The sequence below is a fragment of the Pantoea sp. SM3640 genome (genome assembly GCF_015654165.1).
Lineage (GTDB): Bacteria > Pseudomonadota > Gammaproteobacteria > Enterobacterales > Enterobacteriaceae > Pantoea > Pantoea vagans.
The window spans coordinates 459252-516922 of sequence record NZ_CP064872.1 but is presented as its reverse complement, the minus strand read 5'-3'; the positions used below and the strand labels follow the sequence as shown (position 1 = coordinate 516922).

Here is a 57671-nt window from a genome sequence, read left to right as displayed (position 1 = left end):
GCGTCAGCTGAGCAAACTGATCGGTCGCCCGACCACAAGCTGGCAGGCGGTGATCCGCGCAGCACTGGCGAACACTTAATCCAGCTCTCTCTGAGCGGGCAACCCTGCCCGCTCACTTCTCACTCCTGCCCTGATTTCCGTTGCGTATGCCATTTTCTGCACCCTTTGCGGCTGCGGTTTCTTTTACAAAATGTGAATAAATGCCAGTTTTCTTCAGCTTAAATTTTTTTATTCATGCTGCTAAGAGATTCATCCGAAATGTGTTTTTTGTGGATACCGCTATATTTGGTTGAATTGACTGGAATTTATTAAAAAGCCTCGATTAATCGACAATTTTTATTACGTTCATAGATATTCTGCATTGTTGTTCCGCAGGATGAGAGGTCTATAATTTCTCCTTTGTGCAACCACGACCGCTCAGGAGGCCGTTATTAATACCCATCGCCAGCAACAAAATGCACTTGAAGAGGTTCGTGCCGGGGCGGAAGTTGAGTATCAATACGATCCCCATGAACTGAAACTGGATCGCATGCAGGATTCTGAACCGGAACCGGAGCTGATTGAAGGCTTACCGGCTCCGGATGCGCTCACGCCTGCCGATCGTTATCTGGAACTGTTTGAACATGTCCAGATGTCGCGGATTTTTGAGGACAGCAAAACCTTCCCCGACTGTTCGCCTAAGTACGATCCGCTGGATGTGCTGATGCGCTATCGTCGACAGAAACGCAGCAGTGATTTCGACCTGTCGCGTTTTGTCGCCGATCACTTTTATCTGCCTGGCGTAAACGAAAGTTTTTATGTCTCCAACCCGGATAAATCGCTCAATGAGCATATCGATGACCTGTGGCCGGTTCTGACCAAAATGCCGCAGCAGCATATGCCACACTCATCGTTGCTGCCGTTACCGAAACCCTATGTGGTACCGGGCGGACGCTTTGGCGAAACCTACTACTGGGACTCCTACTTCACCATGCTGGGCCTGGCGGAATCGGGCCGTGATGACCTGCTGCGTCACATGGCAGACAACTTTGCCTGGCTGATCGATAACTACGGCCATGTGCCAAATGGCAACCGTACTTATTATCTCAGCCGTTCTCAGCCGCCGGTTTTTGCCCTGATGGTGGAGCTGTTCGAAGAGGATGGCGTGCGCGGTGCTAAGCGCTATCAGGAACAGCTGATGAAGGAGTATCAGTTCTGGATGGATGGTGCCGGCTCACTGATGCCAAACCAGGCTTATCGTCACGTCGTGCGGATGCCAAATGGCTCGCTGCTGAACCGTTACTGGGATGACCGCGATACGCCACGTGATGAGTCGTGGATGGAAGATGTTGAAACCGCGCGCGAATCTAAACGTCCGGCCAGCGAAGTCTATCGTGACCTGCGTGCTGGTGCTGAGTCGGGCTGGGATTACTCCTCGCGCTGGCTGCGTAACCCGAAACGTCTGTCGAGTATCCGTACGACACAGTTTATCCCTATCGATCTGAACGCGTTCCTGTACAAGCTGGAGTTGATGATTGCCACCCTGTCGCACGCCAAAGGCGAAGAGCTGACGGCGCTGGCCTGGCAGAAAAAGGCGGAAACGCGGAAACGCGCTATTACCCGTTACCTGTGGGACAGCACCGCTGGTGTGTTCCGTGACTACGACTGGCGTCGTGAGCGTTTTGGTGCCTTTACCGTTGCCTCGGTCGTTCCGCTGTTTGTGGGTCTGGCGACGCCGCATCAGGCGCACCTGCAGTCAATCTCCCTGCGTCATCTGTTGCTGAGCAACGGTGGCCTGCTGACCTCAATGGTGGAAAGCGGTGAGCAGTGGGACCGTCCTAACGGCTGGGCACCGATGCAGTGGATGGCCGTTGTGGGTCTGAATAACTATGGTGAAGAGACGCTGGCAAGTGAAGTCGCGGTGAACTGGCTTAATACGGTTAATAACTTCTATCAGTTGCACCACAAGCTGGTCGAGAAGTATGACATCAGCGGCGACCGCGCCCGTCCCGGCGGCGGCGGCGAGTATCCATTACAGGATGGCTTCGGCTGGACGAACGGCGTTACACGTAAGCTGATGACGATGTATGGGCATTTAATGGCTGACTGAGTGTCGCAGCCTGTAAATCACTAAAACGCAAAAGCCGGGTCATTCCCGGCTTTTTTCATACAGGCATTCAGGCGTTACTTCTTCGCTTCTGCGCCCGGCTGCGACGCACGTTGCAGGAATTTCTGAGTCACTTCAGGCAGGTGTTGCAGCAGCCACTCCGCCATGGCCACTTCCTGATCGCGAATCTCGTTGAGGATGCGAACGCCCTGCGTATCGCCCACCTGCTCCGCCGCGGCAATCAGGCTGGTGTAGCTGGCGATCTCAGCATTCTCAAAAACGTAGCCACTGATGGCACCCTTCACCACTTCATCAGAGTTAAACATACCGCCCACCGCCTGGCCGGTCGCCGCCATTTTACCCATCGCATCTTTCACCACAGAGTGATCGATAGCGTGGCTGTCGAGCAGCTGTTCCAGCAGGGTCAGCTGATGCTTGGTTTCTTCCAGATGTTGCGCCAGACGCTGTTCCAGCGCTGGATAGTGTTCAAGACGGCCTGACATCTTGCTCAGCATGCTTTCTGCCTGCTTTTCCATCGCATGCGCATCGCGCAGCCAGTCATGATAATGTTCAATCGCAGTCATGTGTCACTCCTTAAGAGACGGTAATCGCCTCGGCTACCGAGGTGAGTTTCTCATCCGTTTGTTTCTCTTCATTCAGGGTCGCTGCCAGCAGCTCTGCCGCTTTGGTATACCCCAGCTTCAGCGCCAGTGCATGCAGCGTGCCGTAAGTGGCAATCTCATAGTGCTCAACTTTCTGTGCCGCACCGATCAGCCCCTGATCGCGGACTTCGCCCTTTTCGACCGAGTCGATAATTTCCTGGGCTTCTTCAACCAGACCTTCAAGCGCATGGCATTTCATTCTTTTGATTTTGACTTCAGGTGTCACGTCTACCAGTTCATCCAGTCGTTCAATCTGAGCACGGGTCTCTTCAAGATGCTGATTAAACGCAGCGATAAGATTTTCGTCACTGGCAGCACGCGCCATTTTAGGCAATGCACGGGTTATCTGTTTCTCAGCGCTGTATACATCGGAAAGGTCGTGGATGAACAGATCGTTTAACGTTTTCACTGTCATAAGATAGCCTCATTGATTAAAAAGCTGCGTCGGTAATAACGCAACGCCGGTCATATCGTTGGCACCTGAAAAGTTTAGTGGAGATTCTTAATATCGCACGCTGTGGCAGTATGAATTTAATACAAAAGTGGCATGCAAAATGCATTTTCCTTTTTACAGCAGTCATTTAGCCTAAAAGGTTTTTATGGCTGCGGCTTCGCTCGCTGCGGTGGAATTTGTACAAAGCAATAAATCTCTGTATAAATTTTTTAGGATTAAGTGCATAAAAAAAGCACCAGTCAAAACTTAGTTGTACATAACTTTATTAAACCGTATAGCTTTAATCGATCGGAAATAAAAAAACCGGCAGGGAAAACCCAACCGGTTTAATTAACGGCATCTCTCTGTGTCAATGATAAATCAGCGACATAATTCAGGAGGTAATTATCTTGCAGGAAAATGAAAAGAGAATCTGTGCAGCCCGGCAAACGCGTTAAGCTGCCATCCGGCAGCCTTAAAAGCGTTTAGCTTCTGCGGCTTACCTTACCTCCCTTGCGCCCGGCTTCGATGGCACGTTCGGGATCGTTCTTAAAGTTCCCGCCACTTTTCTGACCGCCTTTGCGCCCTGCTTCCGCAGCACGCTCTTTGTCAGCCGCAAAATTCCCGGCCCCACCACGATATTGAGTCATTCTGTGTTCCTCTTTGAAATTAAAATCAGAATTTGCACAGTTAATGCTTAATCAGGCCGATTCAGCAATCTAAATGTAGACAGAAAACCGTACCGATCAAGCGAGATAAATAAAAAACCCGCTACCGATCTGACTTATTGGCAGCTCAACCCTCATCCGGACTGGTAACGCATTTCAACTATCGCTCTGTTCTATTCAAAAAAGAGCTACGGCTCCAAATACATTTCTTACAAAAATCGCCGCGCCCTATTAATCGATCATTTTCGAAAAATGTCCAATTGAAAAAACAGTAACCGAAGCGGCAATGAGATAACTTCATCAATATCAGTTAGTGAAGATGATCAACAAACGATCAATTTCCCTAAGCGAAGCGGTAAATATATTTACACACCACTGTTTTGGAAGCTGAATTAAGCGAGACGCAAGGCTTTGACCGTGCCAGCTGAAAATAGCTGATTTTGATCAATAAACGATCAATTATACTGATTTAATGAAAATTTTAATCAGAATGATACGCAATAATTGGTACAGATATTCAGGATTAAACGAAGCGGTGATATTCAGGTAAATCGGGGATGAAAATCGGGTTTTCGGAATAGTACTAAAAAATGTTTTCTGTGGAGAAATTCATAGGTTTTATGAGCCTGCAGGCGGCGAGTAGAAGGAGAAATTAAAAAATGACGGATGGAATCGTGCAGTGCCTGTCGGGAAATCGTGCGTCAGTGGCCTGCAGGGAGGAAGCCTGGCAGCGTCAGAGGGGGTCAGACACGGCGGAATAAAAGGCAACACCGCGTTTACCGTTCTTCTTTATGCGGTACATGGCTTCATCAGCACGTGCCAGGGCGGTATCAAAGTCATCTTTTACCTCAACCTGTGACACGCCTACTGACGCGCCTATGTGCGCGTGCCCGTTAGCCAAATCAAAAGGGGTAAGTACCGCATCAAGGCAGGCATGCGCCAGCTGTCTGACCTGCGGCTGCCTGAGTGCAAACGGCAATAGCAGGACGAACTCATCGCCGCCGAGCCGGCCAATGATTACTTCTGCCGGGGAGAGCTCAGTCAATCGCTGGCTTAACTGAATTAACACTTCATCACCGCTGCGATGCCCCAGGGTATCGTTGACGTGTTTAAAGTTATCCAGATCAATAAAGACAACGCAGAGCGGCCCCTGCGCTTTCATTTCACAGAAATCATTTTGCAGGGCATGGCGATTATTGAGCAGCGTAAGGGGATCGTGCAGCGCCAGCAGGGCTAGCTGCTCTTCATATTGCTTCTCTTTGGTCATGTCGATGTGAGTGCCGATGACTTTAACCGGCTCGCCGTGCGCGTTCCACTCGCTGACCCGGCCCCGATCCAGCACCCACGTAATACTGCCATTTTTGGCGATCATGCGATGCAGCGCTTCATAGTAAGGCGCTTTTCCGGCGATGTGATCGTTAAACGCGCGCAAAACTTCGGCGGCATCATCAGGATGCAGACTCTCTTTCCACGATTCGAAGTTGGCGTCGGTTTCTTTAGGCTGGAAGCCGAGCATCGCGCCCCAGCGCCGGTTGAAGATCACCAGTTTGCCGCTGGGAATATCGAGCTGCCACAGGAATAATCCGGTGCCATCCAGCGCCGCGTTGAGTTTTGTACGGGCGTCATGCGCTATACGCTTCAGACGCGCATTATGCTTTTTCAGGTTCTGTATCTGCAGACGCAGCGCTTCTTCTGACATGACCGTGAGAGAACTGTAAAAAGGGCTATTGTGCCTGTCAGGTTGATTCTGTAAAGAGTGGCTACTAAAACACGATTAGCCGCGGTCAATTGCAGGCTGGACAGCACATCAGGCGGTGCGGGTCTGGCAACACAGCACAGAGGCGAAGCAGCAAATTGGTTTCACCGTGAAATCTGTTTGCATTACTACAGCGTTGTGCGGCGAAATGCGCCGGACTGAAGTGAAATTCGGAAATGTCGGGGGAGTCTGGCGAACCTTCGATAACGGGTTCGTGCCATAACGCAAAAACCCGCCAGAGGCGGGTTCTTTAAAGATGGTGCCCGAACCCGGACTAAAATGCCGGGAGCATTTTTGCATCGCGCGTCAGCGCGACCCGAAGGGCGAGCCACAGGATGTGGCGAGTGTATCGAACCTTCGATAACGGGTTCGTGCCAGAACGCAAAAACCCGCCAGAGGCGGGTTCTTTAAAGATGGTGCCCGAACCCGGACTAAAATGCCGGGAGCATTTTTGCATCGCGCGTCAGCGCGACCCGAAGGGCGAGCCACAGGATGTGGCGAGTGTATCGAACCTTCGATAACGGGTTCGTGCCAGAACGCAAAAACCCGCCAGAGGCGGGTTCTTTAAAGATGGTGCCCGAACCCGGAATCGAACCAGGGACACGGGGATTTTCAATCCCCTGCTCTACCGACTGAGCTATTCGGGCAACGGGGCGCATTAAACCAAAGCGGCCCGGCAGCGTCAAACGCTTTTCACCAAAATCACATCGACTGACGGCTTTTCCATCAACTCAAATATCGGGTTTGACCCGGCGCAAAAATCTCGCGTCTGGCCGGATAAATTTTAGTCAGCGGAGCGGTAAAGGCTCCATTGTGCCGCGATTTTGCCGATATAGGAGGCGAGACCAACACTAATAATAAGGATCGCCATGTTTTCCACCATTACATCAGGTATCACTTCACGCCACGGCTGGCAGAAGCGGGCTCACTCAGCGGCCACGCTGAGCTCGCTCAACGGCTCCATCGCCATGGTTGAGTTCTCCCCCGATGGCACCATTCTCAGCGCCAATGCGCTGTTTCTGGCGCGCATGGGCTACACGCTGGCGGAGATTGAAGGCCAGCACCACAGCCTTTTTTGCACGCCGGAACAGCTTCAGTCGCGGGACTATCAGGATTTCTGGCTGCGGCTGAACCGGGGCGAAAGCTTCAGCGATAAATTTCTGCGCATGGCGAAAAACAGCCGCCCGATCTGGCTGGAAGCCAACTATGTGCCGGTGCAGAACCGCCATGGCCGGGTGATTAAAATCGTCAAACTGGCCACCGACATTACGGGCCATATCAACGATGCCCAGGAGCAGCGCGCCATTACCACCGCCATTGAACGGTCGATGGCGGTCATCGCCTTTAACCTCAAAGGTGAAGTGCTGAAAGCCAACGACAATTTTCTGAAAACCATGGGCTACCGTCGTGAAGAGGTCGAAGGGATTCACCACAGTCGTTTCTGTTCGCAGGCTGTACGCGACAGCCGCGAATATAGCGAGTTCTGGCAGCAACTGAACCGGGGTGAATTTGTCTCGGGTCAGTTTCCCCGGGTGAATAAACGGGGTGAGACGGTCTGGCTGCGTGCCACCTATAACCCGGTTTTTGATGAACAGGGCCGGCTCTACAAAATCGTCAAATTCGCCACGGATGTGACCGCACAGGTGGAAAAGAATCAGCAGGAGCATGATGCGGCGCAGCGGGCTTATCACACCGCACTGCAAACGGATGAAAGCACAAAGCTGGGTGCCGATGTGATCGCCAGCAGCGTGGAAACCATGAATGCGCTGGCGGGTGAACTGCAGGGGATCTCCGGTGATATTACCGGCCTGAGTGAGTCTTCTGATCGTATCGGCGCGATTGTGGAAGGTATTCGCCGGATCGCCGATCAGACCAACCTGCTGGCGCTGAATGCCGCCATTGAAGCAGCGCGGGCGGGCACCCATGGCCGCAGCTTTGCTGTGGTGGCTAATGAAGTCCGCACGCTGGCAGCCAACATTAACCGCGCCACTACCGACATTGAAAACCGGATTCAGCAAAATCATCTACTGGCAAGCCGTGCGCTGAAAGGTATTGAGTCGAACCTGAAACGTGCCGATCAGGGTGTACAGCTGGCTCAGGAGGCGGGCGGCGTGATTGCAGAAATCCGTGAAGGCGCAACGGACGTGGTGCGTGCCATCGGACAGGTCACTAAAACGCTTAAAGTCTGATGCTCTGCGGGGGCCTTCGCCCCCCTTTTTTACGGTGTGGCCTGAGCGGGTGCTTCTGGCACCGGCGGGATAAAGATATGGTCCAGAATATCCCGCATCACGGGCGCAGCCGTTACCCCTTCCCCGCCACCATTCTCCAGAATTAACGCCACCGCCACTTTCGGGTCATTAAACGGTGCAAAGGCGGTGTAGAAGATATGGTCACGCAGCCGCACTGGGATCATCTTCGCGTTATAAGTCTGGTTCTGACGCAGGCTGAATACCTGTGACGTCCCGCTCTTCGCCGCGATGCCATAAGGAGCCGTATGGAAATATTTATAACCGGTGCCGTTGGGCGCGTTAGCCATGCCAAACATCGCGTGACGCACCAGCGACCAGTACGGTGAGTGAGGATCGCCAATTTGTGCCTCATGCTGTTGTGGATGGTAGTTTTCCACCAGCGTGCCGCGCTGGGTTTTCTCCAGCAGGTGCGGTGCGATGACCCGACCGTTATTGATCAGTGCGACCATCGCCTTCACCATCTGAATCGGCGTCGCAATCCAGTAGCCCTGACCAATGCCTACCGAAACCGTATCGCCCTGATACCAGGCCTTTTTATGCACCTTCTGCTTCCACTCACGGCTTGGTAATAAGCCGTTGTACTCTTCATTCAGGTCGATACCGGTCGATTTACCATAGCCAAACTGGCTGAGCATGGTGTGAATCCGGTCAATGCCCATCATGAAAGCCACCTGATAGAAGAAGGTGTCGGCAGACTCTTCTATCGCGCGAGTGACATCCAGCATGCCGTGCCCGGTTTTCTTCCAGTCGCGATAGCGCCGGTCCGTGCCCGGCAGCGTCCAGGTCGGCGCACCAAAGAACTGCGACTGTGGCGTAATCACATGGGTCAGCAGCGCCGACATCGCCATATAAGGCTTCACCGTGGAAGCGGGTGGATAGAGTCCCTGCGTGACGCGGTTGATCAGCGGCAGGTCTTTATCCTGCAGCAGCTTTTTGTAGGCCTGATAGCTGATGCCTTTCACAAACGGATTCGGGTCGTAGCTGGGACTGGAGACCATCGCCAGCACGGAGCCGTCGCGCGGATCTTCAATCAGCAGCGCCGCACGCTGTCCGGCCAGCAGGCTCTCCACATACTGTTGCAGATGCAGATCCAGCGTCAGCGTCAGGTTTTTACCCGCGACCGGCGGCACCTCTTTCAGCACCCGCACAATGCGGCCATGGTTATCCACTTCCACTTCCTGATAGCCCGGCTTGCCATGCAACAGCGCTTCGTAATAGCCCTCAATCCCCTGCTTGCCGATGTTGTGGTCAGCCGCATAGTTTTCGGCGATACCTTCCGCATTCAGCCGTTTGTAGTCGTTATCGTTGATTTTCGAGACATAACCGATCACATGGGCCAGATCGGCCCCATAGGGATATTCACGATCCTGGTAGGTCTCAATGCTGGCACCGGTAAAGCGGAACTGATTGACCGCAAAGCGGGCAACCTGCTCTTCGGTCAGCTCCTCCTTCAGCACGACCGGCTTGTAACGACTGGTCTGCTTCAGCGCACGGCGGAAAGTGTCAATCTCATCGGGTGTCAGATTTACGATCGGCGTCAGCGCCCGCAGCGTGGCGTTCATATCGTCAATTTTATAAGGCGTCAGCGTGATGGCGTACCAGCTGACGTTACGCACCAGCGGAATACCATTGCGGTCATAAATCAGCCCGCGCGTCGGGGCGATGGGGATCATCTTGATGTCATTCTGGTTGGAGCGCGTCTGGTAGTAGGCATGGTCGCGCACCTGTAAGCGGAAAAGGTTTACGCTAAGAATAGTGAAACAGAGACAGACCAGAGCAAAGGCGATTGCGGCGCGACGGGCAAACAGCTTCTCTTCAGCATCGAAGTTACGAAAGTTCATCAGGGGGCATTATCAGGCGACTAATTATTATCTGTTATTGCACACTATGATAAAGCGCGATCGCCGGCGTGCCAGCGCGAAGATGCACAAGCCTCGGCAAAAGTGTGTCATTTGATGTGAATGTTACCGGGAAAGCGAGGCGGGAAACTCAGATCCTCCGGTTAAGGAGGATCTGAACAGGCGATCGGGCAGCAGGCGGGAATCGTCACCCGCCGCGCGGATTAATCACCCAGCAGGACAGACTCCAGCGCAATCTTGATCATGTCGTTGAAAGTTGTCTGACGCTCAGCAGCAGTCGTCTGCTCGTGCGTACGGATATGGTCTGATACGGTACAGATGGTCAGCGCTTTCGCACCGAACTCTGCAGCCACACCGTAGATACCCGCAGCTTCCATCTCAACGCCGAGGATGCCATATTTTTCCATTACGTCGAACATCTGCGGATCCGGCGTGTAGAAGAGATCGGCAGAGAAGATGTTACCTACGCGCGCTTCAACACCCAGGTTTTTCGCCGCATCAACCGCGTTACGCACCATGTCGAAGTCAGCAATCGCCGCGAAGTCGTGATCTTTGAAACGCATACGGTTCACTTTGGAATCAGTGCAGGCACCCATACCAATCACGATATCACGCAGTTTTACATCAGGGCGTACAGCACCGCAGGAGCCGACACGGATGATCTTCTTAACGCCGAAGTCCGTGATCAGCTCTTTGGTGTAGATGGAGCAGGAAGGGATACCCATTCCGTGACCCATCACCGAGACTTTACGGCCTTTGTATGTGCCGGTGTAGCCCAGCATGCCGCGCACGTTGTTCACTTCAACCGCATTTTCCAGGAAGGTTTCTGCGATGTGTTTTGCGCGCAGCGGATCGCCAGGCATCAGTACGACGTCTGCGAAATCACCCATTTCAGCATTAATATGAGGGGTTGCCATTGTTTAATCCTTATTAAATTGCTGATTTACAGCATGTTCTTGCCATAGTCCATCTCGGACAGGCCAAAATAGTGTGCAATTGTCTGACCAATATCAGCGAAAGTCTCGCGGTATCCCAGTGAACCCGGCTCCACTTTCGGTCCGTAGATCAGAATCGGAATGTGCTCACGCGTATGCTCGGTGCCTTCCCAGGTCGGATCACAGCCGTGGTCAGCAGTCAGGATCAGGATGTCATCTTCGCCAACCAGCGCCATCAGCTCAGGCAGACGACGGTCAAACAGCTCCAGCCCGCCCGCATAACCGGCGACATCACGGCGATGTCCCCAGGTTGAATCGAAATCAACGAAGTTAGTGAACACAATCGCCTGATCCGGCGCGGTTTTCATCTCCTGAATCGTCGCGTCAAATAGCGCATCCAGACCGGTCGCTTTGACCTTTTTGGTAATGCCCTGCTCCGCATAGATATCGGCGATTTTACCCACGGAGATCACGTGACCGCCCTTCTCATCCACCAGCTTTTTCAGCATGGTGGCGGATGGTGGCTCAACAGCCAGATCGTGACGGTTGCCGGTACGCTCGAACTGACCCGCTTTATCACCCACAAACGGACGGGCGATCACGCGGCCAATGTTGTAGCCCCCTTCGGTCAGCTCTTCACGGGCGATTTCGCACAGCGCATAGAGCCGCTCAAGACCAAAGGTCTCTTCGTGACAGGCGATCTGGAATACGGAGTCCGCAGAGGTATAGAAAATCGGCTTGCCGGTTTTCATATGCTCTTCGCCCAGCTGGTCGAGGATCACCGTACCTGAAGAGTGGCAGTTACCGAGATAGCCCGGCAGGTCGGCGCGCGCAACCAGCTTGTCCAGCAGTTCCTGCGGGAAGCTGTTCTCTTTGTCGCTGAAGTAGCCCCAGTCAAACAGCACCGGCACACCGGCGATCTCCCAGTGGCCTGACGGCGTATCTTTACCTGACGAAAGCTCACTGGCGTAAGCATACGCGCCGGTGATTTTTGCCTCAGGATCCAGACCCGCCGGGAAGCGGCCGGTCGACAGCTCGGCGGCTTTACCCAGCCCCAGCGCGGTGAGATTAGGCAGATGCAATGGGCCTTTACGTCCCTTGTCTGCTTCACCGTTAAAACAGGCTTCGGCGATATGACCCAGGGTATCTGAACCTGCGTCGCCGAATTTATCGGCATCTTTACTGGAGCCAATTCCAAAGGAATCGAGAACCATAATAAAAGCACGTTTCATGCAAGTCTCCTGCGCATTAGCGCGTGACAAGTCAAAAAAAAGCGATCAGATCAGTATACCCGAATGCATCGCGGCTGGCACCGGTTACTGGTCAGTTAGCTGAGATCGCTCACACGGCGATAGACGACCGGCGTCTCAGCCGGGGCGGAATCCCCGAGCACCAGCGCAGCTTTAACCGCTGCGGCGGCCTGCTGCCATTTGTCTTCGCTGCTGGCGTGAATGACCGCCAGCGGACGATGCGCATCGGCACGTTCGCCCAGGGTGATCATTTCGCTGAAGCCGACGCTGTAATCGATGCTGTCGCTGGCGCGCTGACGTCCGCCGCCCATCGCCACCACCGCCAGACCCAGCGCACGGGTATCCATGCTGCTGACGATGCCTGGCTGGTCGGCATAGACCGGTTTGCTTAGCAATGGCGCGGGCAGATAAGCGTCGTAACGTTCGACGAAATCAGCCGGTCCCTGCTGGGCAGCGACCATGCGGCCAAACACCTCAGCCGCCTTACCGTTATCCAGCACTGTCATCAGCTTCTGACGCGCGTCGGCGTCGCTGGCGGCGAGTTTGCCGGAGGTGAGCATTTCGCTGCAGAGCGCCAGCGTCACTTCCAGCAGGCGCGGATTCCGCTGTTCACCGGTCAGGAAGCGCACCGCTTCGCGCACTTCCAGCGCGTTACCGGCTGAAGAAGCGAGAACCTGATTCATGTCCGTCAGCAGCGCGGTGGTCTGGCAGCCTGCGCCGTTGGCAACGCCAACAATCGACTGCGCCAGACTTTCTGAGGCTTCATAGGTTGGCATAAATGCGCCGGAACCCACTTTGACATCCATCACCAGCGCATCCAGCCCTTCTGCCAGCTTCTTGGCCAGAATCGAGGCGGTGATCAGCGGAATGGAATCGACGGTGGCGGTGATGTCACGCGTCGCGTAGAAGCGCTTATCCGCCGGGGCCAGCGAGCTGGTCTGGCCGATAATCGCCACACCGACCTGCTTAATGATGTCGCGGAAACGGTCATCACTGGGGAAAATATCGAAGCCCGGAATCGCTTCCAGTTTATCCAGCGTGCCGCCGGTATGACCCAGACCACGACCGGAAATCATCGGCACATATCCACCGCAGGCAGCGACCATCGGCCCTAACATCAGCGACGTCACATCGCCGACGCCGCCGGTCGAGTGCTTATCCACCACCGGCCCGTTAAGATTGAGTGATTTCCAGTTAAGTACCGTACCGGAATCACGCATCGCCATCGTCAGCGCGACCCGCTCTGGCAGCGTCATGTCGTGGAAATAAATGGTCATCGCCAGCGCGGCAATCTGACCTTCCGAGACGGTGTTATCACGCACGCCATTAATGAAGAAGCGAATCTCCTCTTCAGTCAGCGCCTGGCCGTCACGTTTTTTGCGAATAATTTCTTGTGGCAGAAACAAAGTAGCCCCCTGGTTCAGGGAAATCAGGATGGAGAACAGGCGGTCAGCGACCGCCTGAAAGATCAGTAACCCGCTTTGCTGGTGTCGCTGTCATGACCCAGGGTGTTGAGCAGGCTCGCCAGCAGGCTTGATGCACCAAAGCGGAAATGGCGTGCATCGGCCCAGTCGGCACCCAGCGTCTCTTCTGCCATCTGCAGATAGATCGCGGCATCTTCAGCAGTGCGCACGCCGCCCGCCGGTTTAAAGCCAACTTCCTTACTAACGCCTTTGTCACGGATCACATTCATCATGATCTGCGCCACTTCCGGCGTGGCGTTAACCGGCACTTTACCGGTGGAGGTTTTAATGAAGTCGGCACCCGCGTCGATAGCAATCTCAGAAGCCTGACGGATCAGCGCTTCTTCTTTAAGCTCACCGGTTTCGATGATGACTTTCAGCAGCACGTTCGCTTCAGCACAGGCGGTTTTACAGGCTTTCACCAGATCGAAACCAACCTGACTGTTACCGGCGATCAGCGCGCGGTACGGGAAGACCACATCCACTTCATCTGCACCGTAGGCGATGGCGGCGCGGGTCTCTGCCAGTGCAATATCGATGTCGTCATTGCCGTGCGGGAAGTTAGTTACCGTGGCGATGCGGATTTCCGGCGTACCCTGCTCGCGCAGCGTTTTACGCGCAATCGGAATAAAGCGCGGATAGATACAGATGGCGGCGGTGTTACCTGCCGGGGATTTAGCCTGATGACAGAGGGCGATCACTTTTGCGTCGGTGTCGTCGTCATTCAGGGTGGTTAAATCCATCAGTTTCAGGGCGCGCAGGGCAAGAGGTTTAATATCGGTCATGAGGCTCTCCAAAAGATCGGGGTGCAACCCACCGGCTTGCCGGCGGAATGTTATAATAATAACACTCAGAAGCGGCCTGATATGTGCCAGTAGTCACATAGGGATAAGAAATTGATGCAATTGCGTCACAATCACTGTGACTTAAATCGCAGATAACAGCGTTTAATGGCCATTATACGCCAGCCGTCTCAATGTTACTATTATCACATTTAAGCGCTGATGAGGCAGATCCGGTCAGTTACGCAGCGCCGGGAAAGCGGGATCGAGCCGGAACAGCTGCTGACTGTTGTGCCACAGCGCATCGGCAATCTCTTCGGGTGACTCCTCTCGCAGGCTGCAGAGTACTTCCCACACCTGACGCGCACGTTCCGGGCGGTTTGGCTGGCCCTGAAAGCCCTGCAGTGGCATATCGGGTGCATCGGTTTCCAGCAGCAGCGAAGAGAGCGGCAGCTGTGCTACGGTCTGACGGGTTTTGCTGGCGCGCTCATAGGTAATGGTCCCGCCAATGCCAATCGCATAACCCAGCTTAATAAAGGCCTGCGCCTGCTGCAGGCTGCCCGCAAAACCGTGCACCACGCCACGGCGCGGCAGATCGAGACGCCGCAGAATCTGCGCCAGCTTGTCATGGGTGCGCCGCGAATGCAGGATCACCGGCAGCTGATACTGTTTCGCCAGCTTCAGCTGTGCTTCAAGAAAGCGTTGCTGCTTATCAAACTGCGGATTGTCGCGATAGAGATCCAGCCCGATCTCGCCGATCGCCACCAGCTTACGTGGCCGCTGTTGCAGTAAGGTTTCCAGCTGCTCAAGATGCGCCTCAAGGTGATTTTCAATGACGATAGGGTGCAGGCCCAGCGCCGCGTAAAGCGGCGGGTGTTCAGCAGCCAGTGCGCAGACGCGCTCAAACCGGCTGGCATCAATTGCCGGGATGATAATCTTCTCTACACCCGCCTCCGCGGCGCGCGTCAGGCTGGCGGCAACATCCCCTTCGAAAGGCGGAAAGTCGAAATGGCAGTGCGTATCGATAAACGTCATGCCAGCGATCCTTTGTCGTAATCCGCATCATTGTCCGCCAGCGGCGGCGTAATGATCCGTCGGGTATCCGGTGCATTGGCGACCGGCGCAGGCGGGGTGACGATGCGCGCTGAGACCATCGGTTCAGCATCGCTCAGCCACTGGCCCAGCGTGGCGAGGAAATAGCGACCACAGCGCCGCCCCAGATGATAATCCTGATTCAGCGCGGCAACCCGGCTGCCCAGGGCACTGCTGGCCAGCACGTGCGGTGGAAAAATTTCGATAATGCGCAAATCGTCGGGAGGATTCTCAATAAACTGCTGAATTTCCCGATAGCTCTGCTCATGCTTATTCAGCACGTTGATCATCGGCTGCAGCGCGCCAGTACTGAGCCAGCGCTCCATCCGTTTAAACCATTTTGGGGTGTAGAACATCTGCGATGGCACTGTGCGGATCACCACAATGGTATCCGCACCGCGACGTGCGGCCTCGCGCACCGGAATCGCATCGCTGATGCCACCATCGAGATAGCTTATCCCTTCCAGATTGACGCCCAGCCGGTAGAAACCGGGAATCGCACTGGAAGCTTTGATCAGATCCAGCCAGTTGTCGGCGGTGGGCGTAAAGTAGCCGGGCGAATAGTCGTCGCTGCGGCAGGCGCACATATAAAACTCGCGACCGCTGGAGAACAGCTGTTCCGCACTGCTCATCGCCAGCGGAAATTCACTGCGGGTGATATCGATCAGCCAGTCGAGGTCGATCAGATTGCCTCCGCGCACAAAACGCAGCGGATCAAAAAAGAGTTTACTGGTGGTATAGCGGGTAATCACGCGACGGGCGTAGCCGGGCTGACCACAGACAAAGGCAGAGAGATTTTGTGCACCGGCAGAGGTGCCAAGCATCAGCTGAAAAGGATTGAATCGGGCGCGCTGAAATTCGTCCAGTACCCCTGCGGTGAAAATGCCGCGCTGACCGCCGCCTTCACAGACCAGGGCAATTTTCTGAGCTTTAAAGGGTGTCAGGGCCAGAGGTTCAATGGTGCCGAGTGTGACGGGAATGCGTATACCCACTGTGCGAACCTCAAAAAAGGGTTCCGGGTATGCTGGAGGAGGGATCCGTTAAAGACAGCAGCATTCCGGAGAACCAGTCATCTATTCCTTTAACCGGCAGGCCAGCTGAACTGGCTTGCCATCGCAGCGATGTGAAGGTGTCCCTCTCTTCACGTCAGTCGCTACAGATGACTGGTCTCCGCTCTATGCTTTGCGTTGCATTACGCTGCAGGACTCATCGGCTAAAGCTTTTTACGGCCGGTAAACAGGCTGATGAGGAACAGGATAATACCAACGACGAAGACAACTTTAGCTGCCCATGCTGCTGTGCCCGCTAAACCGCCAAAACCTAACGCTGCAGCGATCAGTGCGATCACCAGAAAAATAATGCCCCAACGAAACATAAGCCTCTCCTTACCCTATTTAAAATCGAACTGCTTATTTAATCCCCGGATGGGTATCTTTTATCCATGCGGTCACCGAAGTGACCGCATGCAAGCTTAAGATTTAACCGTCAGGTCATTCTTAACGCTTTTCACGCCTTCAATGGCTTTAGCGATGCTTTCTGCACGATCTGACTGTGCCTGAGTAGCAACATGCCCTGAAAGCTGAACAACACCGTCGGTGGTCTCAACTTTTACGTTGCGCGACGGAACAATGTCGTCTGCTAATAGCTTAGCTTTAATTTCGCTGGTCGTAGCGGCATCGCCGGCATAACCTTTCACTGAAGATGATTTGCTGTCTCTGACGTGTAGTTTGTCGCTGACGGATTTAACACCTTCGATTTTCTGCACCACCGCCACAGCCTTTTCAGCCTGATCCTGTGAGGTGACGAAACCGCTTAAGGTCACGACGCCGCTATGCGTTTTTACCGAGATATCCGTGCTTTTAATGGCGTCGTCATCCACCAGTGCCGCTTTGGCTTTGGCGGTGATGCCGCTGTCATCCATATAACCATCGACTTTTTTCATAGAACTATCGATTTTCGAACCCGCGCTGTCGGCTGTCTGTGACGCTTTCTGCGACACTGATTCGTCAGCCAGTGCACTGCCGCTGATCAGTGCTGAGCCAATCATGGCGGCCATCAGGGTTTTAGCAATCTTAGTCTTGTTCATCGATATCTTCCTTCTATCAGTTAACTCACCCAAAACTGTGGGCGAAACAGAGGCACAGGTGCCGCTGCGTTACAGGACGTAAGGACAAGAGAAGTCTCTTCCGCCGTCCGATAGAATAATCATAGACGGCATTTTTCGATTTGCCTGGCTAACTGGTTGATCACACGTCAAAACAGAAAAAAAAAGGGGTTTTTAGGAGGAGTCTGGAGTGGGGAAATCAGGGCCATTCCCTGCTGGAATGGCCCGGAAACAGGCGATTAGTGCTCGCGCGTTTTACGGAAGGTCACGTCGGGATAACGTTCCTGCGTAATATTAAGATTGACCATGGTTGGCGCAATATAAGTCAAATTATTGCCGCCATCGAGTGCCAGGTTAACTTCGTTTTTACGCTGGAAGTCCTCAAACTTTTTCGCGTCGCTGCATTCAACCCAGCGCGCCGTAGAGACGTTAATCGCTTCGTAGATCGCTTCGACGTTATATTCGCTTTTCAGACGTGCCACGACCACATCGAACTGCAGTACCCCGACCGCGCCAACGATCAGATCGTTGTTATGCACCGGGCGGAATACCTGCACGGCACCCTCTTCCGACAGCTGAACCAGCCCTTTCAGCAGCTGTTTCTGCTTCAGCGGATCGCGCAGGCGAATACGACGGAACAGCTCTGGCGCAAAGTTCGGAATCCCGGTGAACTTCATGTTCTCACCCTGAGTAAAGGTGTCGCCAATCTGTATGGTGCCGTGGTTATGCAGACCGATGATATCGCCAGGATACGCTTCTTCAACGTGTGAACGGTCGCCCGCCATAAAGGTCAGGGCGTCGGAGATCACCACATCTTTGCCGGTGCGTACCTGACGCAGCTTCATCCCTTTTTCATATTTACCGGAGACCACACGCATAAAGGCCACGCGGTCACGGTGTTTCGGATCCATGTTGGCCTGAATCTTAAACACGAAGCCGGTGAACTTCTCTTCTTTCGCTTCAACCGTACGGGTATCGGTCTCACGGGGCATCGGACGCGGCGCCCAGGAAACCAGGCCATCCAGCATGTGGTCAACGCCGAAGTTACCCAGCGCGGTGCCGAAGAAGACCGGCGACAGTTCGCCACTCAGGAAGGCCTCCTGCTCGAACTCGTGCGAGGCGCCCTGCACCAGCTCCAGCTCTTCACGCAGCTGTGCCGCCAGATCTTCACCGACCGCGGTGTCGAGATCCGGGTTGTTAAGCCCCTTCACGATGCGCACATCCTGAATGGTGTGGCCTTTACCGGTCTGGTAGAGATAGGTCTCATCTTTGTAGAGATGGTAAACCCCTTTGAACAGCTTGCCACAGCCGATAGGCCAGGTGATCGGTGCGCAGGCGATTTTCAGCTCGCTTTCCACCTCATCCAGCAGCTCCATCGGATCGCGGATGTCACGGTCAAGTTTGTTCATAAAGGTCAGGATGGGCGTATCGCGCAGACGGGTCACTTCCATCAGCTTGCGGGTACGATCCTCGACGCCTTTGGCGGCATCGATCACCATCAGACAGCAGTCAACAGCAGTCAGCGTACGGTAGGTATCTTCCGAGAAGTCTTCGTGACCTGGGGTATCCAGCAGGTTCACCAGGCTATCGCGGTAAGGGAACTGCATCACCGAGGTGGTAATGGAGATACCACGCTGTTTCTCCATCTCCATCCAGTCCGACTTGGCGTGCTGGTTAGAGCCACGGCCTTTTACCGTACCGGCGGTCTGGATAGCCTGTCCGAACAACAACACTTTTTCGGTAATGGTGGTTTTACCGGCATCCGGGTGAGAAATGATCGCGAAGGTGCGGCGGCGTGCCACCTCTTCTAAAAAGGGATTAGACATGGAATTCTTCTCAATAGGCAGCGCAACGTACTGGCGCTGCTGATAAATCACGGTGGCCGGCAGAACCTTACCGGCGGGTAAACGGTGCCAAAACGATGTTTTATCGTTGGCGGGTCAGCGCGAAGTTACATTGGCGTGAAGTCCGGTTACCTGGTCAGCTTTAAGGCGGCATAGCATACAATATTTTGCGCGCGCGGCCTACAGGGAAGGGGGCGGGATTTCGCAGAGGGAGAATCGGAGAATAGCGGATGCGGCAACAGAATCTGGCGGGTCTGCACCCGCCCCACTCTGTTATCCCAATACCTTTCTGACGCAGGCTTTGAAGATCTGCACACCAATCTCCAGCGAGCTGAGATCGAAACGCATGTCGGGATGATGCAGTCCTGGCGTCAGGTTAGTGCCCAGCCCCCAGAAGCCCGCCTTCACACCCGGACGCTTCACCGGATAGTAGAAAAAGTCCTCGCTGCCCGGCGTGGTTCGGGTCGGCAGTGCGCCCTCTTCACCCAGCACTTCAACGATGGCCGCGCGGATTACCGCCGTCGCCTCATCATCAATCTCGGCGGCGGGCATCTCTTTCAGCACGCGGACCTCGGCGGTGGCACCCAGTGCCGCCACGCTGTGAGTAATGGCACGCGTGACCTGCTCTTTCAGCTGCGTCATCGGCCCGTTCTCCTGCGAACGCAGATCCCACACCACGCGGGCTTCATCCGGCACCGAGTTGGTGACACCGGCATCACACAGGAAGCGGGTCGCCTTGACGCTCCAGGTCAGGCCGGGTGAAAGATGGAGGGCGTTGACGGCCTGAACCGCCTGCACGGCGGCATCCAGCGCGTTCACGCCAAGATGCGGTCGCGCCGCATGAGCGGGCTGGCCTGTGATCGTCGCTTCCAGCGTGCTGCAGGCGGAGTAGAGCACCGCAGGCACCGCCTGACCAACCACGCACTCCTCAAGCGGACGCAGATGGAAGCCCAGAATCATCTCCACATCATCCAGTGCGCCACCTTCGATCATCGAGAGCGCACCGGCACCCAGCTCCTCGGCGGGCTGGAACAGAATCTTCAGCCGGCCACGTTTCACCGTGCCCTCCTGCAGTAGCGCCGATGCTGCCGTCAGCACTACCGAAGAGTGTCCATCGTGACCACAGGTGTGACGCGCACACGGCACGCCATCAATGATGTGGCCCAGCGCATCCATATCCGCACGCAGCGCCAGCACCGGCCCCGGCACATCGCTGTCGATCTCCGCCACAATGCCGGTGGTGTTATTGATGTTGCGCGTCACCTTCAGGCCCGCTTTCTCGAGCTGATCGGCGATGTAGGCCGAGGTTTTCACCTCCTGAAAACCCAGCTCCGGAATTTCATGCAGATAGTGGTAATGCTCTAATACCTTAGACACAGCGTTACTCCTGAATAAACAGACGCATAACAGACATTGCGATCAGCGCGTTGATGATGCTCACCAGCATCAGCAGCGGCCAGTATTTTTTGGGCACATCGGCCACGCCCAGCAGCCGCCCCATATATTGCAGCTGCGATCCCATCAGGAAAATCGCCGGCGCCAGAATGGTGATATCTGCACCGGTCAGCAGCCCTTTGGTCAGCAGGCTTACCGCGACGCCGGTGCCCGCCGACGAGGAGAGCCAGGCGGTGAGCAACACAGTAATCGCCTCGCCCGGCAGGCCAAACAGCCCCATCACCGGCGCAAACACATGTCCGAGGAACTGCATAATGCCGAGTAGATTCAGCACTTCTGCCAGCACATAGGCCATCACCACATTCGGCATCAGGTTGTGAATGGCGATATGAAAGCCTTTACGCGCACCGGTCACAAACACATCGAACGGATTACTGCTTGTCGCAATTTTATTTTCCATCGGCGAAATCCTTCTTATAAACACTGTTTAACACAGCGCGCGTTATCGCCGCACCGACAAATTTCAGCACGAACATTAATAACAGCGGAATAATGATCGGCAGCGTCATTGAGGCGAATAGCGCCGAACCGATGGCGAAGTAATTATTGATTAATCCGGCACCGGAATATTGCCAGGCACTCATCACCACCAGCTCTTTTTTGCCAATCTGTTTCTGGTCAGCCATCTCTTTGGTTAATGCCGCGCCCGCGTCGGTGCTTTGCAGGTCAGTGATTAACGCCAGACCGCAGCGACCCGGTAATCCCATCAGCGGTTTAAGCAGCGGCGTCAGTAAGCGATGTGCCGCGCGAATCGCGCCATAGTGGGTAAAGATTTCCAGCACGCCCAGCGCCAGCATTACCGTCGGCGTCAGCGACAGGGCAAACAGAAAACCCGCTTTGGCACTGAGTCCGCCTGCGCCGAGAAAGGTGTTGCTGGCGGGATCTTTCATGGTGCCGAAGCTGCCGCCCAGCGTGGTGAAGTCAAACGCCCCCAGCCATTTAAGGCCCTCGACGTTATAAAACAGCCCTGAGAAAAACAGAATGGCAAAAATTAAAGCGATATAACTGCCTTTGGTCGCCGTCATTTTTACCGGATTAACCACACTCTCATCTGACATTATTTTCTCCTGATAACATGGCCTGCCGCCCGTTCCCTGCCGTGGCAAGTTTCAATATATGGAACTCAGTTCTAAGCAGGATTTATGCCAGAGCCGCCAGGAGAACGATTGTTAACGCCTTATTTGCCGACACAGGACGTTTAATCCACGCCATACCTCTTATCGCGCTCTGAAAATGATTTTTCAGAACACAACGTTATATTTCCGGGACGGCATCAGAGGGTGGGTCTTTCGTCTGCCGCAGCGACCATTGCACCAGCAGAATAGCTATCGCCCGCACTATCATGGTGCTGATTCTCCTGACATTGTTGCCTGATGTTGCGCGATACAGAATGAGAATTGGTCGCATTCAATTTCCGAAATAATTCTATTTAAATCAATCAGATAAATTGACTTATTTTGCGGAAAAGGCTTCACTTTACTAACATGTATGATGCATAATTCACCGCATCCACCTGTTTATTTAACATCTTCTTAAAAGGACTCGGCCATGCTGACTGCTGAAATGACTGGGCGTTTAAACGACCAGCTGAACCTGGAATTTTTCTCTGCCAATCTTTATCTGCAAATGAGCGCCTGGTGCAGCGACAAAGGCTTTGAGGGTGCCGCTTCCTTCCTGAAGATGCATTCACGCGAAGAAATGCAGCACATGCAGCGTCTGTTTGACTACCTGAGCGATACCGGCGGCATGCCGGTGCTGGGCACCATCGCAGCGCCACCGGTTTCTTTCACCTCGCTGAATGAAATACTGCAGCAGGCGCTGGAGCATGAGCAGCTGATCACCAGCAAAATCAATGAGCTGGCACACGCCGCTATGACGTCACAGGATTACTCTACCTTCAACTTCCTGCAGTGGTATGTTGCCGAGCAGCACGAAGAAGAGAAGCTGTTCAAAACCGTGCTGGATAAACTGGCGCTGGTCAGCAACAGCGGCAACGGTCTGTTCCTGGTCGATAAAGACCTGGGCCGCATGAGCACCGAGAACCACGCAGAATAATATCTTTTGCGACCACTGAGGTATAAAACCTGGTCGCTTTGAAATCGTGCCTCCACAGGGAACAGGGTCAGATCGGAAAGACGCAAAAGCCGCCATCCCTGGCACGCCCGGCCCGCGCGATTACGCACCTCATCCCTGAGGTGCGCCCGCAAACGGGCCAACGCTTTGCGTTGTTCAAAAACGCTCCCGGCGCTTTTGTCTATGGCGCGGGACGCTTTCCTCCTCTGCCCCTGTTCCCTGCTCAATGAATTTAAGCATTGCTGCCCAAAACCTGATTGATTAGGCTTTGCGACCACGCCACCGCTATCCCAGCCGGTAACTCGCCGCTTTCTCGCCATTTACCCACAGCTCACGACATTCACCCGCAGGCAGTAACAGCGCGATCTCCCGCCAGGCAGGTTGATAATCGCCGCGTTTTTCTACCGTCAGGTCGATTCGGCTGGCGCTGCTGCACAACGTCCAGCTCAGCCACAGCGCGTTGCCCTGCTGCCAGCCGTGACTCTCACCGTCATCGTCAAACATTTCGCCCTGAGTTGTTACGCCTTCCGGTGCCGGCCACAGCTGCCACTGCCGCACAGTATCGCGCCGCGCATCGGTGGTGGTTTCGCACTCACCCAGCGGGATCACCGCACCCGCCCGCACCAGCAGCGGCAGCCGATCCAGCGGCGCATCAAGGGTGATGGTCTCGCCGCCCGCAAACGCTTTGCCGCTGTGCCAGTCATACCAGCCGCCCTGGTTACGTGGCAGATAGACTTTCCGACTGCGCGCGCCCTGCTCCACGACGCTGGCGACCAGCAGATCGCGGCCCAGCATAAAGTCATCACACTCCTCATACGTCAGCGGATCCTGCTCATGGTCGAGGAAGGTCGGACGCAGCATTGGCTCATCTTCCACGCTCGCCTGCCATGCCAGGTTGTAGAGATAAGGCATCAGACGATAACGCAGGCGGATCGCTTCGCGGATCATCGGTGTCACGTCCGGGTACATCCACGGCTCGTTCACCGTGTGATCGTCATTCCACGAGTGGATGGTAAAGCGCGGATGCATCACGCCATTCTGAACCCAGCGCACAAACAATTCAGCGTCCGGCTTGTCGCCAGAGAAGCCGCCGACATCGTGTCCGACGTTAAACAGCCCGGAGAGACTCATTCCCAGCCCCATGCGGATGTTATAGCGCAGGGTCTGCCAGCTGGTACGGTTATCGCCGCTCCAGGTCTGCACATAGCGCTGCATCCCGGCACAGCCGGAACGGGAGATCAGATAGGGGCGTTTGTCTGGCGCAAACTGCTGCTGCGCTTCCATCGAGGCGCGCATCATCAGCAGCGGCATCACCGGCCGGATATGCTTGATGGCGATCGGCTGACCAAAACCGTGACAGCGCGCCTCACCATCCCACACTTCATATTCGTTGTTATCGTTCCAGGTGGAATCGATGCCTTTCTCCAGCAGCTGCTGCGTGACATTCTCCTGCCACCAGCGCACCGCTTGCGGATGGGTGAAATCAAGGTGCGATCCCTCATCATCCCAGAACACCGAACGCTCGGGACGATCGAACTCAGAGTCACGAATAAACAGCCCCTGCGTCGCCACTTCCTGGTAGCGCGGATGATCCTGCAGCAGACAGGGCTTGATGTTGGCCGCCAGCTTCATTCCGGCAGTGTGAAATGCGTCGCTCAGCGCGTTGGGGTTCGGGACTTTGTCGTAGTTCCAGTTGAAAACATAGCGCTTGTTATTGATCGAGGTATAACCGGAAGAGAGCTGGAACGAGTCGCAGGGGATTTCATGCTCGCGACACAGGCGGATAAAGGATTGCAGCTGCTGCTGTGCGTCGGGCGCGTCAGTGTAGTGCATGGTCGAACCGCTGTAGCCCAGGCTCCACTTCGGCTGAAACAGCGTACGCCCGGTCAGACGGACAAAAGCTTTGGTGACGTCGAGCAGCGTCGGGCCGAGCATCATATAGTAATCGAGATCGCCCGCCTCGGCACGGTAACGGCGATAAGGCAGATGGTAGTTATCCAGCTCGTTACCCAGATCGAGCCAGCTGCTGCTGAGGTTGTCATAAAACAGGCCGAAGCTGACGCCATCGCGCTGCGTCAGGGTAAACGGAATATGTTTATAGAGCGGATCGGTGCTGGCGGCGTTATAGCCCATCGCGTCGAGATTACGCATCTCGAAACGCCGGTTAACGCGGTTCAGGTCGCCGCTCTTCTCGCCCAGACCATACACCCGATCCTGCGGCTGACGACGCTGATAGTGCTCGACGCCATCGCCGTGGGCATTGAGCAGATAGGCACCGGTGTGACGATCGGCGGTCAGCGGCTGCCAGCTCTCACCATCAAACTGCTCCCAGCTCAGGCAGAGCGGCTGATGCACGGTGACCCGCAGCTGTCGGGTGCTGATGCGCAGTTGCTGCGCATCATGCTCCACCTGAAACGCGGGCAGCGTAAAGCCATCCAGCGCCTCACGGTCACGTCCCTGCCAGGGCACATCGTGCTCTGGCGCAATGCTCCAGGTGCGGTTCAGCGCCAGCTCGCCGTCGCGCTTCAGCAGCACGCGCACCAGCTTCTCTTCCAGCACGTAAAGTCGCAGGAAATGTCGAGCGTCGACCTTGAGTTCAACAAAGTGATCGGCCTGCTGATGCAGCGTCCAGTTCTTCAGGGGTTTCATCGCGATATCCTTATGGGTTAGCAGGGCGCTGGCGGCGTTCGGCGATCAGCATCACCAGGAAAACGGCACCAATCAGGTCAAAGAAGCCCATCGCCACAAACAGCGGATTAAAGCCGATGGTATCGGCGGTAAGACCGATAATCAGCGAGAAGATAAAGCTGGCGATCCAGGCGCAGGAGCCGCGCATGCCGTTAACGGTGGCCATCTGGCGGCGATCAAAGCGCTCCACCACCAGCGCACTCAGCATGCAGGAGATCACCTGATGACCGAAGCCGCCGACGGAGATCAGGGCGATAGCCAGCCAGGGATCTTTCACCAGCGTCATCAGCGCCAGCGACACCATCAGCAGCGCACCGGTGACGGAACTGGCGACAATGGAATTCACGCGGGTCATACCAAACCAGCGCACATAGATTCTGGTGAGATAGCCGCTGGCGACGCTGCCGAGGTCGGCGGCCAGAAACGGCAGCCAGGCGAACATGACGATCTGCTTAAGATCCATGCCGCGCTCGTTGGCAAGATAGAGTGGCACCCAGAAGCTCAGCACCGCCCAGGCGGGTTCAGCCAGAAAGGCTGGAATGGCGATGCCGTAGAATTTCTTCTCTTTACCAATCACTTTCAGCGCGGTGAAGAACGGCAGCTTTTCCCCCATCGCCTCGTTGTCCTGGTTAATAAAGGCGCGTTCATCATCGGAAAGACGGGGATGGCTCTCCGGCGAGTGATAGCCCCACCACCAGAGTCCCACCCACAGCAGGCCCAGGCCGCCGGTCAGCAGAAATGCGCCCTGCCAGCCAAAGGTAATGTGGGCAACATAGATAATCGGTGGCGCCAGCATCGCACCAATCGAAAAGCCGACGCCCGCCCAGCCCGCCGCAACCGGACGCTCCTTTTTCGGAAACCAGTCACCGATCGCTTTGGCGTTAGCAGGCGTGGCCGCCGCTTCGGACGCGCCCATGACAAAACGCAGCAGCGCCAGATGCAGCCAGCTTCCCGCACCGGCATGCAGCAGACAGGTTACCGACCAGATTAGCGCGCAGATCAGGAAGCCCATCTTCAGTCCGATTACATCGATCAGCCAGCCGCAAATCGGCTGAAACAGGGTATAGGCGAGCTGAAATGCGGCTACGACCCACGAATACTGTTCGGTGGTCATGTTCAGACTGGTTTTCAGTTCCGGTGCCAGAATGCCAAGGGAGTTACGGGTGATGTAGTTGACGGTCACACCCAGCAAAAACATTCCCAGCATCCACCAGCGCAAATTTTTAATCACGCGCACCGTGCGTGATGCACTGATGGGTTTCGTTGTTGATTCGAGGCTCATTGTGCCACTCCTGATTGCCATTGATGACGCACACCGCCTGCTGGCGTACCGCGTGTCCTTTTATCGAACTTAGAAAAGTGCGAAACGTGGGTACAGCCACTTTTTTGCAACGCTTTTCATGGCAGGCTTGATACCGACAGAAAATGGCTCTGAAACGCTTATCTGACGCGATTCAGCAGGCTATGAAAAATTTTTCATTGGCAGATTTGAAGGCGATCACAGAATGAAACAAAGGCTGAAAATCGGTGAGATTGCGGCGCTGAGCGGGGTCTCTATCAGCACGGTATCGCGGGTGCTGGCGGGAAAAGCGAATACCCGGCCCGCGACGCGGGACAAAGTGCTGGCCGTGGCGCAGCAGCAGGGCGTGCTGGATAACCTGCACAGCGGTCGCCTGCTGCTGAATAACCTGATGGTCTTTGCCCCGCCGCGCGCATTTGACGTACGCAGCGACATTTTCTACTACAAGGTGATTCAGGGGATCAGCCAGGCGGTGGAGCCACATGAGGTGCGGCTGCGCTACTGCCCGCTGGAAGAGGTGGAGAGTAATGCCGCGCTGTTTATCGATAAGATGCAGCAGACCGAAGCCGCCCTGCTGATCGGCATTGATGATGAGCATATTCATCAGCTGGCGGCGGAGATGAACAAACCCTGCGTGCTGATCAACGCCCGCGATCGCCGTATGCGCCTGCCCTCGGTCTCACCACATCATCAGCTGATTGGGGAATTCTCCGCGCGCTATCTGTTTGAGCAGGGACACCGGCAGATCCTGTCGCTGCACTGCCTGCGCCGCTACACCATGGAGCAGCGCTTACAGGGCGTACGTGACGCCTGGCACGCCATGAATCTGCGCTTTGACAGCCGCCAGCATCTGCTGACCCTGAACAGTTTCAGCAGCAATGAGGCGGCAGAACGACTGGGGGAATATCTGCGCCACTGCCCTGAAGCGCTGCGCCCGACCGCGATTCTCGCCAGCGGGGATTACATCGCCGCAGGTGCCGTCACCGCGCTGGAGCAGGCCGGATTGCGGGTGCCGCAGGATATCTCAGTAATGAGCATGGACGGGTTTAACCTGGCCGCTATCCACGACATTCCGCTGACATCGGTGCAGGTGCCACGTGATGAGCTGGGCGCCGCAGCAGTCAGAATGCTGCAGGAGATGCGGCTGAATCCCGGCACACCCACTGGCAGCCTGCTGCTGAATGGCAGGCTGGTGGTGCGCGAGTCGGTGCGCCGCATTCGCGATAATCTCAGCCATGCGCCGGTTCAGCAGCATGGCCTTTATGATTAACCCGGTGCTGATTAATCCAGCGTTTTCAGTCGCAATTCCGACGGCTGAGGCCGTCCGAACAGGAAGCCCTGGAACAGCGTACAGCCCTCATCGCGCAGCTTCGCGAACTGCTCATCGCTCTCCACGCCTTCAGCGGTAATCTGGATATCCAGACTGCGGCTCATGCCGGTAATCGCGCGGATAATCGCCAGCGCCTCGCGGCTGTCGCCCATATCGTTGATAAACGATTTGTCGATTTTGATTTTGTCGAACGGGAAGGATCGCAGATAGCTCAGCGACGAATAGCCGGTGCCGAAATCATCCAGCGCAATCTGTACGCCCAGCGCCTTGAGATTCTGCAGGGTACGGATATTCCCCAGTGAGTCATCCAGCAGCACCGATTCGGTGATCTCGACTTCCAGTCGCGCCGGATCGAGACCCGACTCTTTCAGCGCGCCTTCGACCACCGGCACCAGCGAGCTGTTTTTAAACTGCAGCGGTGAGAGGTTAACCGAGACCGACTGCTCCCCTTCCCAGCTCGCCGCTTCACGACAGGCTTCATAGAGCGCAAAAGCTCCCAGCATATGAATCAGGCCGGTCTCTTCTGCAATCGGGATGAAGTCGTTGGGCATGATCAGCCCGCGGATCGGATGATGCCAGCGCATCAGCGCCTCATAGCCAATAATGGTGCGATGATCGCCATTGGTGATGGGCTGATAGTAGAGCCGCAGGTGCCCGCCGCTGATTGCATCGCGCAGATCGTTTTCAATCAGGCGGCGGCTGCGTGCCACATCATCCATCTCCAGCGTAAAGTGCTCATAGCGGTTGCGGCCATTACGCTTGGCTTCATACAGCGCCATATCCGCACAGCGCAGCAGCTGCTCCGGCGTATTGGTGATGGTGGTGCTGAGCGCAATGCCTACGCTGAGCCCGACCGACAGATTATGCCCCTCAACGTTGACCGGCGGACGAATCGCCTCGATCAGACGCTGCGCCACAATGCTCGCCTCCTCACTGTTCGCGACCGAGGGCAGCACGATAGCGAACTCATCGCCACCGATGCGCGCCAGCGTATCCTGATCGCGCAGCGTGTTACGCAGACGTTTAGCCACGCTGCGCAGCAGCTCATCGCCAATCTGATGGCCCAGCGCATCGTTCACATTTTTGAAGTTATCCAGATCAAGGCACAGCGCGGCGGTCTGGCGCTGCGTCTGATTCGCGGTGCGCAACGCCTCACTCAGACGCTGGCGGAACAGAATGCGGTTCGGCAGGCTGGTCAGGTTGTCGTGGTGCGCCATATGGTGAATACGGGCATCGGCGGCACGCTGGTCGGTGACATCTTCCACCAGCAGCATCAGGTAGTTGCGGCGTGCATCCTGGCCATTAATCGCGGTGGCGCGGGTATGCAGAATGCGTTCGCCGCTGGCGGTCATCAGCAGCTGCTCACGCTCATGCATGCCCTCACTGCGCAGTGCAACGTCCGCCAGATTGTTAAAATAGTCACTGAGTTCAGGCGACATGCATTCGTGCGGACGCTTGTTGACGATCAGTGCTTTCGACAGGCCAAAAAGTTGCTGAGTACGGTCATTCACCAGCAGGATCTCGCGGGTGATCGCATCTTCAACAATCACGCAGGAGGGAATATTAGCAATGATATTGTCCAGGAATTTAGATAAGGCGGTTTTCTGCGTGCTCTGGGCTTCGGCCAGATCCCGGGCGCGCAGGATCTGCTGCTCCTGCTCACGGCCTTCCGTGCGGTCGCGGGTGATCTTGGCGAAACCGATCAGCTTACCGTCATCATCATGGATCGCGTCGATGACCACATGCGCCCAGAACGCGCTGCCATCTTTACGGTAGCGCCAGCCTTCATCCTCAAAGCGGCCGGTTTTCAGCGCGATACCGAGGTTGGCTTCCGGCGTGCGGTTCAGTCGCTCCTGAGCGCTGTAAAACAGCGAGAAGTGCTGACCCACTACTTCTTCCGCTTTATACCCTTTGGCGCGCTGGGCACCGGCATTCCAGTTGACCACCACGCCGTCGACATCGAGCATATAGATGGCGTAATCGGTAACGCCCTCTACCAGCAGGCGAAAACGCTGCTCCTGTTCCCGTTGCTCGCTGCGGACACGCTGCTGTTCGGTGCAGTCACGGGTGATTTTGGCGTAGCCCAGCAATTTACCCTGATCGTCACGGATCGTGTCGATCACCACATGGGCCCAGAACGCGCTGCCATCTTTGCGGTAGCGCCAGCCCTCATCTTCAAAACGGCCGGTACGATACGCCGTTTGCAGGTTCTGGCTGGGGATATGATTGAGTCGATCCTGCGCGCTGTAGAAACGGGAAAAATGCTGGCCAACAATCTCTTCCGCCACATAGCCTTTGGCCCGCTGTGCGCCGGCGTTCCAGTTCACTACGTTTCCGTCCTGATCGAGCATGTAGATGGCGTAATCGGTGACGCCCTCCACCAGCAGGCGGAAGCGCATTTCCTGTTCCCGCTCTTTGCGCTGCTGCTCCTGCTGCCGGGTGCAGTCACGGCAGACAGCAGCAAATCCTATCAGCTGAGCGGTCTCGTCGCGGATCGGATAGATGACCACGTGTGCCCAGAAGCTGCTGCCATCTTTGCGGCAGCGCCAGCCTTCGTTTTCGTAACGTCCGGTGGTGACGGCGATATCGAGTTCGCGCTGCGGCTGACCGCGACGGCGATCCTCGTCGTTGTAAAACAGGGCGGCGTGCTGTCCAATAATTTCGTCTGGCCTGTAACCAAGGACGTGCAGACCCCCGCCGTTCCAGCTGGCGACAGTTCCGTCCGGTTTAAGCATGGTGATCGCGTAGTCGATCACGCTTTGTACCAGCATGCGATACATGACATCAGAGTTATTATCCATTGTTATTTGCCTGCTGATCGGTAGCCCGGTAAAGGCTTAGGAATGTTCTTAATCGCGAGCCGAGACTAAAGCGGAAAAGGTCTGCGAAGACAAGCGTATTAAGAAGAATAACTAATCTTAACAGGGGAGTTATCGGCAGCGGCGAGCAAATGTTCAATGATGTGATGATCGGGATAAGCGCCTGAGGTCAGGCGTTAAGGCAGGTTTTACAGCGAGCCAGGTCAGAGCGCGAGACTGGCTCGCGCTTAATCATTTCGCGGCAGAAACGACGTTTACAGGTCCATCTGTTGCTGTAAATGCATCGCGGCAATCGGCTGCCAGATCTCGGTTAACGCGCCCTCTTTACCGGTGAACGGATCCTGTGTCGGCAACGGCACTTTTTTCACCTGCTCCTGCGCCATTTTCAGCTGCGCGGGTTCGTCGCGCAGCGTCTCAGGCGACATGCCGTGCGGATAGGCACCAATTACCATAAAATCTTCGCTGGCGCTGACCTGGCGATGACCGACACCTGCCGGGATCAGCACCGCATCGCCTGCGCGCAGGGTGACCATCCGGCCACTGTCGCCGCCAAACAGCACTTCCGCCCAGCCTTCCGCAACCCCGAGCAGTTCATGGGTGTTGGGATGGAAGTGGGTATAGGGGAAAATCGGATAGCGCCAGGCGGGTGGCCAGCCGTTTTCGTCGAAAGTTTTCTCAAACCACGCTGCGATCTCCTCCTCTTCCGGCACCACGCGCGGCCAGATAATCAGAGGTAACGGGTTATTAGGTACGCCGCCCGACGGGATGGCGAGCATCAGATGCTGAGGATTATCAGAGGCCCCGGCCGAAAAAGTACCCGCGGCAAAGGACATCATTAATAACAGACTGGAGGATGAGGCACGCATACAGGTTCTCCGGTTTTTTTCTAAGTGTGGCAAACCCGCAGCACAATGCAATGTGCGCCGGACGACACAATTGAGATAATCGACTGATATTGCTGACTAAAGCCAAATGTGTCGTTAACAATAGGGCCAGATAGTGCCTGTACGCCTGCGGATAGCGGTTCTTACTGCGGCAAAGTGTTGCAAAATGTCAGGCGGCCCGGCACGCAGATACGGCAGCCTGATGTCCGGACACTCTTTTGATAAACTGTTATACAAAAATCGCACAGATCTGTTTCTGATATGCTTGACTGTTATTTGTTGTAATAGCTAACAGATGACAGTGAGGTAACAAATGGACGCTATTAAACAAATCCTGATTGACGAGATCGCCACGCTTAACCGCGAAGAACGTCGCGACAATTTGCCGCGCTTTAGCCTCTCGTTTCTGAAGAACCATCCCGGCCTCTGGGCCGTTATGTATCTCTGCTACGGCCTGTGCGTGGCGCTGATCTTCACCACCGAGATGCTCGGCTGGCCCGCCTTCTGGTTTGCCACCGCATTTGTGCTGGTGATGAGCGTGCTGATGCTGCTTGATATCAACCCGAAATATCGCTTTGAAGATATCGATGCGCTCGATCTGCGTGTCTGCTACAACGGTGAGTGGTATTACGTTCAGCCGGTGCGCGAGCAGGCTATCTCACGCATTCTGTCGCTGCCTGAAACGCCGGAACGGGTGAAAAGTGGTATCCAGCGTCTGCTGACGCAAAAAGGTGAAGTGGACTTTTATGATGTCTACTACCTGACCTGGGGCCACCAGGAAGCGGCACGCGTCTAATCCGCCTGCGGTTGCGCCATTAACTGACCCAGCGTCGCTATTGCCGCCTCGGCCCGGCTATCCCACGGCCAGGCGGTATTCAGTCTGAAGCAGTGACTGAACTGCTCTCCTGCCGAAAACAACTGCCCCGGTGCAATACTGATCCCCTGCGCCAGCGCCTGCTGGTAGAGCCGGGTAGTATTGATGCTGTCCGGCAACGTCACCCAGAGAAAATAGCCGCCGCGCGCTTCGCTGACCGTCGCCTGCGGCGGCAGCACCTTCAGCAGCGCCTGACGCACCATCTGCTGTCGCTTCGCCAGTATCTGTCGCAGCCGCTTCAGATGGGTGTCGTAACGCCGCGTGGCAAGAAAGTCGGCCAGCGCCAGCTGCATCGGTGCGCTGGTCGAGAGCGTGCTCATCAGCTGCAGGCGCTGAATGCGCTGCGCATGCTGTCCCGCTGCCACCCAGCCGACGCGGAAACCCGCCACCAGCGACTTGGAAAACGAGCCACAGTGCAGCACGTTTCCCTGGCGATCCCAGGCCTTCGCGGGCAGCGGCGCAGCCTCACCCGCCCAGAGTTCGGCATAGACATCATCTTCAATCATCGGCACCTGATAACGCGCCAGCAGCGCTACCAGTTGCTGTTTGCGCTCCGGTGTTAACGTCACGCTGAGCGGATTCTGCAGCGTCGTCATCAGCCAGCAGGCTTTTACCGGCCAGCGTTGCAGCGCCTCCTCCAGCTGGACGAGATCGATGCCCTGCTTTGCATCGACCGGAATCGCCAGCGCCTTAAGCTTGAGCCGCTCAATCGCCTGCAGCGCGCCATAAAAACTCGGTTGCTCAATCACCACATAGTCGCCAGGCTCGGTCAGAGATTGCAGGCTGAGGTTCAGCGCCTCCAGTGCCCCGCTGGTGATGACAATTTCATCCGGCGACAGGGTGATGCCCTGACGCGCATAGCGCTGCGCCAGCAGCTGTCGCAGCGTAGCGTTGCCGGGTGGCAGATTGTGCAGCGCATCGGTTGGGGTCAGATGATGAGAGACGTTCGCCAGCGAGCGCATCAGCTGACGCTGCGGAAAGAGTGCCGGATCGGGGAACGCAGAGCCAAACGGCACGATGGCGGGATCGCGCGTGGCCTGCAGTACATCAAACACAAAGTCGTTGATATCGACCTGCTCGCTGATCGCCACACTCAGCGGTGCAGCCGCTAAGGCACGCGGTGCCACGTAGTAACCCGACTGTGGACGCGAGACGATCCAGCCCTGACTTTCCAGCAGTTCATAGGCATGCAGCACCGTCATCAGGCTGACACCCTGCTGCGCGACCTGCTGACGCAGCGACGGTAATCGGGTGCCCGGCAGCCAGATGCCGGCCTCTATCTGCTGCTGAATCTCATCCATCAAGCGCTGGTATTTCGCCACGGGTCGCCTCTCCTTGTTTACCGCGAGTAGTCTGACCGCGAGACTTTACCACGCACGGCGACCAATGACAGGCGGCGCGCATCGCTTATCGTCTCCGATTACGCTGATTCGGCGCTGCTCAGGCGCGTCAGATCACCGCCACCTGTGGCGTCAGGGGCTGATCGGCCTCAGTCATCGGGCTCACATTTGCCATCGCCGCTTCCGTTTCTGGCACCACAAAATTAGCCAGATCCGGCACCCGCTCAGGAGGAACCGGCTTGCCCAGCAGATAGCCCTGCAGCGTATTGCAGCCCAGGCTGGTCAGAAAGGCCTGCTGCTCAGCGGTTTCAACGCCTTCAGCCACCACTTTCAGCTGCAGCGACTGCGCCAGCGCCACAATCGCCGACACGATGGTGGCATCTTCTTTCTGATGCTGCAGCTCATTCACAAAGGCCCGGTCGATCTTAAGCTCGCTGGCCGGCAGCCGTTTCAGATAGAGCAGGCTGGAGTAGCCGGTACCAAAGTCATCAATCGAGGCTTTTACGCCGAGCTGGGTCAGCTCGGTGAGAATACGCACGCTCTCATCGGGATCGCGCATCGCAGTGGTCTCCGTCACTTCCAGCGTCAGCAGTTCGGCCGGAATCTGATGTTTTGCCAGCGCATCCACCACCGTCTCTACCAGATTCGATTGTTCAAACTGCAGCGCCGACAGGTTCACCGCCACCGACCAGTCCGGATGGCCCTGCAGATGCCACTGCCGCAGCTGACGACAGGCTTCATGGATCACCCAGTTGCCGATGCTGACAATCATGCCGGTCTTTTCCGCCATCGGCAGGAATTTATCGGGTGACAGCAGGCCACGCTTCGGATGCTGCCAGCGCAGCAACGCCTCAAAACCGAGGATCGGGCCGCGCGGCGCACAATATTTTGGCTGATAGAACAGGCGCAGTTCGTCGTTCTCCAGCGCATGCCAGAGATCGTTATTCAGCTGAAGCTGGCTCTGCGCCTGAATGTTCATTGAGGGCTGGAAGAAGGTGTAGCCGTTGCGGCCATTATTTTTGGTGTGGTACATCGCCGCATCGGCGTTGAACATCAGTTCCCGCTCATCCACGCCATCACCGGGATAGACGGCGATACCCAGACTCAGTGAGACCACCAGTTCATAGCGTGAGATATCAAACGGGCGATCCACCGCTTTAACCAGCTTATCGGCGATGGCAGCTGCATCATTGGGATCGTCTATCTCAACCAGCAGCACAAACTCATCACCACCGAGCCGCGCCAGGGTGTAGTAGCCGGTCATCTGCTGACTCATCCGCTCGGTCACACCGACCAGCAGACTGTCGCCAATGTGATGTCCGAAGGCGTCGTTAACCGCCTTAAACCCATCGAGATCCATAAACATCAGGGCAAACTGCGTCTGCTCACGGTTCGCTTTGTTGATCGCCTGCTCCAGTCGATCCTCCAGCAGGATACGGTTCGGCAGCCGGGTCAGGTTATCGTGCAGCGCCAGCTGAGCCAGCTCGCGATTCGCTTCAGCCAGCGAACTGGCGAGAATCGAGGTACGCGCCTGCATCCGCGCATCCAGCATCGAGACCAGCAGGGTAATGCCCAGAATCGAAATGGTGACCACCGTGACCAGAATCGCCAGCCAGTTGCTGTTAACGCCCTGCCCGACCGAATGACTGTGGGTGGGAAACTCTGCTGCCATCATGCCGGTATAGTGCATGCCTGCAATCGCACAGCCCATCACCACCGAAGCGCCAATGCGCAGCAGTGTGACCCGGCCGGTCTGACCCTCACGCAGGTTAAACGCCAGCCACAGCGCCGCGCCCGAAGCGGCCAGAGCAATCGCCACCGACAGCGCTACCCAGCCCCATTGCCAGACGATACCGGGCGAGAACATCAGCGCCGCCATGCCGGTGTAGTGCATCGCCGCGACACCACTGCCGAGGATCAGCGCGCCGCCCGCCAGGCGCGGCAAAGGCAGATCGCCACTGCTGCAGACCAGCCACAGTGCAAATATCGACGCGCAGACGGCAATGGCGGCGGAGAGGGCGGTAAGTCCGGCGTTGTAGCTCATGACCATCTCCATGCTCATCGACAGCATGCCGATAAAGTGCATCGCCCAGATGCCAATACCCATGGAGAAACCGCCGCCGAACAGCCAGACCAGCGCCACTTTGCCGGTAGAATGTACCACCCGTCCCGCCATATCTAAGGCGGTAAACGAAGCCAGCATCGCGACAAGAACTGAGACGATGACGATAAAAGAGTCGTATGAGGTTGCTAACATAGTGCATTCCCGCGAAAGCCGTGCTGGTGGTTGGGCAGAGGTTTTTTTAAATTTGTATGAGTTATCGGCATAGCCCGGCGGTTAATGAGCCGCGAACCCTGCATCCTTTCCACTCATTCTGAGTGATGAAATCTATCGTCAGCTTCAGCCAGAAATCGACGACACCGGCTGCCGCAGTGCGGGAAAACTGAACGCGTCAACCCGATCCGGAGGCGTTGGCTTGCCCAGCAGATATCCCTGCAATGCATCAAAGCCTAAGCTGGTGAGCAGATGCTGCTGCTCTTCCGTCTCAACGCCTTCCGCTACCATGCGCAGGTTGAGACTCTGCGCCAGCGTCAGCATGGCGCTGACCACGGTCGCATCTTCGCTGCCAGGTCGCAGGCAGTTGATAAAGCTGCGATCAATTTTAAGTTCACTGGCATCCAGATGCTTAAGATGCAACAGGTTGGCATAGCCGATACCGAAGTTATCAATGGCGACGCTGACGCCTGCCTGCTGCAACTCCCGAATCCGCTGCTGGCTGAAAACAGGGTCGCGCATGGCAATCGTTTCGGTGATCTCCAGCATCAGCGCGCTCCCTGACAGCTGGTAACGCGCCAGCGTCCCGGTCAGCGTGCTGAGGAGATCACGCTGGTGAAACTGCAATGCCGAGAGATTCACCGAGACCGTCCAGTCGCTGTGTCCCTGGCTGTGCCAGATCCTTAACTGACGGCACGCCTCCTCAATCACCCAGTTGCCCAGCGCCACAATCTGACCGGTTTTTTCGGCGCGCGGCAAAAACAGCTCAGGCGTCAGCAGACCACGCTGCGGATGCTGCCAGCGCAGCAGCGCTTCAAATCCCATTAATCGTGTGCCGCCGGAACGGAATTTGGGCTGATAGAATAGCCGCATCTGCTGGCGATCGATCGCTTCCCACAGATCGTTGGCCAGCTCCAGCTGATGCTGCGTTGCCGCGCTCATGGCGGGCTCAAACAGGCACCAGCCGTTTCGCCCACTGTGTTTGGTGTGGTACATCGCCGCGTCGGCATTAAACAACAGCTCCTGCCGGCTGCAGCCATGCAGTGGAAAGATCGCAATACCGGCACTGAGTGAAACGTGCAGTACATAGCGGTCAAGTTCAAACGGCGAACCGATTACTTTCACCAGTTTTTGCGCCAGCTGCCGGGCCGGGCTGATATCACACTCCGCCATCAGCACAAACTCATCCCCGCCCAGCCGCACCAGCAGCATGGTGTTACTGAGCTGACTGCGTAGCCGTTCCGCCACTGCCACCAGTAGCCGGTCACCGACGTGATGTCCCCAGGTGTCATTGACCGCCTTGAAGCCGTCCAGATCCATATAGATCACGGCAAAGCGATCTTCATTCAGCGTCGCCTGTTTGATGGCGAGATCAAGCTGCTGCTCCAGCATCACCCGGTTGGGCAGCGCCGTCAGGTTGTCATGCATCGCCAGCTGACGCAGCTCCTGGTTAGCGCGATTGAGCCGGGTTGCCAGCCGCGCGGCGCGCACCTGAGCGTCCAGCATCGAACTCAGCAGGGTGATCCCCAGAATACTCAGCGTAATCAGCGAGACCCATACCGCCAGTCCCGGATTACTGACGCCGTGCGGTAGCATTGTGCTGTCGTGGCTGAACGCCGCCGCCGCCATGCCCACATAGTGCATGCCTGCAATCGCGATCCCCATCACTATTGAGGCCAGCCCACGCATCAGCAGCAGATGATGGTCACCCTGCCGCAGATGAAACGCCAGCCACAGCGCCACGCCCGAGGCGACGAACGCAATCAGCACCGAGAGCGCCACCAGCAGCGTATTCCACTCAGGTTGCGGATCAATCAGCAGGGCCGACATACCAAGATAGTGCATCACCACCACGCCCGCGCCCAGGATCAGCGTGCCGCGCAGCAGCCGCTGACGGGTGAGATGCAGGCCGCCAACCGTCTGGCCGAAGGCGAATATTGACGCCAGGATCGCCACCAGCAGCGAGAGGATCGTCAGCCGCGTGTCATAGCGCATCGTCATCGGCATCATCATTGCCAGCATCCCGATAAAATGCATGGCCCAGATGCCAATCCCCATTGCCGTGCCGCCCACCAGCAGCCAGAACCGCGCGCTCCAGCCATGGGAGACCGCCACCCGTCCGGCAGTGTCCAGCGCTGTAAAAGAGGCAATAAACGCCACGAGCAGCGAAACGCAGATCAGCACGCTATCCCAGGTGACAAGCAACATGTACAACTCCTCACCACCCGCAGAAAAGCAGGTGCTGTGTAAAGTCAGAAAAGTAATTTTAAAAACACCCAATGGGTGAAAGTTAATTAACTTCAGTATTTACTGGCCCTGAAGACCGGGCAAAACAGGCCCATAAACGCAGGGCCATTTGTGACCTGCATCTTATTAACCGCCTGCTGTCTCTGGCGGTAAATCGTTATTATGTCTGATTGGTACAGGAACATATCACCGAAGCAGAAAGCATACCAGAGGCCGAAAAAACAAGGGATTTTGTTTTGCCGTCTCGCTTTTACGCCTTGCTGTAACTGGGTTATCGGCCAGAAAGACCATTTGATTAACGAAAAATAAACAGCCGCACTTCGCGTAACGCTTTAACTGATCTATAGTAAATAAAACTGATATAAATCATCATTCTTAAGTCTGAGATTTTTCTTAGGACTACGGCGCTGCCGGACTTGTTATTTTTATTTCCTTACTTTGGGTTGAATCGTTAATAAACACCGGGTGAAAAAGCACTGACTCTCGATAATCCGTAAGGAAATATTATGAAACTCAAGCTTTTTCTGTTTGCCGCTGCAGGATTAACTGTTGCTGTTCCATCATTAACCCAGGCGGCTACGACCTCAGGAACCATCAATGCCACGTTAACACTGACCACCGGTTGTCTGGTAAACGGACAGTCAGCCACGGCGGGCGTTAACTTTGGTACCCTGAACTTTGGTAGCAGCGCCGCCACCTTTGATACCCTGAACGCCACCCTGGTCGGTGCAGCCGGTAACGGTATTTTTGTGCGCTGCACCACCGGTCAGGATTACAACGTGGTGGTGACCAGCAGCAATGCTGCGCCAGCTACTATCTATGGCACTGCCTCTACCTCGCCGCGTTATCTGATTCTGGGATCGAATAATGCGCAGGGTATCGCCTATACCCTCTACAGTGACGCCTCCTTCACCACGGCTATCGCCAACAATACGCCGATCGCCTCCAGTGGTACGACGGATCCGACGCGGGGAACCAACTACGCCATTTATGGCCGGGTGGTCGGCGGCGGCTTTAACCCCCTGATCCCTGCCGGAACCTATACCGATACGATCAACGTTGCCGTGAACTATTAACTGCTCTCGCAGGTAAATAAAGGTGGTTCTCTGGCGAGCCTGCCTGACGATCGCACGCGGTCTGCCTCTGCTGATAGGGAGCGTTAACGCCTGGAGTCTGCCTACCAGCACTTTCCAGGTTACGGCGTCGATTGTGGCAGGCTGCGTGATATCCGGTACCAATACCGGCGTTTTCGGCACGCTTGATTTCGGCACGCAGTCTGGTGTGGCGACCAGCACCGTCAACGCCAGCTTCGTGCAGAGCACTTCCATTAACCTTGCCTGTACGCCAGGCACCACGCTGAGCATGAGCATCAATCAGGGCAGCAACTTCACGACGACCCGTAATCTGAAGCTGCCCAATTTCACCAATACCGTTCCCTATACGCTCTTTAGCAACGCCAGCCGCACCACGGTCATCCCGGTAAACCAGGCGGTGTCGCTGAGCTATAGCAATGCCAATAACATTACGCTGCCGATCTATGGCCAGCTACAACTGCCCGGCACTGCGCGCGCCGGCGTCTATACCGACACGCTGACCGTCACCCTGAGCTGGTGAGGCGATAGAAAACAAGGATATGATCATGAAGCCACTGCGCGCCCTGCTGCTGCTGAGTCCCACCCTGCTCTCTCCGGCCTTCGCCGCTAACTCGGTGATGATCTGGCCTATCGACCCCGCCATTAACCCTGAAGAGAAAGCCAGCGAACTCTGGCTGGAGAATCGCGGTAACAGTACGACCATGATGCAGATCCGGGTTTTCAGCTGGCAGCAGATTAACAGTCAGGAGCAGTATCAGACCCAGCAGCAGGTGGTCGCCAGCCCGCCGATGGTACGAATGGAGCCGGGCCAGAAACAGCTGGTCAGGCTGATTAAACAGACGCCCCCGGCGGCCGGTAAAGAGCTGGCCTATCGGGTGGTGCTGGATGAGATCCCGACGCCGAACAATCCTGGCGAGAATCAGGCCGGGCTGACCTTTCAGATGCGCTATTCGGTGCCGCTGTTTGTGTATGGTACCGGGCTCTCCACCGACAGCGCCCGCCCTGCTCTGCGCTGGCAACAGATCAGCGAGGGCGGCAAGCGCTGGCTTCAGCTGACCAACAGCGGCAACGGCCACGCCCGGCTCAGCAATGTGGCGATTGGCGGTCGCAAACTGGGCGAAGGCTTATACGGCTATGTGCTGGCAGACAGCACGCATCGCTGGCCGCTCACCTCGCCAGTGGGGGGCGAACTTACCGCTGACGTGAACAAAAGCCAGTGGCGCAGCGCTGCTCAGAAGTAAGCGCTGAATGAGACCCTTTTCCCTGCATCCCTGCGCGCTGGCGGTGGCCAGCGTGATTTACACGCTTACGCCGGATCCGGTACTGGCGGAGACTTACTCATCCCTGCCCCCGCCGCCCAGCCTGCAGAGCACCGGCAGCGGTCAGCGTTATATGCTGGAGCTGGTGATTAACCAGCAGGCGAATGGCAACATTGTGGCGGTGGAGCAGCGCAACGGTCATTTCTGGCTGCGCAGCGGCGATCTGCGGCGTGCCGGTCTGCCACCGGCTAAGCTGGGCCAGCAGCCAGAGATTGATGTCAGCAGCCTGCCATCCATCAGCGTGGAGTATGACGCTGCGCGGCAGCGCCTGCTGCTGACCGTGCCGCCTGACTGGCTGCCCGGTCAGGTCATTGGTGAGGCAAAGAACGGACCGCGTTATCCAGGCCGCACCAGCAGCGGTGCGCTGATTAACTACGATCTTTACGCCAGCCGCACCGATAACAGCGGCACCCGCCTTGCCGCCGGACATGAACTGCGGATGTTTGGTGAGACCGGACACGTCTCCACTAACGGTGTCTGGCAGCAACAGCTGGAGGGCAGCAAGACTTATCAGAACGATGGCTACATCCGCTACGACAGCTGGTGGAGCAATGAAGATGAGAACACGGCGGTAAGCTGGCGGGTTGGCGATCTGGTCACCGATTCGCTGGCGTGGAGCAGCAGCGTGCGGCTTGGCGGCATCCGCGTCGGCCGCGACTTCAGCGTCCGTCCCGATCTGGTGACCTATCCGCTGCCCGCTTTTTCCGGCCAGGCAGCTGTTCCCTCCACCGTTGATCTCTTTATCAACGGCTATCGTTCCAGCCAGGAAAATGTGCAGCCAGGCCCCTGGTCGATGACCAATGTGCCGTTTGTTAACGGCGCGGGTGACGCGGTGATCACCACCACCGATGCGGTGGGCCGTCGCGTCACTACCACCATGCCGTTTTACGTCTCCAGTAATCTGCTGAAGTCGGGCCTGTCGGATTATGCCTTTTCCGCTGGCGCGATCCGCGAGAACTACGGCATAAAAAACTTCGATTATGGGCAGGCCGCCGCCAGCGGTTCTTACCGATATGGCATGACCGACTGGCTGACGCTGGAGAGTCACGCTGAAGGCAGCGAAAGCCTGGCGATGGGCGGGCTGGGCGGTCAGCTGCGCGTCGGCAGCTGGGGCGTGGTCAACGGCGCGGTAGCGCAGAGTCAGCTTGAGGGCGAGAGCGGCAGGCAATACAGCTGGGGTTATCAGTACAACAATAGCTGGTTCAACATCGGCACGCAGCAGACCCAGCGCAGCAGCGACTTCGGCAATCTGGCGCTGGTCGGCAGCCGAGCCGGAAGCCAGGCGGATAGCCGTTACGCGCTGTCGCGCCGGAGTGCGCAGTACAGCGCCAGCGTCTCGCTGAACCAGTTTGGCAGCGTCGGTGCCGCTTTCATCGATATCACCGACGGCCAGGGCGACCGCACCCGCCTGTGGAACCTCTCATGGAGTAAAAACCTGTGGGGTAACAGCAGCCTCTATGTCTCTGCCAGCCGCGATCAGCAGGAGAAGAGCTGGACCGGTGCCCTCTCGCTGGTGATCCCGTTTGGTGAACAGGGTAGCGCGGCCATCAGCACCGAACGCGATCAGCGCGGTCGCGACAGCCAGCGTATCTACGCCTCCAGCGCCATGCCCAGCGACGGCGGGTTCGCCTGGGATGCCTCATGGGCGAATCAGAGCGGTGACAGCGGCGATTATCGTCAGGGCAGTCTGCGCTATCGCAATAACCAGATTGATACCTCCGGCGGTTTTTATGGCGATGATGACAACCTCACGCAATGGGCCGATCTCTCCGGTGCGCTGGTATTAATGGATAACAGCGTCTTTGCCGCTAACGCCATCAACGACGCCTTTGTGCTGGTGAAAACAAGCTATCCCGACGTGAACGTGCGCTACGAAAATCAGTCGATGGGACGCACCAATCAACAGGGCTATCTGCTGGTGCCCGCCATCAGCAGCTACTATCCGGCCAAATATGATATCGACACCCTCGACCTGCCCGCCGATATGACCACGCCGCAGGTTGAGCAGCGCTTCGCGGTAAAACGTCAGAGCGGCTACCTGCTCAACTTCCCGGTGGAGAAACTGCGCGCCGCCAGCGTGATCCTGGTCGATGCGCAGGGCCAGCCGCTGCCGGTCTCAAGCCTGGTGCAGCGTCCTGACCATCCCACCGGATATGTCGGCTGGGATGGCATCGTCTGGATGGAAGATCTTACCGCCAGCAATCCGATCGAGGTAGTGACGCCAGATGGTCGACGCTGCGAAACCGAATTGCATATCGCCAGCGGTCAGCCGCAGGCGCTGAAAACCTATGGCCCTCTGACCTGCGCGCTGCCGGCTCCTGTTGCAGGCAGCGCCGCCGCGCCTGCTGAACCTTTTACGTCCGGAAATCCACTATGATGAGATCGCTGTTACTGGCTGGCCTGTTGCTGCTACTGCCGTCACTGAGCTACGCCGCCTGTACCCTGCCCGCCTCCACGGCAAGCTTTGGTTCGGTCACCACCTTTGTGGCGAATACCACCGTCAGCTCGGTCACCACCAACGCCAACGTCAACTGTGGCTCCGGCTCGTCGCTGTCGCTGCTCGGCAATAACCAGATAACCTTTCAGCTGACCGGCGCAACCACTGTCAGCGGTACGCGCGGTATCCTCAAGCGTAGCGGTGACACCGGCAGCGATAATGTGCCGGTGCAACTCTGCACCGATAGTGCCTGCGCCACCGAACTGACCATCGGTGGCACGCCCTTTGTCTATGGCTCACAAACGCTGATTAACCTGGCGGGATTGCTGGGCAGCCTTAACTTCGCCATTCCGGTCTATCTGCGCACCGTTCCCGGTCAGGTGGTTGCCGCCGGAACCTATCAGGTGACGCTGAACATGGCGGTGACTTATCGCATCTGCACCAGCGTCGGCGTGGGCAACCTTTGCTTAAGTGAGCAGACCGGCAGCGGCGTAATCCCGATTAACATCACCGCTATCCTGACCAATGACTGCACGACGATTACCTCGCCCAATATCAGCTTTGGCAGCGCGCCGCTGGTGGGCAGCTTTTCCGCCGTCTCGCAGACCATCAATGTATTGTGCAGTAAAGGCAGCACCTATACCGTCGGACTGAGCAATGGCAGCTATGCGGTGAGCAGCGTCAGGAATATGGCGAGCGGGACGAATCGGCTGAGCTATGAGATTTATAAGAGTACCACCAGCAATCGCTGGGGCCCGGCAGGTACGGAACGCTGGAGCAGTACCACCTCGACGGCGGTATCTACGGATGGACTGACGCGCGGCTTTAACTACACCGCGCGCATCCTGACCACGCAGAACACGCCGCCTGCCGGTAACTACAGCGACAGCGTGGTGGTCGATTTGTCTTTTTAAAGGGAAGCGCTGGCCGGCGTCGCGCTGTGGCGCAACTGATACTGTTTCACCATCCGGCCAATCAACAGTGTACCGATCAGCCCGCAGACGGCAGCAAAGGTCAGCCAGACGCCCGGCATCGCCTTATCACCGGTGGCGTGGATCAGATAGCTGGAGATGGCAGGCGTGAAGCCGCCAAACAGCGCCGTCGCCAGACTGTAGGCCATAGAGAAACCGGCGGCGCGCACCTCAGCAGGCATAATCTCCGCCAGATACACCACCATTGCCCCGTTGTAACTGGCATAAAGAAACGACAGCCACAGTTCCGCTTCCAGCAGATGAGCAAAGCTGGCCGATCCCACCAGCCAGTGCAACACCGGCCAGGTGGTCACAATCATCAGCAGGGTAAAAATGATCAGCAGCGGACGGCGACCGACGCGGTCCGACAGCGCGCCCATCAGCGGCAGCCAGAACAGGTTTGAGACACCCACGCAGAGGGTGACCAGAAACGCCTGCTTATCGCTCATCATCAGCACGGTTTTACCAAAGGTCGGGGTAAAGGCAGTGATCATGTAGAACATCACCGTAGTGGTGACCACCATCAGCATACCCGCCAGCACCAGTGCCCAGTTGCTGGCAACTGACCGCATAATTTCCGTCATGCTCGGATGATGTTTACGTTTGCTGAACGCTTCGGTCTCTTCCAGCATCCGGCGAATGTAGAACAGGAACGGCACAATCAGGCAGCCGACCACAAACGGGATACGCCAGCCCCACTCCGTCACCGCCTCTTTCGCCAGCAGATGATTGAGCATCAGGCCCAGCAGGGCGGCAAAAATCACCGCAATCTGCTGACTGCCTGATTGCCAGCTGACGAAAAAGCCTTTGCGACCTTTCGGCGCGACTTCCGCCAGATAGACCGATACGCCACCCAGCTCAACCCCTGCCGAGAAGCCCTGCAACAGGCGTCCCAGCAGAATCAGAATCGGTGCCGCCGCGCCCAGCGTGGCGTAGCCTGGCACCAGCGCAATGGTCAGGGTACCTATCGCCATTAAGCCCAGCGTCAGTAATAAGCCTTTACGACGACCATGATGGTCGATGTAGGCACCCAGAATGATCGCCCCCAGCGGGCGCATCAGGAAGCCGGCACCAAAGGTCATCAGGGTGAGCATCAGGGAAGCAAACGGGTCATCACCGGGAAAGAAGGTTTTGGCGATGGCGGTGGCGTAATAGCCAAACACCATAAAATCGTACATCTCCAGAAAGTTACCACTGGTGACGTTAAAGATGGTTCGGGCAGCACTTTTCGGCGGCTTTTGTAAAGACGGGGTGTGACTCATAACGGCTTCCTGTTGTTTTTTAGCCGTTTTAGCCTGCCTGAGGCGAGATTAATGTGACCTGGCTCACCATTGCACTTTACAATTCTGTGTACATAAGTAACAACCAATTAACAATTCAGATCAGCCAGCATAAGTGAGCCGCCAGGCGGCTGATCTGCCTGATTTTATCTGGCTGAAGAGTCGCCATAAAAAAAGGCGACCTTAACAGTCGCCTTTTCATGTTGCCGGATAACCCGCTATTTCTTCACGGTTTCCATGCCCATCAGGCCGATTTTCAGGTAGCCCGCCGTGCGCAGCTTATCCATGACGCTCATCAGCGTTTCATAATCTACCGACTTGTCAGCCTGGAAGAAAATGGTGGTCTCTTTGTTGCCCTGCGTCTGGCTGGTCAGCACGTTAACCAGCGAGTCCGGGGTTACCTGATCGTTACCCACGTAAAGCTGTTTATCTGCTTTAATCGACAGATAGACCGGCTTTTCCGGACGCGGTTGCGGCGCGCTGGTGGAAGCAGGCAGATTAACGCGCACATCGACCGTAGCCAGTGGCGCGGCCACCATAAAGATGATCAGCAGCACCAGCATGACGTCGATAAACGGCGTCACGTTGATCTCATGCATTTCACCATCGGTTTCCAGATCGTCGTTTAATCGCATGGCCATAACAACTTACCCTAAGCGCAGTTTCTGGGCGGTCGCAGGACGCGGAACCTCTGTGGCGACGGTGCCCAGATCGATATCACGACTCTGCAGCAGCATCACCTGCGCGGCGACATCACCCAGCGAGGCTTTGTAGTTGGCAATCATGCGGGCAAAAACGTTATAGATGACGACGGCCGGGATCGCAGCAACCAGACCAATCGCGGTCGCCAGCAGCGCTTCGGCAATACCCGGTGCCACCACCGCAAGGTTGGTGGTCTGGGTTTTCGCGATGCCGATAAAGCTGTTCATGATGCCCCAGACGGTGCCGAACAGGCCGATAAACGGAGCGACAGACCCGATGGTCGCCAGGAAACCGTTGCCACGACCCGCATGACGGCTGAAGGCGGCTACGCGGCGCTCAAGGCGGAAACTGGTGCGATCTTTAATGCCGTTGGTATCTTCCACGCCAGCCGACAGTTCAAGTTCATTCTGCGCATCGTTCAACAGCACCACAGAGTGGCTGTGCCCGGTAAAGGCTTTGGCAATGCGGGCGGCGTCATTCAGATTGCGGGCTTCGCCCAGTGCCAGTTGCTCACGCTTCAGGCGACGCTTAGCCGCGCTGAGTTCGGCATATTTGCCGAAGAAGATCGCCCAGGTCACCACTGAGGCCAATAACAGGCCAATCATGACCACCTTTACCACGATATCGGCATGTTGATACATGCCCCAAACGGAGAGGTCCGTTTGCATCAAATCACTGGCTACCACGCTGCTTCTCCAACTTCTGATTCAGGGATGCGAAACAAGCGCAAATAATAGCAAAATGGCGGCGAATTGATAGTCGTTCTCATTACTATTTACAAAGCTGATCCGCCCTATTGACCTGATGTTGAGCAGGTTCAGGCACGGTTTATGAGGATGTTTCTAAAATGTGAAGCCGCATGAAAATTTATTAAAACAACGTTTCAAAATGTGATGGAATTCATTCAATCAGCATTGCTGCATTTTACTCAGACACGTTTTCACTATGCTGGCTCCTTACGGCCCTCTGCGGTTAGCCCTGACCGCAGGCCGTCTTACCTCTGCGGGAGACAATATAATGAGAATGATGAAAACATGCGTGGCCAGTGCCCTGGCAGCGATGATAGCGAGTGCCACCGCCACGGCACAGGTGATTAAAGTGGCTGAAGTGCAGCCTGCCGGTTATCCCACCGTGGTCGCTCTGCAACACATGGGCGACAAACTGAAACAGGCCACCGATGGACGGCTGGAGATGAAGCTCTACGCCGGTGGCGTGCTGGGTGATGAAGATCAGACGCTGCAACAGGTGCAGCTGGGGGCTATCGATATGATCCGCGTCTCGCTGGCCCCGGTCACCTCGATTGCCCCGGAAACCAGCGTGCTGACCCTGCCCTACATTTTCCGCGACGTTGACCACATGCACAACGTGCTGGATGGCGATATAGGCCGCGAGATTGCCGACAAATTCGATAACGATCCCAACGCCCGCATGGTGTTCCTGGGCTGGACCGATGCCGGTGAGCGCAACATGATCACCAAGAAGCCACTGGTGAAGCCGGACGATCTCAGGGGCATGAAAATCCGGGTGCAGAACAGCGCCATCTCGCTGGCAACCCTGAAAGCGATGGGCGCCAATCCGGTGGCGATGGGCGTCAGTGAAGTGTTCAGTGCGATGCAGACCGGCGTGGTTGATGGCACCGAAAACAACCCACCAACCTTTGTCGCCCATAACTATATGCCGGTCGCGAAGTATTACACCCTCAGCGGCCACTTTATCCAGCCAGAGATGATCCTGTTTTCAAAACGCGCCTGGGATCGCCTTAAGCCTGAGGATCAGGCGCTGCTGAAAAAGCTTGGCAAAGAGGCACAGGATGAGGAGCGCCAGCTCTGGGCGACCTATACCGAAGCGTCGATCGCCAAAATGAAGGCGGGCGGCGTCACCTTCCAGCAGACCGACCGCGACTATTTCGTCAAAGCGACTCAGCCAGTACGCGATCAGTTTGGCGGCAAATATCAGGATCTGATGACCCGGATCGCTGAGGTGAAATAACCCTTTCCGCGCCGCGCTGCCGTGTGGCGTATTTAATCAGGTATCAATTATGTCTGCTTATACGCGTCTGATGGATGGGCTTTATCTGCTCTGCATGCTGGTGGCCGCCGTGGCGCTGTTGATCATGGTGACGGTAATCCCGATTGGGATCTTCGCCCGTTACGTGATGAACGGCGCGCTCTCCTGGCCGGAGCCGGTTGCCATTATCTGCATGATTATTTTTACCTTTATTGGCGCACCGGTGGGTCTGCGCGCCGGAACCCATATCTGCGTGTCGATGGTCACTGACCGCCTGTCGCCTGCCCGGCAGCGCCTGATGCTGCGCGTCAGCGATCTGCTGATGATCGTCACCTGTCTGGTGATCTTCCAGGCCAGTTACAGCCTGTGCGAAGCGATGTGGGTGCAGACCCTCGCCTCACTCCCGGCAGTGACCTACGGCGAGATGTATCTGCCGATCCCGATTGGTGCAATTTTCACCCTGCTGTTTGTTATTGAGCGTCTGCTGAGCGGCGATCAGAGCCAGCGGCCGATTGTCACGCTGGGCGGCACCCACTAACGCGGAGCAGAAAAATGGATGCATTGATCTTGATAGGCAGTTTGCTGGTGTTGCTGATGGTGGGTTTTCCGGTCGCTTTTGCGGTGGGACTGAGCGCCTTTATCGGAGCCTGGTGGATCGATCTGCCGCTGGAAGCGGTGGTGATTCAGGTGACCAACGGAATTAACAAATTTTCGCTGCTGACCATTCCGTTCTTTATCCTCGCTGGCGCGATTATGGCAGAGGGCGGCATTGCCCGTCGCCTGGTCAACTTCGCCTATATCTTTGTCGGTTTTATTCGCGGCGGGCTGTCGCTGGTTAATATCGTCGCTTCAACCTTTTTTGGCGCTATCTCCGGATCGTCGGTAGCCGATACCGCCTCGATTGGTTCGGTGATGATTCCGCAGATGGAGGAGAAAGGCTATCCGCGTGACTTTGCGGCTGCCGTAACCGCCAGCGGCTCCGTTCAGGCGGTGCTGACGCCTCCCAGCCACAACTCGGTGATTTACTCGCTGGCGACCGGCGGCATGGTGACTATCTCCTCGCTGTTTGTCGCCGGGATTTTTCCTGGCCTGCTGCTGGGGGCCTGCCTGATGGTGATGTGTCTGGGCTTTGCCCGTAAACGCGGCTACCCCAAAGGCGAGCGTATTCCGTTTCGTCAGGCGCTGAAGATTTTCTTCGACGCGTTCTGGGGGCTGTTTACCGTCGTGATCATCATGGGGGGGATCCTCTCCGGCATCTTTACCGCCTCGGAGTCCGCTGCGATTGCCTGTATCTGGGCGTTCTTCGTCACCATGTTTATCTATCGCGACTTTAAATGGAGTCAGCTGCATATCCTGCTGTTCCGCACCATTAAAACCGTCACCATCGTGATGGTGCTGATCGCTTTCGCGGCCGGGTTTGGCGCGGTAATGACCTTTATGCAGCTGCCAACCATTATTACCGAAGCGTTCACCAGCCTCTCCGATAACAAATATGTGATCCTGATGTGTATCAACATCCTGCTGCTGGTGGTGGGCACGCTGATGGATATGGCGCCGCTGATTCTGATCCTGACGCCGGTGCTGCTGCCGGTAGCCACCGCGCTGGGGGTCGATCCGGTTCACTTTGGCATGATCATGCTGACGAACCTGGGCATCGGGCTGATTACGCCGCCGGTCGGCACCGTGCTGTTTGTGGCCAGCGCGGTGAGTAAGCAGAAGATTGAGCAGGTCGTCGGGGCGATGCTGCCGTTCTACGGCATGCTGTTCCTGGTGCTGATGCTGATTACCTATATTCCCGCTATTTCACTCTGGTTGCCGCGCCTGATGGGCGTGATGTAAGGCAATGAAAACCGGCTCGCTTGCGGGCCGGTTTTTTTCCTGCGACGCACTCTGATAATCACCATTGAGTCTCAACCCTGCTGGCCGTTTCGTGATAACGTGAGGGCTTAGTCTGAAGCGGTAAAGGCGACTCATGACCACCAGAAAAATTGATACCATGCTCGTCAGTGCAGGACGCAGCAAGCGTTATACCCAGGGCTCGGTGAACAGCGTCATTCAGCGCGCCTCTTCGCTGGTTTTTGATACGGTTGCGGACAAGAAACGCGCCACCGCCGGTCGGGCAAAAGGCGAACTCTTTTATGGCCGTCGCGGCACCCTGACGCACTTTGCGCTACAGGATGCGATGACCGAGCTGGAAGGCGGTGCGGGCTGTGTGCTCTATCCCTGCGGCGCGGCTGCCGTGGCAAACGCGATTCTGGCGTTTGTCGAGGCGGGCGACCACGTACTGATGAGCGGTGCGGTCTATGAACCGACGCAGGACTTCTGTACTAAAATTCTCGCTAAGCTGCAGGTTTCCACGGGCTGGTTCGATCACTGCATCGGCAGTGAAATCGGTGAGCTGGTGCAACCCAACACCCGTGTTGTCTTCCTGGAGTCGCCCGCTTCAATCACGATGGAAGTTCAGGATATTCCGGCGATTGTGGCAGCGGTACGCGCTAAAGCGCCCGAGGCGATCATCATGATCGACAACACCTGGGCGGCCGGTATTCTGTTTAACGCGCTGGCGTACGGCATCGACATTTCGATTCAGGCTGGCACCAAATATCTGATTGGTCACAGCGATGCGATGATCGGCACGGCGGTCGCCAATGCACGCTGTATCGACCAGCTGCGTGAGAACTCTTATCTGATGGGCCAGATGGTGGATGCCGATACCGCCTACATGGCGAGCCGCGGTCTGCGTACACTGGGCACCCGTCTGCGTCAGCATGAAGAGAGCGCAATTCAGGTGGCAGAGTGGCTGGCAGCACGCCCGGAAGTGGCACGGGTGAATCATCCGGCGCTGGCGCAAAGCAAAGGTCATGCATTCTGGCAGCGCGATTTTAACGGCAGCAGCGGCCTGTTCTCGTTCATCCTGCAGGAAAAATTAGACGCGCCCCAACTGGCGGAATATCTCGATCACTTCCATCATTTCAGCATGGCTTACTCCTGGGGCGGCTATGAATCGCTGATCCTGGCGAATCAGCCGGAAGAGCTGGCTGAGATTCGACCGGCGGGCGGTGTGGATTTCACCGGCACGCTGGTGCGGCTGCACATTGGTCTGGAGCACGTTGATGATTTGCTGGCTGACCTGGAAGCCGGTTTTGCGCGCCTGATGCGCTAAGTCAGATAAACAGAAAGTAAACAGAAGATAAACCACGTAGCGGCGGCCCGGAGAGTTTGCCGGGCACCGGCTCATTTGTTGTTAAAATTTATCCCGCATCGTTCAGCTTACCGGTGAGATTGCCGTGCTGCCTGAACGCAGACGGATTGTTCCTTGTGACGTGATGGAATCGCTAATGGGTGTTTTACACGAGATTGTCCAGGCGCTCTGGCATCAGGATTTTGCCGCGCTGGCAAATCCGGATGTAGTGTGGGTGGTGTACGGCGTGATGTTTCTGACGCTGTTTCTGGAAAATGGTCTGTTGCCCGCCTCTTTCCTGCCGGGCGACAGCCTGCTGCTGCTGGCCGGAGCGATGGTGGCTAAAGGCGTGATGGATTTTGTGCCGACGATGGTGATCCTCACGACCGCCGCCAGCCTCGGCTGCTGGCTGAGCTATCTGCAGGGCCGCTGGCTGGGGAATACCCGACTGGTGAAAAGCTGGCTGATGCATCTGCCGGCACAGTATCACCAGCGCGCCTGGAATATGTTTAACCGTCACGGGCTGATGGCGCTGCTGGTCGGCCGTTTTCTTGCCTTTATCCGCACTATCCTGCCGACCATGGCGGGCATTGCAGGCCTGCAGAATGGCCGCTTTCAGCTGTTTAACTGGCTCAGCGGCGTGCTGTGGGTCGGCATTGTGGTTGCCTTTGGTTATGGCATCAGCCAGGTACCGTTTATCAAGCGTCATGAAGATCAGGTAATGGCGATTCTGATGATACTGCCGATGGTGCTGCTGGTGCTCGGCCTGTCCGGCAGCATTGTGGTGATCTGGAAAAAGCGTCGCCAGAAACGCGCCTGACGCGCGTCTGGCTTTCGGATCCGCCGCCACTCAGGCGGACGGATCCGCTACCGTCTGCCTGACACGACTCACCTCTTCCCCCGGCGTCACGCCGAAATAGCGTTTAAACTCCCGCGAAAATTGCGAAGGGCTTTCATAGCCCACCCGCACCGCCGCCGCACTCGCCTTGAGTCCATCGTGCAGCATCAGCAGTCGCGCCTGATGCAGGCGATAGCGCTTGAGATACTGTAACGGCGAGGTCTGCGTCACCGCTTTGAAGTTATGGTGAAAGGCTGAGACGCTCATGTTCACTTCCGCGGCCAGCGCATCGACGCTGAGGTTTTCCGCATAGTGATTCTCAATCCGTCGCAGGGCGCGCGCGATGAGGCTGAACTGCGTCTGTCGGCTCACCAGCGAAAGCAGCGCGCCGCCAATCGGGCCGGTCAGCACATAGTAGATAATTTCCCGCACGATATGCGGCCCCAGCACGCGCGCATCGCGCGGCTGGGTCATCACATCCAGCAGTCGCTCCGCGGCGCACAGCATCGGTTCCGTCAGCCAGGCCGAGTGAATACCCGAAGTCTGCGGCTGCGGCTGAAACTGATCGTCGTCGCCAATTTCAATCAGCAGATCCTGCAGGCTGGCGGTATCAACCCTGAGACACAGCCCGGCAATCGGGATCTCCGGCGAGGCCCAGGTTTCGCACTCCACCGGCAGCGGCACGGTCAGCATCAGGTATTTGCTGGCGTCATACTGAAACACGGTGCTGCCGAGATAGCCGGTTTTGCTGCCCTGAAACAGGATGACAATGCCGGGCTGATACATCATCGGCGTACGGGGACGATATTGATTAGCATAAATCAGCGACACATTTTCGACCGGGCAAAGACGGTCGCGACCATGGGTCATTAAGGTGACTACCTGCTGTGCCAGCCGGTGACACAGTGCATCGTGCGCCATAGCGACTCCTTTACGGGCAAAAAGCCAGTGTGCCGTGCTAATGCCTGAACCGCCAGCAGCATGGAGAATCAGGCAAGAAATTTACCGAATCGGGCAGGAGAGCAGACCCGCTGTTGTTGCTGGCGCTGAGCAGGCTGAAAATTGTTGGCTAGACTTAAGCACAGTGAATTCTCACGGGTTAACCGCAACGGAAAGGAGCAACTATGGCAGACCAACCCATTATCAAACTGCGCGATGGCAATATGATGCCGCAACTCGGACTCGGTGTATGGCAGGCCAGCATCGAAGATGCGCGTCATGCGGTGCTGAAAGCGCTTGAGGTCGGCTATCGCTCAATCGATACCGCCGCCGCCTATAAGAATGAAGAGGCGATTGGCCAGGCTCTGCAGGAAACCGACGTACCGCGCGAAGAGATTTTCGTGACCACCAAACTGTGGAACGACGATCAGCAGAATGTTCAGCAGGCGATGGAAACCAGCCTGGAAAAACTCAAACTGGATCAGGTCGATCTCTATCTGATGCACTGGCCGTGCCCGGAAAAAGACCATTACGTTGATGCCTGGAAGAAGATGATCGAACTGCAGCAGCAGGGGCTGACCAAAAGCATCGGCGTCTGTAACTTCCATGAAGCGCACCTGAAGCGTCTGCTGGATGAAACCGGTGTGACGCCGGTCGTGAACCAGATAGAGCTGCACCCGATGCTGCAGCAGCGCACGCTGCATGCGTGGAACGCGCTGCACCAGATCCAGACCGAATCCTGGAGTCCGCTGGCGCAGGGCGGTAAAGGGGTCTTCGATCAGGAGATCATCAAGTCGCTGGCGAAGAAATATGGCAAGACCCCGGCGCAGATCGTGATCCGCTGGCATCTGGATAGCGGTCTGGTGGTGATTCCGAAGTCGGTGACGCCAGCGCGTATCGAAGAGAACTTTAAGGTGTTCGACTTCCGTCTGGATAAGCATGAAGTGAGTGATATTGCGAAACTGGACAGCGGCAATCGTCTGGGACCGGATCCGGAAACCTTTAACTAAAAACCCTCAGCCCTGCCGTAGCCGGGCTGAGAGAGTAACGCGGTCAGACGGGTTCTTCCCGCCTGACCGCGCTGTTATGCCGTGGGCTGCACCACCAGCTGACCCGCCGTACCGCGATCGGCCAGTTCCAGGGTCTGACTGTGGTAGACAAACGGGAAGTGATCTGACGAACTTTGCGGGAAGCTGACCATCAGTTCCACGCTGCCATCGACCCACACCGTATCTTTCCAGCCACGATCTTCACCCATCGGTTGTGCGCCATTCACACTTTTAATCAGGAACATCACGCCCTGAATATGCAGCGACTGCGGCCGATCGGCGTGCAGGATCCAGCGCTCAAAGGTGCCCTGCTGCGCAGTGGTGTCAATGCGGTTCATATCCCAGAGCGCGCCGTTGATGCCCGGCATGCTATCACCGATGCGGAATTCACGGGTGCGCACCGCCACGCCATCCAGAATCTGGTCGGCCAGCAGCCGCATCGGCAGATTATCCGTCACCAGCGGCAGTAAGCCAGTTGGGCGCAGCGTCAGGATCAGGGTGGAAGTCAGAATAGAAGATGGCTCAAAGAAACCTCGCAGCCGATCCATAATGCCTGCCGCCGTTCCGGCAGTAATCGACACTTCGTCACCCTGCGACATATCCACCAGCACTTCACGACGTTCGCCCGGCGCCAGTGACAGACGCTGCACCGCAACCGGCGCAGGCAGATAGCCCTGATCGCTGGCAATCACCATAAACGGACGATTGTCGCTGAGCACCATCTCATAGCGTCGCGCATTCGAGGCGTTCAGCAGACGCAGGCGCACCCAGCCGCGTGACACCTCAACATAAGGATTGCGTACCCCATTCACCAGCAGCGTATCACCCAGGAAACCACCATCCTGCGGCGGGTCATAGACCGGCGTGGCAAAGTTATCGAGCCGCTTGTCCTGAATGATGATGGGGAAGTCATCGACGCCGTAATGCTTCGGCAGCGGCAGCTGTTTGCCGATGTCATCTTCCACCAGCCACATGCCTGCCAGACCGTTATAGATATGCGGCGCCATGCGGTTTGGGGTATTGGCGTGATACCAGCAGGTTGAGGCTGCCTGACGAATCGGCAGCACCGGCGCCCAGTCGACACCGGCCGACATCATACGTGGCGCGCCACCCATTAACGCACCCGGCAGCTGCAAACCGCTGACGGTCATGGAGACGGACTCATTCAGCCGGTTGCTGTAGATCAGCTTAACGTCGTCACCGCTGTAAACCCGGACGGTCGGGCCAAGGTAGAGGCCATTAATGCCCCACACCGGCACTTTGTTATTGTCGCCATTAAATGACCAGTGGCTGCGCTGCATCGTCAGGAACAGCGGCTGGCCGCGACGGGATTCCAGCAACGGCGGAACCGGAAGTGGCGTATCGCCATTAGCTGAAGAAGCGGCATATGCCGCATGAGGGAGTAAACTGGCGCTAAGCGCCGCTCCGGCAGAAAGCTGGATGAACTGACGTCTGCTGAAAGACATAAAACTTCTGACCCTTTACGCGTGGCGCTAAGCGCCGGCCCTGTTTTTATTGATCTGTTTTTGCTGTGCTGCGTTCACGACGAGCCGGATAAGGCTCGCCGCGCGGCATCCATGCAGGATAGTTCGGCGAATGACTCGCCGGTCAGATTTTTCCGTTTTTTTCGCGTTCTGCGACTTCGGCATTGAGCTCTTCCAGCTTCGCCGCCATCAGTTCGCGGCAGTGAGTTGCCAGCTTACGCACCGACGAAGACTCGAATGCTTTTACATCAACCGGCGGCAGCATCTCAACAATGACCAGACCGTTGTTCCAGCGATTGAGATCGATCTTGCCATGGGTATTGGAGACCACAATCGGAATGATCGGCACGCCCGCCGCCACGGCAGCGTGGAAGGCACCGGTTTTAAACGGCAGCAGGCCACGGCCACGGCTGCGCGTCCCTTCCGGGAACATCCAGATAGAGATGCGCTTGCGGTTAAACTGATCCACCAGCTCACCGATGGTGCCGCGCGCTTTCGCCCGGTCATCGCGGTCAATCAGCAGGTTGCCGGTCAGCCAGTAGAGCAGGCCAAAAAACGGCACCCACAGCAGGCTCTTCTTGCCCACGGTGACCGTATAGGGCTGCACCATTTTGGCCGCGGTGACCATGTCGTAGTTGTTCTGATGGTTGGCGATATAGATCGCATTGCCATAATTCTCCGCGCCTTCCGGTCTGCGCAGATCGACTTTAAGACCAAATACCGTCGACAATTTGCCGAACAGATGGCCAAAAGTGGCGACGTGGCGCGGATCGCGTGGTGAAAAAAGACACCAGATACAGCCAAAGATACAGATCAGGATCGAATAAATGACGACGATAATGGCACGCAGAATCAGTAACATAGTTCCCTCATTGAGCCACGGCTGACGCAGGGTCAGCCGGGTTGTTTACGCTTCGCTATCCGGGCTCACCGGACGCGCAGGCGCATCCAGTTCAACACGATCAATTTTTTGCAGGCCGCGCGGTAACAGCGTGCCGCGACGTCCGCGATCGGCGCGGAATTTCTGCAGCTCTTCACTGCGCAGCAGCATTTTACGCTTGCCCACGTGCAGTGTGATCGCGCTGCCCGGCGGCAGGATCATCAGCCAGGCCAGTTTGTCCTGACCCGCAGCAGCTTCTGCTGACGGAATGGAAATGATTTTGTTGCCCTTGCCTTTCGACATCTGCGGCAGTTCGCCAACCGGGAACATCAGCATGCGTCCCGCCTGAGTAATCGCCAGCAGCATGTCATCTTCATGATGCACCGCCATTGGCGTCATCACGCGGGCATTGTCGGGCAGCGTCAGCAGCGCTTTACCGGCGCGGTTGCGCGATATCAGATCGCTAAAGGTACAGATAAAGCCGTAGCCCGCATCAGACGCCATCAGCAGACGCTGGTCATCTGGCTCCATCAGCACCTGTTCAACCACCGCACCCGGCGGTGGCGTCAGCTTACCGGTCAGCGGCTCGCCCTGTCCGCGCGCAGAAGGCAGCGATGTCGGATCCAGCGTATAGCTGCGGCCCGTGGAGTCGATAAAGGCCACAGGCTGATTGCTCTTGCCGCGTGCAGCAGCCAGATAGCTGTCGCCCGCTTTATAGCTCAGTCCGGCGGGATCAATATCGTGGCCTTTGGCGCTGCGCACCCAGCCCATCTGCGACAGCACAATGGTGACCGGTTCAGACGGCACCAGCTCGGTTTCGCTCAGGGCTTTGGCTTCTTCACGCTCACACAGCGGCGAACGACGATCGTCGCCGTAGCTGGCGCTGTCAGCCTGTAACTCTTTTTTCAGCAGGGTATTCATCTTGCGTTCAGACGCCAGCGTCGCCTGCAGCTGATCGCGCTCTTTTTCCAGATCCGCCTGCTCGCCACGGATCTTCATCTCTTCCAGTTTTGCCAGGTGGC

At 56.5% G+C, this 57671-nt stretch carries 48 protein-coding genes and 1 tRNA gene (2 of these 49 cut by a window edge); 17 read left to right on the top strand and 32 right to left on the bottom strand.

Annotation, left to right across the window (positions count from 1 at the left end):
- A protein-coding gene (locus tag IV493_RS02495; protein ID WP_013359004.1) for an SDR family oxidoreductase crosses the window boundary here: on the top strand, window positions 1-79 show its end. The gene continues 779 nt to the left of window position 1, outside the view; only the last 79 of its 858 coding nucleotides appear in the window; its start codon lies off the left edge, out of view; it ends in the stop codon at window positions 77-79.
- A gap of 351 nt (window positions 80-430) precedes the next feature.
- A complete protein-coding gene (treF, locus tag IV493_RS02490) occupies window positions 431-2089 on the top strand; it encodes an alpha,alpha-trehalase TreF (RefSeq protein WP_071822194.1) in 1659 nt (552 codons plus the stop codon).
- Window positions 2090-2163: 74 nt separating this feature from the next.
- Here treF and IV493_RS02485 read toward each other — a convergent pair whose 3' ends face one another.
- The 5 genes from IV493_RS02485 to IV493_RS02465 all read right to left on the bottom strand — a co-directional run bounded on the left by IV493_RS02485 (window position 2164) and on the right by IV493_RS02465 (window position 6252).
- On the bottom strand, window positions 2164-2670 hold the full coding sequence (locus IV493_RS02485; RefSeq protein ID WP_147790041.1) for a ferritin-like domain-containing protein: 507 nt from the start codon (window positions 2668-2670) through the stop codon (window positions 2164-2166).
- A 10-nt stretch (window positions 2671-2680) separates the two neighbouring features.
- Window positions 2681-3163, bottom strand: a complete 483-nt coding sequence (locus tag IV493_RS02480; RefSeq protein WP_033784034.1) for a ferritin-like domain-containing protein — start codon at window positions 3161-3163, stop codon at window positions 2681-2683.
- A gap of 503 nt (window positions 3164-3666) precedes the next feature.
- Entirely contained in the window at window positions 3667-3831 is a 165-nt protein-coding gene (locus tag IV493_RS02475; protein WP_004571242.1) for a general stress protein, read from the bottom strand.
- Between the two features lie 751 nt (window positions 3832-4582).
- Window positions 4583-5548 carry a sensor domain-containing diguanylate cyclase gene (locus tag IV493_RS02470; protein WP_013359008.1) on the bottom strand — a complete coding sequence of 322 codons (966 nt, stop codon included), beginning with the start codon at window positions 5546-5548 and terminating at the stop codon, window positions 4583-4585.
- Between the two features lie 628 nt (window positions 5549-6176).
- Window positions 6177-6252 (bottom strand) — tRNA-Phe (locus tag IV493_RS02465).
- 222 nt (window positions 6253-6474) lie between these two features.
- On the opposite strand from IV493_RS02465, the gene IV493_RS18635 reads away from it, so the two are divergent.
- Window positions 6475-7794: a PAS domain-containing methyl-accepting chemotaxis protein gene (locus IV493_RS18635; RefSeq protein WP_013359009.1), complete on the top strand. Its 1320-nt coding sequence runs from the start codon at window positions 6475-6477 to the stop codon at window positions 7792-7794.
- Window positions 7795-7823: 29 nt separating this feature from the next.
- Here IV493_RS18635 and mrdA read toward each other — a convergent pair whose 3' ends face one another.
- The 13 genes from mrdA to IV493_RS02395 form a co-directional block, all read right to left on the bottom strand.
- Window positions 7824-9695 carry a penicillin-binding protein 2 gene (gene mrdA / locus IV493_RS02455; RefSeq protein WP_013359010.1) on the bottom strand — a complete coding sequence of 624 codons (1872 nt, stop codon included), beginning with the start codon at window positions 9693-9695 and terminating at the stop codon, window positions 7824-7826.
- Between the two features lie 221 nt (window positions 9696-9916).
- On the bottom strand, window positions 9917-10630 hold the full coding sequence (gene deoD, locus IV493_RS02450; protein WP_013359011.1) for a purine-nucleoside phosphorylase: 714 nt from the start codon (window positions 10628-10630) through the stop codon (window positions 9917-9919).
- Between the two features lie 26 nt (window positions 10631-10656).
- Window positions 10657-11880, bottom strand: coding sequence for a phosphopentomutase (deoB, locus tag IV493_RS02445; RefSeq protein WP_033784036.1), 1224 nt, complete (start codon window positions 11878-11880; stop codon window positions 10657-10659).
- 95 nt (window positions 11881-11975) lie between these two features.
- Window positions 11976-13304 (bottom strand): thymidine phosphorylase, encoded by a 1329-nt coding sequence (gene deoA, locus IV493_RS02440; RefSeq protein WP_013359013.1) that lies wholly within the window; start codon window positions 13302-13304, stop codon window positions 11976-11978.
- A 62-nt stretch (window positions 13305-13366) separates the two neighbouring features.
- A complete protein-coding gene (deoC, locus tag IV493_RS02435; protein ID WP_013359014.1) occupies window positions 13367-14146 on the bottom strand; it encodes a deoxyribose-phosphate aldolase in 780 nt (259 codons plus the stop codon).
- A gap of 234 nt (window positions 14147-14380) precedes the next feature.
- Entirely contained in the window at window positions 14381-15178 is a 798-nt protein-coding gene (locus IV493_RS02430) for a TatD family hydrolase (protein ID WP_195857681.1), read from the bottom strand.
- Window positions 15175-16227: a patatin family protein gene (locus IV493_RS02425; protein WP_195857680.1), complete on the bottom strand. Its 1053-nt coding sequence runs from the start codon at window positions 16225-16227 to the stop codon at window positions 15175-15177. Before IV493_RS02425 ends, IV493_RS02430 begins: the two co-directional genes overlap by 4 nt.
- A gap of 221 nt (window positions 16228-16448) precedes the next feature.
- Complete coding sequence (locus IV493_RS02420; protein WP_003848537.1) at window positions 16449-16610, bottom strand: DUF1328 domain-containing protein; 162 nt, start codon at window positions 16608-16610, stop codon at window positions 16449-16451.
- 96 nt (window positions 16611-16706) lie between these two features.
- Window positions 16707-17321 carry a molecular chaperone OsmY gene (gene osmY / locus IV493_RS02415; RefSeq protein ID WP_013359017.1) on the bottom strand — a complete coding sequence of 205 codons (615 nt, stop codon included), beginning with the start codon at window positions 17319-17321 and terminating at the stop codon, window positions 16707-16709.
- A 257-nt stretch (window positions 17322-17578) separates the two neighbouring features.
- The gene (prfC, locus tag IV493_RS02410; RefSeq protein ID WP_033784671.1) at window positions 17579-19165 is read right to left on the bottom strand and encodes a peptide chain release factor 3; all 1587 of its coding nucleotides are present in this window, start codon (window positions 19163-19165) and stop codon (window positions 17579-17581) included.
- 291 nt (window positions 19166-19456) lie between these two features.
- The gene (locus tag IV493_RS02405) at window positions 19457-20560 is read right to left on the bottom strand and encodes a M20 peptidase aminoacylase family protein (RefSeq protein ID WP_195857679.1); all 1104 of its coding nucleotides are present in this window, start codon (window positions 20558-20560) and stop codon (window positions 19457-19459) included.
- 4 nt (window positions 20561-20564) lie between these two features.
- Window positions 20565-21038: a YjiG family protein gene (locus tag IV493_RS02400; protein WP_003848518.1), complete on the bottom strand. Its 474-nt coding sequence runs from the start codon at window positions 21036-21038 to the stop codon at window positions 20565-20567.
- The gene (locus tag IV493_RS02395) at window positions 21028-21696 is read right to left on the bottom strand and encodes a nucleoside recognition domain-containing protein (protein ID WP_033733869.1); all 669 of its coding nucleotides are present in this window, start codon (window positions 21694-21696) and stop codon (window positions 21028-21030) included. Before IV493_RS02395 ends, IV493_RS02400 begins: the two co-directional genes overlap by 11 nt.
- 490 nt (window positions 21697-22186) lie before the next feature.
- Between IV493_RS02395 and ftnA the strand changes: the two genes are divergently transcribed.
- The gene (gene ftnA, locus IV493_RS02390; protein WP_010248984.1) at window positions 22187-22693 is read left to right on the top strand and encodes a non-heme ferritin; all 507 of its coding nucleotides are present in this window, start codon (window positions 22187-22189) and stop codon (window positions 22691-22693) included.
- Between the two features lie 303 nt (window positions 22694-22996).
- Here the strand turns inward: ftnA and IV493_RS02385 are convergent, their stop codons facing one another.
- Together IV493_RS02385 and IV493_RS02380 are read right to left on the bottom strand one after the other, a co-directional pair.
- Window positions 22997-25360 carry a TIM-barrel domain-containing protein gene (locus tag IV493_RS02385; protein WP_195857678.1) on the bottom strand — a complete coding sequence of 788 codons (2364 nt, stop codon included), beginning with the start codon at window positions 25358-25360 and terminating at the stop codon, window positions 22997-22999.
- A 10-nt stretch (window positions 25361-25370) separates the two neighbouring features.
- Entirely contained in the window at window positions 25371-26681 is a 1311-nt protein-coding gene (locus IV493_RS02380; protein ID WP_195857677.1) for an MFS transporter, read from the bottom strand.
- 223 nt (window positions 26682-26904) lie between these two features.
- Between IV493_RS02380 and IV493_RS02375 the strand changes: the two genes are divergently transcribed.
- A complete protein-coding gene (locus IV493_RS02375; RefSeq protein WP_013359023.1) occupies window positions 26905-27969 on the top strand; it encodes a LacI family DNA-binding transcriptional regulator in 1065 nt (354 codons plus the stop codon).
- Window positions 27970-27980: 11 nt separating this feature from the next.
- Here the strand turns inward: IV493_RS02375 and IV493_RS02370 are convergent, their stop codons facing one another.
- Both IV493_RS02370 and IV493_RS02365 read right to left on the bottom strand, forming a co-directional pair.
- Entirely contained in the window at window positions 27981-30830 is a 2850-nt protein-coding gene (locus tag IV493_RS02370; protein WP_033784043.1) for a bifunctional diguanylate cyclase/phosphodiesterase, read from the bottom strand.
- Window positions 30831-31102: 272 nt separating this feature from the next.
- Window positions 31103-31714 carry a cupin domain-containing protein gene (locus IV493_RS02365; protein ID WP_147789796.1) on the bottom strand — a complete coding sequence of 204 codons (612 nt, stop codon included), beginning with the start codon at window positions 31712-31714 and terminating at the stop codon, window positions 31103-31105.
- A gap of 331 nt (window positions 31715-32045) precedes the next feature.
- Between IV493_RS02365 and IV493_RS02360 the strand changes: the two genes are divergently transcribed.
- Entirely contained in the window at window positions 32046-32528 is a 483-nt protein-coding gene (locus IV493_RS02360) for a YlaC family protein (protein ID WP_013359026.1), read from the top strand.
- On the opposite strand, the gene IV493_RS02355 is transcribed toward IV493_RS02360, so the two are convergent.
- The 3 genes from IV493_RS02355 to IV493_RS02345 all read right to left on the bottom strand — a co-directional run bounded on the left by IV493_RS02355 (window position 32525) and on the right by IV493_RS02345 (window position 38429).
- Complete coding sequence (locus IV493_RS02355; protein WP_147789797.1) at window positions 32525-33928, bottom strand: PLP-dependent aminotransferase family protein; 1404 nt, start codon at window positions 33926-33928, stop codon at window positions 32525-32527. The two genes, IV493_RS02360 and IV493_RS02355, sit on opposite strands and share 4 nt — an antisense overlap.
- Window positions 33929-34055: 127 nt before the next feature.
- A complete protein-coding gene (locus IV493_RS02350; protein ID WP_147789798.1) occupies window positions 34056-36203 on the bottom strand; it encodes a bifunctional diguanylate cyclase/phosphodiesterase in 2148 nt (715 codons plus the stop codon).
- Between the two features lie 144 nt (window positions 36204-36347).
- A complete protein-coding gene (locus IV493_RS02345; protein ID WP_195857676.1) occupies window positions 36348-38429 on the bottom strand; it encodes a bifunctional diguanylate cyclase/phosphodiesterase in 2082 nt (693 codons plus the stop codon).
- Window positions 38430-38974: 545 nt separating this feature from the next.
- On the opposite strand from IV493_RS02345, the gene IV493_RS02340 reads away from it, so the two are divergent.
- From IV493_RS02340 to IV493_RS02320, 5 genes are read left to right on the top strand one after another with little or no spacing between them, the layout of a single operon-like run.
- Window positions 38975-39544 carry a spore coat protein U domain-containing protein gene (locus IV493_RS02340; protein WP_013359030.1) on the top strand — a complete coding sequence of 190 codons (570 nt, stop codon included), beginning with the start codon at window positions 38975-38977 and terminating at the stop codon, window positions 39542-39544.
- Window positions 39545-39566: 22 nt separating this feature from the next.
- On the top strand, window positions 39567-40082 hold the full coding sequence (locus IV493_RS02335) for a spore coat U domain-containing protein (protein WP_013359031.1): 516 nt from the start codon (window positions 39567-39569) through the stop codon (window positions 40080-40082).
- A 25-nt stretch (window positions 40083-40107) separates the two neighbouring features.
- Complete coding sequence (locus IV493_RS02330; RefSeq protein WP_147789801.1) at window positions 40108-40803, top strand: molecular chaperone; 696 nt, start codon at window positions 40108-40110, stop codon at window positions 40801-40803.
- A gap of 7 nt (window positions 40804-40810) precedes the next feature.
- Window positions 40811-43258 carry a fimbria/pilus outer membrane usher protein gene (locus IV493_RS02325; RefSeq protein ID WP_195857675.1) on the top strand — a complete coding sequence of 816 codons (2448 nt, stop codon included), beginning with the start codon at window positions 40811-40813 and terminating at the stop codon, window positions 43256-43258.
- Window positions 43255-44232, top strand: a complete 978-nt coding sequence (locus IV493_RS02320) for a spore coat U domain-containing protein (RefSeq protein ID WP_195857674.1) — start codon at window positions 43255-43257, stop codon at window positions 44230-44232. The genes IV493_RS02325 and IV493_RS02320 overlap by 4 nt, the downstream gene beginning before the upstream one ends.
- On the opposite strand, the gene IV493_RS02315 is transcribed toward IV493_RS02320, so the two are convergent.
- The 3 genes from IV493_RS02315 to exbB all read right to left on the bottom strand — a co-directional run bounded on the left by IV493_RS02315 (window position 44229) and on the right by exbB (window position 46939).
- On the bottom strand, window positions 44229-45551 hold the full coding sequence (locus IV493_RS02315) for an MFS transporter (protein ID WP_013359035.1): 1323 nt from the start codon (window positions 45549-45551) through the stop codon (window positions 44229-44231). The two genes, IV493_RS02320 and IV493_RS02315, sit on opposite strands and share 4 nt — an antisense overlap.
- A 236-nt stretch (window positions 45552-45787) precedes the next feature.
- A complete protein-coding gene (gene exbD / locus IV493_RS02310) occupies window positions 45788-46210 on the bottom strand; it encodes a TonB system transport protein ExbD (protein WP_013359036.1) in 423 nt (140 codons plus the stop codon).
- A 6-nt stretch (window positions 46211-46216) separates the two neighbouring features.
- A complete protein-coding gene (exbB, locus tag IV493_RS02305; RefSeq protein WP_013359037.1) occupies window positions 46217-46939 on the bottom strand; it encodes a tol-pal system-associated acyl-CoA thioesterase in 723 nt (240 codons plus the stop codon).
- Window positions 46940-47288: 349 nt separating this feature from the next.
- Here exbB and IV493_RS02300 point away from each other — a divergent pair, with 349 nt between their 5' ends.
- From IV493_RS02300 to IV493_RS02280, 5 genes are all read left to right on the top strand, one after another.
- Window positions 47289-48260, top strand: a complete 972-nt coding sequence (locus tag IV493_RS02300) for a TRAP transporter substrate-binding protein (RefSeq protein ID WP_013359038.1) — start codon at window positions 47289-47291, stop codon at window positions 48258-48260.
- A gap of 49 nt (window positions 48261-48309) precedes the next feature.
- A complete protein-coding gene (locus tag IV493_RS02295) occupies window positions 48310-48816 on the top strand; it encodes a TRAP transporter small permease (protein WP_013359039.1) in 507 nt (168 codons plus the stop codon).
- 14 nt (window positions 48817-48830) lie between these two features.
- On the top strand, window positions 48831-50117 hold the full coding sequence (locus IV493_RS02290) for a TRAP transporter large permease (RefSeq protein ID WP_061063367.1): 1287 nt from the start codon (window positions 48831-48833) through the stop codon (window positions 50115-50117).
- Between the two features lie 133 nt (window positions 50118-50250).
- Entirely contained in the window at window positions 50251-51441 is a 1191-nt protein-coding gene (metC, locus tag IV493_RS02285) for a cystathionine beta-lyase (protein ID WP_195857673.1), read from the top strand.
- Between the two features lie 175 nt (window positions 51442-51616).
- Window positions 51617-52279 carry a DedA family protein gene (locus IV493_RS02280; protein ID WP_033733897.1) on the top strand — a complete coding sequence of 221 codons (663 nt, stop codon included), beginning with the start codon at window positions 51617-51619 and terminating at the stop codon, window positions 52277-52279.
- A gap of 30 nt (window positions 52280-52309) precedes the next feature.
- Here IV493_RS02280 and IV493_RS02275 read toward each other — a convergent pair whose 3' ends face one another.
- Window positions 52310-53218, bottom strand: coding sequence for an AraC family transcriptional regulator (locus tag IV493_RS02275; RefSeq protein WP_013359043.1), 909 nt, complete (start codon window positions 53216-53218; stop codon window positions 52310-52312).
- A 203-nt stretch (window positions 53219-53421) separates the two neighbouring features.
- Here IV493_RS02275 and dkgA point away from each other — a divergent pair, with 203 nt between their 5' ends.
- Complete coding sequence (dkgA, locus tag IV493_RS02270; RefSeq protein ID WP_013359044.1) at window positions 53422-54246, top strand: 2,5-didehydrogluconate reductase DkgA; 825 nt, start codon at window positions 53422-53424, stop codon at window positions 54244-54246.
- Window positions 54247-54320: 74 nt separating this feature from the next.
- Here dkgA and ftsP read toward each other — a convergent pair whose 3' ends face one another.
- From ftsP to parC, 3 genes are all read right to left on the bottom strand, one after another.
- On the bottom strand, window positions 54321-55751 hold the full coding sequence (gene ftsP / locus IV493_RS02265; RefSeq protein WP_195857672.1) for a cell division protein FtsP: 1431 nt from the start codon (window positions 55749-55751) through the stop codon (window positions 54321-54323).
- A 142-nt stretch (window positions 55752-55893) separates the two neighbouring features.
- Window positions 55894-56631: a 1-acylglycerol-3-phosphate O-acyltransferase gene (locus IV493_RS02260; RefSeq protein WP_033733902.1), complete on the bottom strand. Its 738-nt coding sequence runs from the start codon at window positions 56629-56631 to the stop codon at window positions 55894-55896.
- Between the two features lie 45 nt (window positions 56632-56676).
- Window positions 56677-57671, bottom strand: the end of a protein-coding gene (gene parC / locus IV493_RS02255) for a DNA topoisomerase IV subunit A (protein WP_195857671.1). The gene runs 1279 nt beyond the window's last position; 995 of the gene's 2274 nt are visible here — the last part of the coding sequence; the start codon falls outside the window, past its right edge; its stop codon occupies window positions 56677-56679.

Excerpts from the sequence above, each read along its gene's own strand:
- IV493_RS02485 (WP_147790041.1), bottom strand. The coding sequence starts at position 2,670 with ATGACTGCGATTGAACATTATCATGACTGGCTGCGCGATGCGCATGCG.
- IV493_RS02480 (WP_033784034.1), bottom strand. The coding sequence starts at position 3,163 with ATGACAGTGAAAACGTTAAACGATCTGTTCATCCACGACCTTTCCGAT.
- IV493_RS02475 (WP_004571242.1), bottom strand. The coding sequence starts at position 3,831 with ATGACTCAATATCGTGGTGGGGCCGGGAATTTTGCGGCTGACAAAGAG.
- IV493_RS02470 (WP_013359008.1), bottom strand. The coding sequence starts at position 5,548 with ATGTCAGAAGAAGCGCTGCGTCTGCAGATACAGAACCTGAAAAAGCAT.
- IV493_RS18635 (WP_013359009.1), top strand. The coding sequence starts at position 6,475 with ATGTTTTCCACCATTACATCAGGTATCACTTCACGCCACGGCTGGCAG.
- mrdA (WP_013359010.1), bottom strand. The coding sequence starts at position 9,695 with ATGAACTTTCGTAACTTCGATGCTGAAGAGAAGCTGTTTGCCCGTCGC.
- deoD (WP_013359011.1), bottom strand. The coding sequence starts at position 10,630 with ATGGCAACCCCTCATATTAATGCTGAAATGGGTGATTTCGCAGACGTC.
- deoB (WP_033784036.1), bottom strand. The coding sequence starts at position 11,880 with ATGAAACGTGCTTTTATTATGGTTCTCGATTCCTTTGGAATTGGCTCC.
- deoC (WP_013359014.1), bottom strand. The coding sequence starts at position 14,146 with ATGACCGATATTAAACCTCTTGCCCTGCGCGCCCTGAAACTGATGGAT.
- IV493_RS02430 (WP_195857681.1), bottom strand. The coding sequence starts at position 15,178 with ATGACGTTTATCGATACGCACTGCCATTTCGACTTTCCGCCTTTCGAA.
- IV493_RS02420 (WP_003848537.1), bottom strand. The coding sequence starts at position 16,610 with ATGTTTCGTTGGGGCATTATTTTTCTGGTGATCGCACTGATCGCTGCA.
- osmY (WP_013359017.1), bottom strand. The coding sequence starts at position 17,321 with ATGAACAAGACTAAGATTGCTAAAACCCTGATGGCCGCCATGATTGGC.
- prfC (WP_033784671.1), bottom strand. The coding sequence starts at position 19,165 with ATGTCTAATCCCTTTTTAGAAGAGGTGGCACGCCGCCGCACCTTCGCG.
- IV493_RS02400 (WP_003848518.1), bottom strand. The coding sequence starts at position 21,038 with ATGGAAAATAAAATTGCGACAAGCAGTAATCCGTTCGATGTGTTTGTG.
- IV493_RS02395 (WP_033733869.1), bottom strand. The coding sequence starts at position 21,696 with ATGTCAGATGAGAGTGTGGTTAATCCGGTAAAAATGACGGCGACCAAA.
- ftnA (WP_010248984.1), top strand. The coding sequence starts at position 22,187 with ATGCTGACTGCTGAAATGACTGGGCGTTTAAACGACCAGCTGAACCTG.
- IV493_RS02385 (WP_195857678.1), bottom strand. The coding sequence starts at position 25,360 with ATGAAACCCCTGAAGAACTGGACGCTGCATCAGCAGGCCGATCACTTT.
- IV493_RS02380 (WP_195857677.1), bottom strand. The coding sequence starts at position 26,681 with ATGAGCCTCGAATCAACAACGAAACCCATCAGTGCATCACGCACGGTG.
- IV493_RS02375 (WP_013359023.1), top strand. The coding sequence starts at position 26,905 with ATGAAACAAAGGCTGAAAATCGGTGAGATTGCGGCGCTGAGCGGGGTC.
- IV493_RS02370 (WP_033784043.1), bottom strand. The coding sequence starts at position 30,830 with ATGGATAATAACTCTGATGTCATGTATCGCATGCTGGTACAAAGCGTG.
- IV493_RS02365 (WP_147789796.1), bottom strand. The coding sequence starts at position 31,714 with ATGCGTGCCTCATCCTCCAGTCTGTTATTAATGATGTCCTTTGCCGCG.
- IV493_RS02360 (WP_013359026.1), top strand. The coding sequence starts at position 32,046 with ATGGACGCTATTAAACAAATCCTGATTGACGAGATCGCCACGCTTAAC.
- IV493_RS02350 (WP_147789798.1), bottom strand. The coding sequence starts at position 36,203 with ATGTTAGCAACCTCATACGACTCTTTTATCGTCATCGTCTCAGTTCTT.
- IV493_RS02345 (WP_195857676.1), bottom strand. The coding sequence starts at position 38,429 with ATGTTGCTTGTCACCTGGGATAGCGTGCTGATCTGCGTTTCGCTGCTC.
- IV493_RS02340 (WP_013359030.1), top strand. The coding sequence starts at position 38,975 with ATGAAACTCAAGCTTTTTCTGTTTGCCGCTGCAGGATTAACTGTTGCT.
- IV493_RS02330 (WP_147789801.1), top strand. The coding sequence starts at position 40,108 with ATGAAGCCACTGCGCGCCCTGCTGCTGCTGAGTCCCACCCTGCTCTCT.
- IV493_RS02325 (WP_195857675.1), top strand. The coding sequence starts at position 40,811 with ATGAGACCCTTTTCCCTGCATCCCTGCGCGCTGGCGGTGGCCAGCGTG.
- IV493_RS02320 (WP_195857674.1), top strand. The coding sequence starts at position 43,255 with ATGATGAGATCGCTGTTACTGGCTGGCCTGTTGCTGCTACTGCCGTCA.
- IV493_RS02315 (WP_013359035.1), bottom strand. The coding sequence starts at position 45,551 with ATGAGTCACACCCCGTCTTTACAAAAGCCGCCGAAAAGTGCTGCCCGA.
- exbD (WP_013359036.1), bottom strand. The coding sequence starts at position 46,210 with ATGGCCATGCGATTAAACGACGATCTGGAAACCGATGGTGAAATGCAT.
- exbB (WP_013359037.1), bottom strand. The coding sequence starts at position 46,939 with ATGCAAACGGACCTCTCCGTTTGGGGCATGTATCAACATGCCGATATC.
- IV493_RS02300 (WP_013359038.1), top strand. The coding sequence starts at position 47,289 with ATGAGAATGATGAAAACATGCGTGGCCAGTGCCCTGGCAGCGATGATA.
- IV493_RS02295 (WP_013359039.1), top strand. The coding sequence starts at position 48,310 with ATGTCTGCTTATACGCGTCTGATGGATGGGCTTTATCTGCTCTGCATG.
- IV493_RS02290 (WP_061063367.1), top strand. The coding sequence starts at position 48,831 with ATGGATGCATTGATCTTGATAGGCAGTTTGCTGGTGTTGCTGATGGTG.
- metC (WP_195857673.1), top strand. The coding sequence starts at position 50,251 with ATGACCACCAGAAAAATTGATACCATGCTCGTCAGTGCAGGACGCAGC.
- IV493_RS02280 (WP_033733897.1), top strand. The coding sequence starts at position 51,617 with ATGGGTGTTTTACACGAGATTGTCCAGGCGCTCTGGCATCAGGATTTT.
- IV493_RS02275 (WP_013359043.1), bottom strand. The coding sequence starts at position 53,218 with ATGGCGCACGATGCACTGTGTCACCGGCTGGCACAGCAGGTAGTCACC.
- dkgA (WP_013359044.1), top strand. The coding sequence starts at position 53,422 with ATGGCAGACCAACCCATTATCAAACTGCGCGATGGCAATATGATGCCG.
- ftsP (WP_195857672.1), bottom strand. The coding sequence starts at position 55,751 with ATGTCTTTCAGCAGACGTCAGTTCATCCAGCTTTCTGCCGGAGCGGCG.
- IV493_RS02260 (WP_033733902.1), bottom strand. The coding sequence starts at position 56,631 with ATGTTACTGATTCTGCGTGCCATTATCGTCGTCATTTATTCGATCCTG.